This window comes from Klebsiella sp. K-3 (genome assembly GCF_051207495.1).
GTDB lineage: Bacteria > Pseudomonadota > Gammaproteobacteria > Enterobacterales > Enterobacteriaceae > Klebsiella > Klebsiella aerogenes.
In genome coordinates this window covers 1-57180 of sequence record NZ_JBPNXF010000018.1, presented here as the reverse complement: position 1 = coordinate 57180, position 57180 = coordinate 1, and the positions used below count along the sequence as shown (strand labels likewise).

The following is a 57180-nucleotide window of genomic DNA, read 5'->3' as shown; positions in this document are numbered from 1 at the left end:
TTGATATCCCGACCGCCAATACCATCATCATTGAGCGCGCCGATCACTTCGGCCTTGCCCAGCTGCACCAGCTGCGCGGCCGCGTGGGTCGTTCGCACCATCAGGCCTACGCCTGGCTGCTCACCCCGCATCCGAAAGCCATGACCACCGACGCGCAGAAACGCCTGGAAGCTATCGCGTCGTTAGAAGACCTTGGCGCCGGCTTTGCCCTCGCGACCCACGATCTTGAAATCCGCGGCGCTGGCGAACTGCTGGGAGAAGGTCAGAGCGGGCAGATGGAAACTATCGGCTTTTCACTGTATATGGAATTGCTGGAGAACGCTGTCGATGCACTGAAAGAGGGTCGCGAGCCGTCGCTGGAAGATCTCACCAGCCAGCAGACGGAAGTGGAGCTGCGCATGCCGGCGCTGCTGCCGGATGACTTTATTCCCGACGTTAACACCCGCCTGTCGTTCTATAAGCGTATCGCCAGCGCCAAAAATGAACACGATCTCGATGAAATCAAAGTCGAGCTGATCGATCGCTTTGGCACATTGCCGGATGCGGCGCGTAATTTGCTGGATATCGCGCGCCTACGCCAGCAGGCGCAAAAGCTGGGGATCCGCAAGCTGGAGTGCAATGAAAAAGGCGGCGTGATCGAGTTTAACGAGAAAAATAACGTTAACCCGGTCTGGCTTATCGGTCTACTGCAGAAGCAGCCGCAGCATTACCGGCTGGATGGGCCGACAAGGCTCAAATTCTTCCAGGAGCTTGATGAGCGTAAAACGCGCATGGAATGGGTAAACCAGTTTATGCGTCAGCTAGAAGAGAACGCCAGCGCATGATAAAAAAGAGATGCGGTTGTCAGAACCGCATCTCTTTACCTGTCACAGTTAGCAAACTTTACAAACATTTTGCAATCCACCTGGATTTCCCAACACTCTCCCGCGCCATAATTGACATCGATTATCTTATAAAAATAACCGTTTGTTTATTGTGGAATTATGGTAATGATAAATATCTCGCGTGTTTCAACCTGGCTTACGGCATTCGCTCTCGCGGCGACGCTGGCCCTTCCCGCCCGCGCCAATACCTGGCCGCTACCGCCGAGCGGTAGCCGGCTGGTCGGGGAGAATCAGTTTCATGTGGTGCAGGATAACGGCGGATCGCTGGAAGCGATTGCTAAAAAATACAACGTCGGTTTTCTCGCGCTGCTGCAGGCTAATCCTGGCGTCGATCCTTATGTGCCGCGCGCCGGGAGCGTGCTGACTATCCCGCTACAGACGCTGCTGCCTGACGCCCCCCGTGAAGGTCTGGTGCTCAATATCGCCGAGCTGCGCCTGTACTACTATCCGCCGGGACAGAATAGCGTGACCGTTTATCCGATCGGTATCGGCCAGCTTGGCGGCGATACTCTGACCCCGACGATGGTCACTACCGTTTCCGATAAGCGCGCCAACCCCACCTGGACACCAACCGCCAACATCCGCGCACGATATAAAGCGATGGGGATCGATTTACCTGCGGTTGTTCCAGCCGGGCCGAATAACCCGATGGGGCATCACGCGATTCGTCTCGCGGCCTACGGCGGCGTCTATCTGCTGCACGGCACCAACGCCGATTTTGGTATCGGGATGCGCGTCAGTTCAGGCTGTATCCGCCTGCGCGATGCCGATATCAAGTCGCTGTATAACAAAATCACGCCGGGCACCAGGGTGAATATCATCAACGAACCAATCAAAGTTTCGGTAGAACCAAACGGTACCCGTCTGGTGGAAGTCCACCAGCCACTGTCCGAACATATCAATGACGATCCGCAGACGCTGCCAATCGTCCTGAACGCCAGCATGAAGAACTTTAAACAGGCGCCGCAGACCAATCAGCAGGTGATGGAAAGCGCGATGGAGCTGCGTTCAGGAATGCCGATCGATGTGACCCGCCATCAGGTTTCCGCCGAGCAAGCCTTGTAATGCATTTCCGAATTGCAGAAAGTAAAAAACCCGCCAGGCACGGCGGGTTTTTTTGTGGCAATCGTCAGCGTCGCTGACGAGGTTTCGCGGGGCGCGGTTCCATGAAGGGGTGTGGACCGCGTCGCGAGAGTGGCATAACAAAGGGAACGACTTTTACTGCTTACTACACGCGTTCTGCTGAAGGGGGTCAGGAACGCGTTTTGTCAGTGGCATGACAGGGGTTACAACATTTATTTATAGATAACCGCGGTACCGTGCAGGGTGTTAGGACCGGTTACCGAAGTAATACGGTAAGAGGTCGCCCCCATCTCGTCGGCTTTCTGCGCCAGCTGATCTTCAAGCGAACCCAGATTGGTGCCGGCGGATGCGGAAACGGTACCGATTTTATGTTGACCTGCTGGGGTGGATTGCACCTCAACAGCGGCGAAACTTGCGAATGAGAGTGAGCTCAGTACGGCGGCAAGTGCCAGTTTTTGGACGTTTTTCATGATTATTATACCTATGCAGATGATTTTTATAGTAGGGTCGTAAGAATTAACTTAACGATCGATAGGTAAATGATAATGTGATCCACGTCACAGGTCAACTCATTTTTATAACGATCATTTAACTATTTATAAAATGCTTAATTTTCATACATATATGAATTATTTATTTTTGGACTTCTGCCGCTGGCAGCATGACACGTTTATTTTTATAATGGCCGTTCAACAACCCAACATAGGTACAACGGCATCATGACAACTGACGTTCAAAGTTGCGCAAAAAAAAGCCGTGGCCGACCTAAAGTGTTCGACAGGGACGCGGCGCTGGACAAGGCCATGACACTTTTCTGGCAGCACGGCTATGAAGCAACTTCGCTGGCCGATCTCGTCGAAGCGACCGGTGCGAAAGCCCCGACGCTGTACGCCGAGTTCGTGAACAAAGAAGGCTTATTCCGCGCGGTGCTGGATCGCTACATTTCCCGCTTCGCCGCCAAACACGAAGCCCTGCTATTCGATGACGCTAAAACCGTCGATCAGGCGCTGCGCGACTATTTCACCGCCGTCGCCACCTGCTTTACCAGCAAAGATACCCCGGCAGGCTGTTTTATGATTAACACCTCCGCGGCGCTGGCCGCCTCGTCAACCGATATCGCCAACACCATTAAGTCGCGCCACGCGGTGCAGGAACAAACGCTGACGCAATTTTTACAGCAACGCCAGCAGCGCGACGAGCTCCCTGCGCAGGGCAATGTCTTGCAGCTGGCGCAGTTTTTAAACTGCGTGCTGCAAGGAATGTCAATCAGCGCGCGCGAAGGCGCTGATTTCGCTACCCTGAAACAAATAAGCGACACTACGCTGCGCCTGTGGCCGCAAATCCTGCAACCTTAATCCCCTACCGGCGGCCGTCGCTCGCCGGTTTTTTCCCCTTCTGCTGAATACCCTTACTTTTCTCAATATTTTCATTATGTTGATTTGTTGTAAATGATATTGATAACGATAATCAATATGTGCAAAATTCGCATTTGTCTTTCTATATGTTTCACGCTGTAACAGCCGCGCCTGTGGCTGAAAAAAATAACAACAGTACTGACTAACTCATATCAAGGAATGCGAATGAACAAGCGCCTCTGGCTGCTCAATCCTCTGCTGCTGGCCACCGCTCTGCCAGCGTTTACTGCGCAGGCTGCCGATGAAGACGATATTATCGTCAGCGCCAACCGTAACCACCGTACCGTCGCTGAGATGGCGCAAACCACCTGGGTGATTGAAGGCCAGGAAATCGAGCAACAGGTTCAGGGTGGTAAAGAGTTTAAAGATGTCCTCGCGCAGCTGATCCCCGGGATAGATGTCAGCAGCCAGGGGCGTACCAACTACGGCATGAACATGCGCGGACGCGCCATCGTCGTGCTGATCGACGGCGTGCGCCTCAATTCATCGCGCACCGATAGCCGCCAGCTTGATGCCATCGATCCGTTTAACATCGAGCATATTGAAGTTATTTCCGGCGCGACGTCGTTATACGGTGGCGGTAGTACCGGCGGTCTGATTAATATCGTTACGAAAAAAGGCCAGCAGGAACGCCAGGTGGATCTGGAGCTGGGTGGTAAAACAGGCTTTGCCAATAGCAACGACCATGATGAACGGGTGGCGGCGGCCGTCAGCGGCGGTACCGATCATGCTTCCGGCCGTCTATCGGTGGCCTATCAGCGCTTCGGCGGCTGGTATGACGGCAACAATGACGCGCTGATCCTCGATAATACGCAAACCGGCTTACAGCATTCAGACCGACTCGACGTGATGGGCACCGGTACCATAGAAATCGATGACCAGCGTCAGCTCCAGCTAGTCACGCAGTACTATAAAAGCCAGGGCGATGATTATGGCCTGAATCTGGGCAAAGATATGTCGGCGGTACTTGGCGAAAGTAAAGCCTGGACCTCTAACGGGCTTAACTCTGACCGCGTACCCGGCACCGAACGTCATTTGATCAGCCTGCAATATTCCGACGCCGACTTCTTCGGTCAGAACCTGGTCAGCCAGATTTACTATCGCGACGAATCGCTGACCTTCTACCCCTTCCCGGCCTTGAGCAAAGGTAAAATAAGCAGTTTTTCCGCCTCACAGCAGGATACCGACCAGTACGGCGCTAAAATTACCTTCAACAGCCAGCCGCTAACGGGATGGGATCTAACCTGGGGCGTTGATGCCGACCATGAAACCTTTAATTCCAACCAGATGTTTTTCGATCTGGATAAAGCGATGGCTTCCGGCGGCCTGAACAACCAGTCAGCCTATACCACCGGCCGTTACCCTGGCTACAGCATCACCAATCTCGCGCCGTTCCTGCAAAGCAGTTATGACCTGAACGACATCTTCACCCTTAGCGGCGGCGTGCGTTATCAGTGGACGGAAAATCGGGTTGATGATTTTGTCGGCTATGCGCAACAGCAGGATGTCGCCAAAGGTAAATACCGGTCGGCTGACGCCATTCCTGGCGGCAAGACCGATTATGATAACTTCCTCTTTAACGCCGGGATCGTCGCCCACATTACCGAACGCCAGCAGACCTGGTTTAACTTCTCTCAGGGCGTCGAACTCCCGGATCCGGGTAAATATTACGGTATCGGCAGCTACGGCGCCGCGGTCAACGGCCATCTGCCGCTGGTCTCCAGTGTTAACGTCGGCGACTCGCCGCTGCAGGGGATCAAAGTTAACTCCTGGGAGCTGGGTTGGCGCTACACCGGCGACAACCTGCGCACCCAACTTGCCGCTTATTACTCGACATCAGACAAAACCATCGTGGTTAACCGCAGCGATATGACCATTGATGTGCAATCGGATAAACGACGCATTTACGGCGTGGAAGGCGCGGTGGACTACTTCGTGCCTGATAGCGACTGGAGTCTGGGTGCTAACTTCAACGTGCTGAAATCGCAAGTAAAAACTGATGGCAGTTGGCAGAAGTGGGACGTCACCCTGGCCTCGCCGTCGAAAGCCACCGCCTGGGTCGGCTGGGCGCCGGACCCGTGGTCGCTGCGTGTGCAAAGCCAGCAGGTATTTGATTTAAGCGATGCCAGCGGGAATAAACTTGATGGGTACAACACCGTCGATTTTATCGGTAGCTATCTGCTCCCGGTGGGTAAACTGACCTTTAGCATCGAGAACTTGCTGAATGAGGATTACGTCACCATCTGGGGACAGCGTGCGCCGCTGTTGTATAGTCCAACCTATGGCAGCGCCGGGCTGTACGAATATAAAGGCCGCGGCCGGACCTTCGGCCTGAACTACGCGTTAACGTTCTGATAAAAAAAGCCCCTCAGCCTGAGTGAATGAGGGGCTAATAGCTTAAAACTGCTATTTTACGCTTTGTTATTCAGAATCAGCTGACCGTTGCTGTCCAGCGGGATTTGCGCCCCCGGCTGGTGGTCCATGCGGATTTTGCCCTGCTGGTCGCCGATTTTATAGGTGACGTCATAACCGAGCATTTTTTCCGACTTATCGTAGACCGTCTTACAGCGCTGCTGGGTAGTGGTATAGGTGTCGTTATCCTGCATTGAGCCCTGAATTTGGTTGCCGGCATAGCCGCCGCCTAACGCGCCGACAACGGTCGCTACGCTTCGACCGCGACCGCCGCCAAACTGATGGCCAATCACGCCGCCGGCGACCGCGCCGAGAACGGAACCGGCAATACGGTTTTCATCCTGAACCGGGCGACGATGGGTAACGGTCACGTTACGGCATTCCTGACGCGGCGTTTTTATGCTTTCTTTTATTGGCGTACTGGACACCACTTGCGCATATTGCGGGCCACGATCTAATACATTGAGACCGGCAACGGCGGCGACGCCCAACGCGGCGGCAACGCCAATCCCAATACCCGCCAACATTGATTTATTCACGGGAGTTCCTCCTTCATTGCTGTTACTAGCAATTCTGCGTTCTGCTCAGGGGGTATGCAAATCAGAAAGCGGATGAAAAATGCGGGAACCTACGGCAAATCAAGGGGATTCAGAGGATTCCTAACAGGAATTAGCGATTCTGGCAGAAGGATATGCTGTGTTTTCAGGATAGCGCCGCGATGACGCTATCCTGATTGCCTGCCGCTTAGTGCAGCTTGAGACGCGGACGAATGATGCGGTTAATACGTCCTACCAACATCATCAGGCCGGTTTTGAAATAGCCGTGTAACGCAATCTGATGCATGCGATACAGCGAGATATACACGAAGCGCGCAATTCGCCCTTCAACCATCATCGAGCCGCGCATCAGGTTGCCCATCAGGCTGCCAACGGTGGAGTAGTTCGACAGCGAGACCAGTGAACCGTGATCTTTATAGACATACGGTTTCAGCGCTTTGCCTTTCATCTGCGCCAGAATGTTATTCAGCGCGCAGGTTGCCATCTGGTGCGCCGCCTGGGCGCGCGGTGGGACAAACCCACCTTCCGGGCGAGCGCAGGAGGCGCAGTCGCCGATGGCGTAAATATCCGGGTCACGGGTGGTCTGCAGCGTCGGCTCCACCACCAGCTGATTAATACGGTTGGTCTCCAGGCCGCCAATCTCTTTCATAAAATCAGGCGCTTTGATACCCGCCGCCCACACCATCAGGTCGGCATCAATAAACTGCCCATCTTTAGTGTGCAGGCCGTTAACGTCTGCGCTGGTCACCATGGTCTGCGTCAGGACACGTACGCCAAGCTTAGTCAGTTCATTGTGCGCGGCGCCGGAAATGCGCGGCGGCAGCGCCGGAAGAATACGTTCGCCGGCTTCAACCAGCGTCACGTTCAGCGCTTCGTTGGTCAACCCTTTATAGCCGTAACTATGCAGCTGTTTCACCGCATTATGTAGCTCAGCCGACAGCTCAACGCCGGTGGCCCCGCCGCCGACGATAGCGATATTGACCTTACCGTTCGCACCGAGATTTGCAGAATACTTGAGGAACAGGTTGAGCATTTCCTGATGGAAACGGCGCGCCTGGTGCGGGTTATCCAGGAAAATACAGTTTTCCTTCACCCCTGGCGTGTTAAAGTCATTGGAGGTACTGCCCAGCGCCATTACCAGCGTGTCGTACGGCAGCTTACGCTCCGCAACCAACAGCTCGCCTTTCTCGTTACGCAGTTCCGCAAGGGTAATGGTTTTCCCTTCGCGATTGATATCCACCACCGAGCCTAACTGGAACTGAAAACCATGGTTGCGCGCATGCGCCAGGTAGCTCAGCGCGTCAACGCCTTCATCCAGAGAACCGGTCGCCACTTCGTGCAGCAACGGCTTCCACAGGTGGCTATGGTTGCGGTCCACCAGCGTAATTTTCGCTTTTTTGCTGCGGCCCAGCTTTCTACCCAACTGAGTAGCCAGTTCCAGTCCGCCGGCACCACCACCTACAATAACGATTCTTTTCAATGGCGTAGTCACAAGACCCCCTAAAATTATTAACCAATTGTTAATTAAAAGTTATTCAAATAGCTCTTAGTTAACAATAGGTTGCAGCGATGAAACCATTCAGCAGCACCGAGAATAGCATGAACGGAACATTGGTCATACCAAAATTGATGTGCATCAAGTTTTACCGCATATTTTTTAAACGAACAACGTCAATTATGGACAAGAAAAAGCCCGCGGCGTTTGCACGCTGCGGGCTGATTATGACAAAACAGGATTAGCCGAGGGTCTTAAAAGCCTTTATTCGCTGCAGGTGCGGTGAAAGACTTTTAAATTTGTGAGTCTGTTCTTCATCCCAGATGATTTCGTAATAATGATGCAACAAGTCAGCCGAACGTTGGCTATCCAGCGCCTCATCATGGCGTGATAGCACTACCAGGCAACGGTCGCGATTTTTTTCACGGAAGTTGTTCACGCACTTGGTGGCGATATCCTGATACTCCTCCGGCCTGTCGATTTTCCCTTCCATGTTCTCGTGAGGGAACAGATTCGGGTTGAACACGGCCTGGCGAATATCGCACAGGAAACCAATCCTTTCCGCCCAGTAGCCACCTAACCCGACACCGCATATCAGCGGCCGATCGTCGGCATTGAGCTGCAGCATTTTGTCGACTTCCTTCAACAAATGCTGCATATCATGTTTTGGATGGAGCGTACTGTAGCTAATCAACCGCACGTCCGGGTCGATAAACTGCAGCTGCAGCACCTTTTCATGGTTACCGGGGCTGTTAGAGTCAAAACCGTGTAAATAGATAATCATCGTATCCTCACCAGACAACAACGCCCTTCAGGTTAATTACGCAGACTTCGCTTCTTGCCAGCGCGCATGGAGCGCCTCCAGCTGTGCGCTGACCGTCTGCCAACGCGCGGAATCTCGCAGTTCCTGACGGGTAAATGAACCTTTATGATACAATTTTGTAACACGCTCTGCTTTGATCGGGGACAGGTTATCCAATACGCTCACCGCGCCTTTACGATTATTGCAGACCAGGATCATATCGCAACCGGCATCGAGCGATGCCTGTCCACGTTCAGCATAGCTGCCCATGATCGCCGCCCCTTCCATCGACAGGTCGTCAGAGAAGATGACGCCGTCAAAGCCCAGCTCGCCGCGCAGCACCGTCTTCAGCCAGTATTCTGAACCACTGGCCGGGCGCGGATCGATGTCAGAGTAAATCACGTGCGCCGGCATAATCGCATCCAGCCGTTGCTCATCGATCAGACTTTTGAACACCGCCATATCTTTGGCGCGGATTTCCGCTGCCGGACGCGGGTCAAACGGCGTCTCTTTGTGTGAATCCGCCGTCACCGCGCCGTGGCCCGGGAAGTGTTTACCGGTGGATTTCATGCCGGCGGCATGCATACCGTCGATGAAATGACGCGCCATCGCCAACGCTTTTTGCGGGTCTTCATGCCAGGAGCGTTCACCGATCGCGGCGCTGATATGGCCGACATCCAGCACCGGCGCAAAGCTGATATCAATATCCATGGCGATCATTTCGCTGGCCATCAGCCAACCGGCCTCAGCGGCGAGTTTACCGCCCTCTTCCACCCCCAGCAGAGCGGCAAAAGACTGCGCAGCCGGCAGGCGAGTAAAACCTTCGCGAAAACGCTGCACGCGTCCGCCTTCCTGATCTACCGCCACCACGAGATGATTACGCGAGGCCTCGCGGATTTGACGTACCAGTTCACGCAATTGCGCCGGATCGTGGTAGTTGCGGGTAAACAAAATTAAGCCGCCGACCAAAGGATGAGCCAGAATCTCACGCTCTTCCGCATCCAGTTCAAAACCTTCGACATCCAACATTACCGGACCCACACAGACCTCTCTTATCCTTTATTTTCTATTTTTAGCTGACGCCATGTCGCATCCGCCAGCGTAATAAATTGCCGGTCGCCGCTCTGCTGCCAGCGCCGTTCATACCATCCCGCCATCAGCATGAGCACCCACGGTCGCCAGCGTTGTATTTGCCGCCGCAGCTGACGCTCATCAAGATGCGCGAGCCGTGAATAGGCTTTAAGCAATTGACGACGCGTAGGGGCATCGCACCATACCGCCGCCAGTTCCAGTGCGATATCGCCGTCTCCGGCATACTCCCAATCAATCAAGCGCAGCCCGTCGTCGCGGTGAATTATATTGCCGGCGTGGACGTCCATATGCAGAGGCGCCAAACGCAACGGCTGTGGTTCTCGCCGGCGTAATAACCGTTTCTGCCAACGTAACCAGAAAACCGTACGCCTCGCCGGATCGCACTGCTGCCAGTACAATTCAAGCAACGGCGCCAGCTCGATACGCCAGCCAAAACGCGGCTGTTGATGCAGATGATACAATAACTCGGCAAGCGAGGGGCATTCCGGCAGCCCGCTTTTCACTTCCCCTGTGCAATACTCCACCACCATCCAGCACGGCGAAAAGAACACCGGCGCCGGGGAAAGGGTCGCGGGAAGGCGCTGAAGCACGCGGTACTGGCGTAGAAAATGGCTGAGCGGCGCCAGCGGATCGTGTGGCTGGCGCAACACCAGCCGACGAACGCCATCGCTGATAATACAGCTGCCGCCGCTAAGACCGTTTTCAGTCAGCGCGGCGACAGGCGAATAGCGGGGAAAAAAGCGCGACAAGAGCTCGTCGCGCGTTAGCTTATTGTTGCTGAACCGCACCTTTGCCTGACCAGATAATCTCGCCGGACTGCACCAGCATCAGTTGCATTTTCAGCTCCGGCGCGTTGACGTTGCCGGTGGCATTCGAATACAGCACATACTGAGCGCCAACGGTGCGCGCAATTCCCATCGCTTTGCTGCGGCTGCCGAGACTATCCTGCGGCGAAAGACCTAATTGTTGTTTCGCTACGGAGAGCTGCTGCGAGGAGACCAGCGTAAACTTGCCGTTGCCCGCCAACGCGTTGCGCAGCGCGGAGGTCGCTTCGGATGCGTTCAGCGATCCGTTGGTACGGTTGTTGACGCTATCCACCAGCAGAATACTACCTGCGTTCACGCCGCCCGCCTGCAGCATCTGACCGACCATCGGTTGCACAGCGGCGTCCCAGTTATAGTGGCGAACGCGCGGCGCGGGCTGGGACGGCTGCGAAGGCTGTTCACTGCCGTGTTCGATTGGACCCGGCTGCGTTGGCACCGTCGGCACGGCAGGTACCGTCGGCTGCGGCTGCGCAGGTTGTTCCGGCTTCGGCTTGGCCTCCTCGACTGGCGCAGGTTCATTTCGTTGCCCCACACAGCCTGCCAGGAATATCGCCAGTGCAGTGATTAACGCATAGCGACACATTTTAATCATTATGATGACCTCTTAGAGATAAAGATAAAGACGGGCTTTGTGCGCCCCGAGAATATTGGCACTGCCGTAGAGCACCACGGACGAGTGGGCTGGAACCGTCACGCTTCGCGCAGGTTCCAGCGGATGCATCTCCAGCCCATGGGCGTCATACCAGAAGAAACGGTAGTGCACGGTTATGGGCTGTTGCCGTTCATTAAATAATCTTGAGGTAGCGGTGGCCTGGATTTCCGAGGCGGTGACCGACGGCGGATCGGCGCTGATACCCGCCGCCAGAACGCTGGATTCCATCACCAAAGTCTGCTGTTCGCCAACCGGAATTTCCGGGCGCGAGCTACATCCGGCCAGTAGCGCCGTCAGAATCAAAACGCCTGAATAAGCAGCGCGCATCGGTTTAGCCTTTATGCGCCAGCATCGGGCCTAACGGACGACCGCCCAGCAGGTGCATATGAATATGGTAGACTTCCTGGCCGCCGTGGCGGTTGCAGTTAACGATAAGGCGGTAGCCGTCATCAGCAAGGCCTTCATCACGGGCAATCCTGGCCGCGACGGTCATCATACGGCCCAAAGTCAGTTCGTGCTCGGTAGTGACGTCGTTTACGGTCGGAATCAGGATATTCGGGATAATCAGAATATGGGTCGGCGCCTGCGGAGAGATATCGCGAAAAGCGGTGACCAGCTCATCCTGATAAACAATATCCGACGGGATTTCCCGGCGAATGATTTTGCTGAAAATCGTTTCTTCTGCCATGACTGATTCCTTATTAGTTTTATACCGTGCTCCGGCCTGCCTCTGCAGATAAACACGAATGCACAGGATCAGCTAAGAGTATGAGCGACTTCCTCCCTCTCTTTCAACCTGAATGCAGTTTTTCTTATTCAACTATAGACTTAGCTGCTGAGGGAATAAGCATTTCTCCCCATTTTCCGGATATTGCCAAACAATGACCAGAATACCGACGTAAAAAAGGCAGCCATTTGGCTGCCTTAGTCTCCCCACACTACGTCTTAGCTGTTGCGGATGTATTCATCCATTTCGGTTTTCAGGTTATCGGACTTGGTACCGAAAATGGCCTGAACGCCAGAACCTGCAACAACTACGCCAGCAGCACCCAGTTTTTTCAGACCAGCCTGATCAACTTTCGCTACATCAGCCACGCTCACGCGCAGACGAGTAATACATGCGTCGAGGTTAGTGATGTTCTCTTTACCGCCGAAAGCAGCAATCAGAGCCGGGGCCATTTCACTGGTAGCGGCGCCTTTGCTGTCTTCTGTTGCATCTTCACGACCCGGCGTTTTCAGGTCCAGCGCTTTAATCAGCACGCGGAAGACGACGTAGTACACGATCGCGTAGCAAATACCGACAATCGGGAACAGCCACAGTTTGCTGCTGTTGCCGGACAGAACGATAAAGTCGATCAGACCATGAGAGAACGAAGTCCCGTCACGCATACCCAGCAGGATACAGATCGGGAATGCCAGCCCTGCGAGAATCGCGTGAATGATATACAGGATCGGCGCTACGAACATGAAGGAGAACTCGATCGGCTCGGTAATACCGGTCAGGAACGAGGTCAGCGCAGCGGAGATCATGATACCGCCGACTTTGGCGCGGTTCTCTGGTTTAGCAGAGTGCCAAATCGCGATAGCTGCAGCCGGCAGGCCGTACATTTTGAACAGGAAGCCGCCAGACAGTTTACCTGCAGTCGGGTCGCCTGCCATGTAACGCGGGATGTCGCCGTGGAACACCTGGCCTGCAGCGTTGGTGTATTCACCAATTTGCATCTGGAAAGGTACGTTCCAGATATGGTGCAGACCAAACGGTACCAGGCAGCGCTCAATGAAGCCGTAGATACCGAACGCCACAACTGGGTTCTGGTAAGCCGCCCATTGAGAGAAGGTCTGGATGGCGGAACCGATCGGCGGCCAGATAAAGGACAGGATCACGCCGGTGAAGATAGCAGCGAGACCAGAGATAATCGGCACAAAGCGCTTGCCCGCGAAGAAGCCCAGATATTCAGGCAGCTTGATACGGTAGAAGCGGTTGAACATGTAGGCTGCAATCGCACCCGAGATAATACCGCCAAGCACGCCGGTATCAGCCAGGTGTTTCGCTGCGATTTCCTCAGCAGGTAAATGCAGAACCAGCGGCGCGACTACCGCCATGGTTTTCACCATGATGCCGTAAGCTACGACTGCAGCCAGTGCGGATACACCGTCGTTATTGGTGAAGCCAAGCGCAACACCGATTGCGAAGATCAGCGGCATATTGGCGAATACTGAACCGCCTGCTTCTGCCATGACGTGAGAAACCACGGCTGGCAGCCAGCTGAAGTTGGCAGAACCGACGCCCAGCAGGATACCTGCGATAGGCAGTACGGATACTGGCAGCATCAGCGATTTACCGACCTTCTGCAGGTTAGCAAATGCATTCTTAAACATAATTGAGAGTGCTCCTGAGTATTTGGTACTTTTTTTACGTTTTCACGCATTGGCTCGGGGGGAGAACCGGGCCGTGGACAGGACATCTAAGCGCCCTTTATTTATTACACAGAGTAAAATAATTAACGCGGAGATTGTTTGACGGCTATCACGTTTCATTCAGTCAACATATAAAAATTTACACTGATTTACATAATGTGTATCTGTATGTTGCAAAAATGCGTTCACCGCCTCTGTCGCGGCGGTGAACTTTACTCGCTTTAAGTATTAATTACGAGCCTTAAAATAATAGAAAGATCAGGCAGGTTGCAGTCTGGCAGGGTCGATGTGGAACAAGCTGGCAAAGTTTTCGGTGGTTTGTTGCGCGAGTTGCTCCAACGGCACGCCTTTCAACACCGCCATGTATTCGGCGACATCACGAACCATTGCCGGCTGGTTCTCTTTGCCGCGGTGCGGCACCGGCGCCAGATACGGCGAATCGGTCTCCACCAGCAGACGATCGAGCGGCACATAACGCGCGGCATCTCGTAGCTGTTCGGCATTACGGAATGTGACGATACCGGAAAACGAAATATAGAATCCCATATCGAGCAGTTTACCCGCAGTCTCTCTATCTTCTGTGAAACAGTGTAGTACGCCACCGCAATCCGTCACGTTTTCTTCCTGCAAAATTGCCAGCGTGTCGGCGCGCGCATCGCGGGTATGCACAATCACCGGTTTATTTAATTCGCGGCCAATGCGAATGTGTTGACGGAAAGACTCCTGCTGGCGCAGTTTGGTTTCCGGGGTATAGAAGTAATCGAGCCCGGTTTCCCCCATCGCCACGACGCCCTCCTCCGCTGCCAGCGTACGCAGTTCCTCAAAGTCATACGCTTCATCCTGGTTCAGGGGATGCACGCCGCAAGAAAACACGACGTCATCGCGCTGGCCGATTAATTCACGCATCCCGCGGTATCCCGGCAGCGTCGTGGCGACCGCCAGGAAAAACCTGACATCACGCGCGGCGGCTTTCGCCAGAACATCATCGACGTCTTTATGCAACGTTTGATAATCCAGGCCATCAAGATGGCAGTGGGAATCGACTAAAAACATATTCTTATTCTCAGAGATGCGAGACGGGCAGAACCGCCCCGGGTTGCAGGTAATGTTCCCAGCGCAGGAGGCGCTCGGTGAGTAGTAGTTCGCGGTTGACGCCGACCACGCTCAGTAACTGTTCGCGACAGGCGCTCACATCGCGCGTGATAGCTTCAAGACGCGGGCCCGAGAGTGTTTGCGCCAGCTGGTTAACCAGCGTCCAGGCATCCGGATTACTCAGAAGCGAAATACCCTGTTGCCTTTTTTGCGCATCCAGCAACAGCGATGCCAGCCAGTGCAGACGCACCGGAGCCTGTTCGTGATTCAGAACCGGTAATAATGACAGCCAATCGCCGCTGGTTAACACGCTGGCTAGCGCCTGGCAGAGCTGTTGACGCGGCGCCCAGTTGGCCTCTTGCAGTAACTCCAGCGCTGCTGCGGGCGCGTTAGCGCTGAGGCGCAGAGCGGCCAACAAAGCATCTTGTGACATTGTCACTTCGCGCTCTAACCACCCTAATGCCCAGGCTTCAGAGGGCGGGGCAAGATGATATGAGAAGCAACGGCTACGCAAGGTAGCGAGCAGCCGCGCCGGCTCCTGACAGGCCAGGAAAAACCAGGTGTGTTCCGGCGGCTCTTCCAGCGTCTTCAGCAAAGCATTGGCGGCGGCATCGGTTAACAACGTCGCATCGTTGATCCACACCACCTTCGCGCCGCCGAGACGCGCGCGCTCATAGAGTTTTTCAGTGATGCCGCGCACCGCATCGATACCTAGCGCACTCTTGCCTTTCTCCGGGGCAAGCGTGTAGTAATCAGGATGGGTGCCGGCCTGCATAAGCTGGCAGCTATGACAATGGCCGCAGCTTTTATGCCCTTCCGGCTGGCGGCACATCAGGAATCGGCATAACGCGTAGATGAGCGCGTCGCCGCCCATCCCCGGCAACGCCTGCAGTAATAACGCATGGTGACCCCGTCCTGCCTGATAACCAGCCACTAGCTGCTCGAAGGACGGGCGTAACCACGGATACCATTTCATGCGCGTTGCTCCGCAACCCATTGTGTGATGACAGAACGGATATCACGTTCAACCGCTTCCAGAGGCTGCGTTGCATCCACCGTACGGATAGTCGGATCCTGCGCCGCCAGTTCAAGGTAGCGCGCGCGGGTACGATTAAAGAAGTTCATCGACTCCTGTTCAATCCGATCCAGATCGCCGCGCGCGCGCGCGCGCTTGAGGCCGACCTCCGGCGTCACGTCAAGATAGAGCGTTAAATCAGGGCGGAAATCGCCGAGCACCGCATCGCGTAGCGTCGCCAGCATTCCCTGATCGATACCGCGCCCGCCGCCCTGGTAGGCCTGAGTTGAGAGATCGTGACGGTCGCCAATGACCCATTGACCGCGAGCCAGAGCAGGCTTAATCACCGTTTCCACCAGCTGTACGCGGGCGGCGTAAAACATCAGCACTTCAGCTTTATCGTTAATGACTTCATCGCCGGTAGACTGGATATCCAGCACCAGGCTGCGCAGTTTTTCAGCCAGGATGGTGCCGCCCGGCTCACGGGTAAACACCATATCGCGGATACCCAGCTGTTCGAGTGTCTCAACGACCAGATTGCGTGCGGTGGTTTTCCCCGCCCCTTCCAGGCCTTCGATAACGATATAGTTACTGCGCATTTTTTTCCTTAAGTACTTTTAAATAGTCCTGAACCGAACGGTTATGGCTGGCCAGATTGGTATTGAACGTATGGCCGCCTTTGCCGTCGGCAACAAAATAGAGGTACGGCGTTTTCGCCGGATGCGCGGCCGCATTGAGAGACGCTTCGCCCGGCACGGCGATTGGCCCTGGCGGCATACCGCTAATCACATAGGTGTTATAGGCGGTCGGCGTCTCCAGATCTTTACGCGACAGTTTACCATTATAGCGCTCTCCCATGCCGTAAATTACGGTAGGGTCGGTCTGCAAACGCATGCCAATGCGTAGACGGTTGATAAAGACTGACGCCACGCGATCGCGCTCGGCAGGAACCGCGGTCTCTTTCTCAACGATAGAGGCCATGGTCAGTAACTGGTTTTGATCTTTATAGGGTAGATTATCCGCCCGCCCTTCCCAGGCTTTCGCTACCGCAGCGACCATTTTCTGGTGCGCGCGTTTAAGAATGGCGATATCGCTGGTATTGGCGGTGTACATCCAGGTATCCGGCCATAACCAACCTTCAACCCAATCGGCGTGCTCAAGACCCAGCGCTTTGGCGACCGTTTCGTAACTGTCGTCTTCTAAAGTGTGCTTCACATACGGCGCATCGCGCAGCTGACGCAAATAGTCGCTAACGCGCATCCCTTCAACAAACCGTAGCGGGAACTGCGCTTCTTTACCGCTCGCTAAAAGCTGCAGCATCTCGCGCACCGTCATTTGCGGTGTGAAGCGATAGGTACCCGCTTTGAAATGAGAAAGTTCAGGTTCGACGCGCAGCAGCCACTGGAATACGCGTGGACGATTAATGATTTTATCGCCATACAGCTGCTGGCCAAGCACCACTCGCCCGGTTCCTGGCTCAAGGGTGAAGATGGTCTCTTCTTTAATAAGCAACTTACTATCTGCCAGTTGGCGGACTTTCCACATACCTGCCGCTGCGGCAATACCGAACACCACGACTAACAGCAGGACAAAACGTAACATTTTCTTCATGACTAACCAGGCAGCTCACACAATGGGGCTAAAAAATGGTAAAGATCGCGTTCAGACCAACAGACGTCATCCCAACGACAAACCGGTACCAGCGGCATAAGCGCATTGCAAATCAGCACTTCATCGACATCGCGCAGCACATCGGGGCGCACGGATACTTCGACAACATCAAAAGGCGAACGTGCCAACTTGGCTATACAGTACTGGCGCATAATGCCATTGACGCCCGCCTGATCGAGGCGCGGCGTGAACACATGGCTTCCTTTACGCCAGAACACATTCGCGGCACAGCATTCCGTAAGCCACCCGTCGCTGTCAAGGACCAGCGCCTCATCGGCGTCTGTCTGCTCAAGATGAGAACGAATCAAGACTTGTTCCAGGCGATTAAGATGTTTGAGCCCGGCCAGCGAGGGATTGCGCCCCAGGCGGATCGGACTTAACGCCAGGGTTATTCCCTCTTCTCGCCATCGCGCATAATGCGAGGGGAAAGAAGAAACGCTCATCATGCGGTTCGGCTGCATGCAGCCTGTCGCGCTATATCCCCGGCCTCCTGAGCCACGCGTTATGACCACTTTGAGGACGCCTTCACTGTGCGGCTTTGCCAGTTCTTGCATCTCTGCGGCCAACGTTCGCCATTCAGTAAAAGGTATAAAGAGTTTTTCGCACGTATCCTGCAAACGGCCCAGATGGGCATTGAAAAAGGCTATCTGGCCGTTGATGATTCGCGAGGTGGTGAAACAGCCATCACCGAATTGAATTGCGCGGTCATTTGCTGCCAGAACATCCTGCTCGACACCATTTATCAAGAACATAGAGGGCTCCTCTCACCGGTGGCACAGTGTCTCAGGATAAAAAGCAGAGAACAAGCGGAGAAAACCGAATAAAAAAAGACCCGCCAGGCGGGTCTTTCGTCAACGCTTAAACCAGCATTAGCGGTTGATCATACTTTTTTGAAGATAATCGAACCGTTAGTACCGCCAAAGCCGAAGGAGTTACACAGGGTGTATTCCATACCGGAAACCTGACGCGCTTCATGAGGAACGAAGTCAAGGTCGCAACCTTCATCCGGGTTATCCAGGTTGATGGTCGGCGGAACCGCCTGATCGCGCAGCGCGAGAATAGAGTAGATAGACTCTACTGCGCCAGCCGCGCCTAACAGGTGGCCAGTCATGGATTTGGTGGAGCTCACCATCACACGGCGTGCCGCATCGCCAAACACGGATTTCACCGCCTGGGCTTCTGCTTTATCGCCCGCTGGCGTAGAAGTTCCGTGGGCGTTGACGTAGCCAATCTGGCCCGGTTCAATTGCCGCATCACGAATGGCGTTAACCATCGCCAGCGCAGCGCCAGCGCCATCTTCCGGTGGAGACGTCATATGGTAGGCATCGCTGCTCATACCAAAGCCGACGATCTCAGCGTAGATTTTCGCGCCGCGTTTTTTCGCATGCTCGTACTCTTCCAGTACGACCATACCGGCGCCGTCACCCAGCACGAAGCCATCACGCTCTTTATCCCACGGACGGCTTGCCGCCTGCGGATTGTCATTGCGGGTAGACAGCGCGCGCGCAGCGCCAAAGCCGCCTACGCCCAGCGGCGTACTCGCCTTCTCTGCACCACCGGCAACCATCGCATCGGCATCGCCGTAAGCGATAATACGCGCCGCGTGGCCGATATTGTGTACGCCTGAAGTACAAGCGGTCGCGATGGAGATACTCGGTCCACGCAGACCGAACATGATGGTCAGATGACCGGCCACCATGTTAACAATTGTGGACGGTACGAAGAACGGGCTGATCTTCCGCGGTCCGCCATTTACCAGCGAACTGTGGTTTTCTTCGATCAAGCCAAGGCCACCAATACCGGAACCGATAGCGGCGCCGATGCGGGTTGCGTTTTCTTCCGTCACTTCAAGGCCAGAATCCTGCATGGCCTGAACGCCAGCGACAATTCCATATTGAATGAAGGCATCCATCTTGCGCTGTTCTTTGCGCGAGATGATATCATCACAGTTAAAATCCTTTACTAAGCCAGCAAATTTCGTTGCATAGGCGCTAGTATCGAAATGGTCGATCAGGCTGATGCCACTCTGACCGGCAAGGAGAGCTTTCCAGGTAGACTCTACGGTATTGCCGACAGGAGACAACATGCCCAGTCCGGTCACAACTACACGACGCTTAGACACGGTTGTCCTCCAGGGAGGGAAAATAGATTCTTGTGGGACAAAAAAAGATAAAACTCAGGCGGTCGAATGACCGCCTGGAGATGTTCACTTACGCCTGGTGACCGTTGATGTAATCAATGGCAGCCTGAACGGTGGTGATTTTCTCAGCTTCTTCGTCCGGAATCTCAGTATCAAACTCTTCTTCCAGAGCCATTACCAGCTCAACGGTGTCAAGAGAATCAGCGCCCAGGTCTTCAACGAAGGAAGCATTGTTGGTAACTTCTTCCTGCTTAACGCCCAGCTGTTCGCCGATAATTTTCTTAACGCGTTCTTCGATAGTGCTCATACTCTTAAATTTCCTATCAAAACTCGCTTTCGCGATGGTTTTCGTAGTGTATAAAATGTTGAAAAATTTGCAACTAAATCCCGGCAGGTCTTACCACGATTTTACGCTATTTTGCGGCTGTTTGCCCTAATAACGCAAATGATTTCGCACAAAACAGTACCCGCAAGCGTGCAGACTGCGCGCTTCCTGAACATTTTGCGCAAATCTCGGTCAGACCATATACATTCCGCCATTGACGTGCAGGGTTTCACCAGTGATGTAACCCGCTTCGTCAGAGGCTAAGAATGCAACCGCGCTGGCGATTTCATTTGGGGAGCCAAGGCGCCCCGCAGGAACTGCCGCCAGCGTACCCGCACGCTGCTCATCGGTCAGCGCACGCGTCATGTCCGTTTCAATAAAGCCCGGAGCAACAACGTTTACAGTAATACCGCGAGACGCAACTTCACGTGCCAGTGACTTACTGAAACCGATCAGACCCGCTTTCGCCGCAGCGTAGTTAGCCTGACCAGCATTTCCCATGGTACCAACCACAGAACCGATAGTGATAATACGTCCATGACGCTTTTTCATCATAGCGCGCATTACCGCTTTTGACAGACGGAATACCGATGACAGGTTGGTTTCGATAATATCGTTCCACTCATCATCTTTCATTCGCATTAACAGGTTATCACGAGTAATCCCGGCATTATTGACCAGGATGTCAACTTCGCCAAACTCTGCGCGAACATTTTCCAGAACAGATTCAATAGATGCCGGGTCGGTCACATTCAACATCAGACCTTTACCGTTGGCGCCTAAATAGTCGCTGATTGCCTGCGCGCCGCTTTCGCTGGTGGCAGTACCGATAACTTTCGCGCCGCGCGCGGCGAGGGTTTCAGCGATAGCGCGGCCGATACCGCGGCTCGCGCCGGTAACCAGCGCGATTTTTCCTTCAAAACTCATGGTATTCCTCTTTTATTGCTCAAGCGCCGCAGACATCGCAGCCGGCTCGTTGAGCGCAGAAGCAGTCAGGGTGTCAACAATACGTTTGGTCAGGCCGGTGAGGACTTTACCCGGGCCCATTTCATACAGGTGCTCGACGCCCTGAGATGCCATAAACTCAACGGTCTTAGTCCACTGCACCGGGCTGTACAGCTGGCGAATCAGCGCGTCGCGGATAGCGTCCGGCGCGGTTTCGCACTTCACGTCGACGTTGTTCACAACCGCAACGGTCGGCGCGTTAAAAGTGATTTTCTGCAGCTCTACCGCCAGTTTTTCAGCGGCAGGTTTCATCAGCGCGCAGTGCGAAGGTACGCTGACCGGCAGCGGCAGCGCGCGTTTGGCGCCTGCGGCTTTACACGCGGCGCCCGCGCGTTCAACGGCTTCTTTGTGCCCGGCGATAACCACCTGGCCCGGTGAATTGTAGTTCACTGGCGAAACCACCTGCCCTTGCGCAGATTCTTCACAAGCTTTAGCGATGGACGCGTCGTCAAGGCCAATAATTGCAGACATTGCGCCGGTACCTTCCGGTACCGCTTCCTGCATGAATTTACCACGCAGTTCAACCAGACGAACAGCATCAGCGAAATTGATAACGCCTGCGCAGACCAGCGCAGAGTATTCGCCCAGGCTATGACCGGCTAACAGCGCCGGCGCTTTACCGCCCTGCTGCTGCCATACGCGATATAACGCGACGGACGCGGTCAGCAGCGCCGGTTGCGTTTGCCAGGTTTTGTTCAGTTCTTCTGCCGGGCCCTGTTGGGCAAGCGCCCACAGATCGTAACCCAACGCTGCGGAAGCTTCGCCGAAGGTCTCTTCAATAACTGGCCAGGTCGCGGCCATATCTGCCAGCATACCGACAGCCTGAGAGCCCTGTCCCGGGAACACAAAAGCAAATTGCGTCATGTTTAAATCCTTATACTAAAAACGAACCAGCGCGGAACCCCAGGTGAAACCACCACCGAAGGCTTCCAGCAGAATCAACTGACCGCGTTGAATACGGCCATCGCGAACGGCTTCATCGAGCGCGCAAGGAACCGAGGCCGCGGAAGTATTACCGTGACGATCGAGCGTGACCACCACATTATCCATCGACATTCCCAGCTTTTTCGCCGTCGCGCTGATGATACGCAGGTTAGCCTGATGCGGCACCAGCCAATCCAGCGCCGAGCGCTCAAGGTTGTTGGCCGCCAGCGTCTCGTCAACGATATGCGCCAGTTCGGTGACCGCAACTTTAAACACTTCGTTACCGGCCATCGTCAGATAAATCGGGTTTTCCGGCTCAACGCGATCGGCGTTCGGCAGCGTTAACAGGTCGCCGTAGCGGCCATCGGCATGCAGATGCGTGGAGATAATCCCCGGCTCTTCAGAAGCGCCGAGCACTACCGCGCCCGCGCCGTCACCGAAGATAATGATCGTACCGCGATCGGTTGGATCGCAGGTGCGCGCCAGCACGTCAGCGCCGATCACCAGCGCATAATCAACGGCGCCGTTTTTCACGTACTGATCGGCGATGCTCAGGGCATAGGTAAAGCCCGCGCAGGCGGCTGCGACGTCGAACGCCGGGCAACCTTTTACGCCCAGCATAGATTGAATCTGGCACGCAGAGCTCGGGAAGGCATGAGTGCCCGAGGTGGTCGCAACAACGATCAGACCAATTTGCTCCGGGTTGACATTCGCCATTTCAAGCGCTTTCTTTGCGGCTTCGAAGCCCATCGTAGCAACTGTTTCGTTCGCTGCGGCAATACGGCGTTCACGAATACCTGTACGCGTGACAATCCACTCGTCAGTCGTTTCAACCATTTTTTCCAGGTCGGCGTTAGTACGCACTTGCTCAGGCAGATAGCTGCCGGTGCCAATAATCTTTGTATACATGTACGCTCAGTCACTCTTGGGTAATATACCCGCGTTGTTCAAACCGCAGGGCGTCAGTCGTATCCGTTGGTCCCGTTGTGCCGTCGGGCATTCCCGTTACCGCTGCTGCTCCCTGGCAGTTCAAAGCCTGCTGGGTATAACGATTCCAGGCGAGCGGCGATCCGCTGTGGAACCTGCCGCTGCACCGCCTGCACTGCCTGCTCTATTGCGACGCAAAATGCGCGCTGGTTGGCAGCGCCATGACTTTTGATCACAGAACCGCGCAATCCTAACAGACAGGCGCCATTATACTGGTCGGGGTTGAGGTGACTGAATCGCCTGCTCAGGCTTTTTTGTAACCAACGCTTTAATAAAATCAGCCACCACGACCGTTTTTTTCCCTCTCCCTGTGATTTCAGCAGCGAAAGGAACATTCTGACAACACCTTCCATCGTCTTTAATGTGACGTTGCCCGTGAATCCATCACAAACCAGAACATCCGTTTTACCCGTCAGCAACTCGTTAGCTTCAAGGTAACCAATATAGTTGAAGGACGGCAGCTTTTTGAGAATCGCCGACGCATCACGGATGCTATTGAGACCTTTCATCTCTTCTTCGCCGATATTCAACAGCGCAATGCGTGGATTTTTAATCCCTACGACTTCTTCAGCTAACACCGCGCCCATCACCGCGAACTGTACCAGCATCGTGCTATCACAATCGACGTTGGCGCCTAAATCCAGCACCACCGTTTTGCCCTTTTGCTGATGCGGTAGCACCGTCACCAGCGCCGGGCGCTCAATTCCCTCAATGGGTTTGAGCAATAATTTCGCCAGTCCCATCAGCGCGCCGGTATTTCCCGCGCTAACACAGGCCTCGGCCCGGCCTTCTTTTACCAGCTCCAGCGCCAGACGCATCGAGCTACCGCGACTATTGCGGATAGCCTGAGCGGGCCGCGCATCACTGGCAATAACTGACTGTGCAGGAATAATCTGCAATCGCGAACGTTGTTCGAAATCAGCTTTGGCAAGTAATGGCGTGATGGCGTCGGGGTCGCCGACTAAAAGAAGTGTGAGTTGCGAATTAGAGTTCAGTGCCTGCAGTGCTGCAGGCACTGTCACGGATGGGCCAAAATCGCCCCCCATGACATCTAACGCCAGGGTTAGACGTGTCAAGGTATCGTCGCTGCCCGGTTCGGTTATTCCCCAGTTACCTGGGGAGATCCTCACTAAGCTTCACCACGCTTTTACTCTTGTCTTTCACGTTACAAGGACGTTAATTACGTTTTCTTGCAACGTGAAATCCACGGAGTAAGGCGTGATTACTTAGCGATTACCTTGCGACCGCGGTAGAAACCGTCGGCAGTGATGTGGTGACGCAGGTGTTTCTCACCAGAAGTTTTGTCTACAGACAGGCTGGTGACTGCGGTCAGAGCGTCATGGGAACGACGCATGCCACGTTTGGAACGGGTTGGTTTATTCTGTTGTACGGCCATGGACCTTACTCCTCAATTACTTATGCTTTAAGCTGGCTAATACGGCAAATGGGTTTGGTTTTTGTGCCTCTTCAGGCAGTTCGCCAAAGACCATGTCCGCGTCGGACACTTCACAGTGTTCAGAATCATGCACCGGAACTACCGGCAAGGAAAGAATGATTTCATCCTCAACCATCGCCTGCAGATCGATTTCACCGAATTCGTTAACCTCAATCGGCTCATACGCTTCCGGTAGTGCTTCTGCCTGTTCGTCATTTCTGACAGGGCTGAAACAATACGTTGTGTGAACATGATGAGGGAACGGTTTCCCGCAACGCTGACATTCGAGGGTTACCGATACCTTCGCATCACCGGTAATAACGGCGAGACGCTGGTTATCGATAGCGAACGACATGCTGCATTCCACATCACTGTCCACGCTGACGACTGAATCGGCGACACGGCCAACCTGATCACGGGCGTAGATACCCTCGTAATCAAGGCGTTTTTGAGCCGTGCGAACCGGATCGAGAGTCAGGGGTAATTTTACCTTTTGCATAGGGCGCGCATATTAACTTTGTAATGTCATAGAGTCAAAGAAAAAGGCAGCCTCAGGTTGCCTTTTGCCATTTATTCGCACACATTGCGGCGCATAGTTTAAAATGATGCTCTGCGAAGCGCTATATGTGGATGAAAAAATATGTCTAATCTTCTCCTGGCCTCAACCTCGCCGTGGCGGCGGATGCTGCTGGAAAAACTCTCGCTGCCGTTCGAATGCGCAGCGCCTGAGGTTGATGAAACGCCTCTGCCCGGCGAATCCGCCCGCCAGTTGGTTGTGCGTCTGGCGCAAGCCAAAGCCCAGGCGCTGGCATCCCGCTTCCCTCAGCACCTTATTATAGGTTCCGATCAGGTTTGCGTCTTAGACGGCGAAATTACCGGTAAACCACACACTGAAGAAAACGCCCACCGTCAGCTACGCAAAGCCAGCGGCACGATTGTCACTTTTTATACCGGACTGGCGCTCTATAATTCCGCCAACGGACACCTGCAAACGGAATGCGAACCTTTCGACGTCCATTTTCGGCATTTAAGCGATCAGGAGATCGAGGCCTATATCCGTAAAGAGAACCCTCTGCAGTGCGCCGGGAGTTTTAAAAGCGAAGGATTAGGTATTACGCTATTTGAACGACTGGAAGGACGCGACCCTAATTCGCTGGTTGGGTTACCGCTAATAGCGCTATGCCAGATGTTGCGCCGGGAAGGCTACAACCCGTTACTCAGTTAGTCAGAAAAGAAAGCGGCGGAGTATAAATCCGCCGCTTTACCTATTTGCTATTACGTAAAACCTGTAAGCAGTGCTTCAGTTGGTTATCCAACGGCGCTTCAATACGCATCACCTCTCCGGTGCCAGGATGGGTGAATTTCAACGCCGCCGCATGCAAAAACAGGCGGTTTAAGCCAGTCCCTGAAAGCTGCTTGTCAAACTCGCGATCGCCATAGCGATCGTCAAAAGCAATCGGATGTCCCGCATACTGCGTATGAACGCGAATCTGGTGCGTACGCCCGGTAACCGGACTACAGCGCACCAGCGTGGCAAATGCGTAACGCTCTTCTACTTTAAAGCGCGTTTCGGAGGGCTTACCTTCCTGGCTCACGCGCACGATACGCTCGCCGCTCTGCAGAATATTTTTCAGCAGAGGCGCTTGTACCACCTTCGTGTGCGACTGCCACTGACCGCGCACCAGCGCCAGATAATCCTTCTGCATCCCTTTCTCACGCAGCTGCTCGTGGAGCGAACGAAGCGCCGAACGTTTTTTCGCCACCAACAGCACGCCGGAAGTATCGCGATCGAGACGGTGAACCAGTTCAAGGAAACGAGCCTCCGGGCGCAGCGCGCGCAGCCCTTCAATCACGCCGAAGCTCAGACCGCTACCGCCGTGCACTGCGGTGCCGGAAGGTTTATTCAGCACCAGGATATGATCGTCTTCATAGAGAATCACATCCGACAGCGCCGCCACTTTTTGCAGGTGCGGCGAAACGGCCTCTTCTTCGCGCTCGGCGACACGCACTGGCGGGATACGCACTTCATCGCCATCTTCCAGTTTATATTCCGGCTTGACGCGTTTTTTGTTTACCCGCACCTCGCCTTTACGCAGGATGCGATAAATCATGCTCTTCGGTACGCCCTTAAGTTGCGTACGCAAAAAGTTGTCGATACGTTGCCCCGCTTCATCGGCGGAAATGGCAACCATTTTTACGGTTGGAGTCTCAGTTTTCATGGTCGGCGATTCTAAATAGCCGAGGGCATTAGCGCCACTCATTTTTATATGCTTATATTTATCAGTATCCGGATTTCATCGCATGCTTCATCGGCGTTTTGTTTGTTATTAGAACAATCTGTAGACGCTGGTGAAAAAACTGTGAGTAACCCGGTGATAAAAGGTAAAAGTGAACTTGCTATAACAAGGTTAGCAATGGAATAATGAGGCTGTTTTCCGTGTTGACACTTGTTAGAACAAGAAATTAGCGGAATGACCAATTTTGTCTGACCGATCATCCACGCAGCAATGGCGTAAGACGTATTGATCTTTCAGACAGTTAGCGGGCTGCGGGTTGCAGTCCTTACCGGCACAGGCTCTATAAGATTTTTGCGTGGCAGGACGGCGACGACTCCGGGACTACCGGGAGTTCATCTGAATCCTCCGATTGAGGTGAACAGGTTAAGCCATTACCCCTGCGACGTGAGAGACGATGAGAATATACGCAACATCGTTTGAGGTGCGTCAAGGCTGCAAAAGAGAGAATCTTCAGTCGGTTGTACAAGCAATCGATTGAAGTGAACAAGCGCGGCCAACGCGAAATCACTTAAAGGATGAAGTGTATAAATGGAATATTCTCTGGTGATACATCCCAGGCTGTTCCCCTGAATAATTGCGCTGTGTTTCCGTTTGAAACACAGGCGACCGACACTCTGCGCCTCTTAAGCGCGCGACAACCGTGAGGTTGGCGACGTGAACCAGACTCGAGGCCATCGGTTTTCACCCGGTAAGGCGTTACTCTGCCCGTAGCTTAGTCGTCAATGTAAGAATAATGAGTAAGTTACGATGAAAAGAATGTTAATCAACGCAACTCAGCAGGAAGAGTTGCGCGTCGCTCTTGTTGATGGGCAGCGCCTGTACGACCTGGATATCGAAAGCCCCGGGCACGAGCAGAAAAAAGCGAACATCTACAAAGGCAAAATCACACGTATTGAACCTAGCCTTGAAGCCGCGTTTGTCGATTACGGCGCTGAGCGTCATGGTTTCCTCCCCCTCAAAGAAATTGCCCGCGAATACTTCCCAGCCAATTACAGCTCTCATGGCCGCCCTAACATTAAGGACGTTCTGCGCGAAGGTCAGGAAGTCATTGTTCAGATTGATAAAGAAGAGCGCGGTAATAAAGGCGCTGCGCTGACCACCTTTATCAGCCTGGCAGGCAGCTACCTGGTACTGATGCCGAATAACCCTCGCGCCGGCGGTATTTCACGCCGTATCGAAGGTGACGATCGTACCGAGCTGAAAGAAGCGCTGGCGAGCCTGCAGTTGCCGGACGGCATGGGTCTTATCGTACGTACCGCGGGCGTCGGCAAATCCGCTGAAGCGCTGCAGTGGGATCTGAGCTTCCGCCTGAAGCACTGGGAAGCGATTCAGAAAGCCGCGGAGAGCCGCCCTGCTCCATTCCTGATCCACCAGGAAAGTAACGTTATCGTACGTGCCTTCCGCGACTACCTGCGCCAGGACATCGGCGAAATCCTGATCGATAACCCGAAAGTGCTTGAGCTGGCGCGCCAGCATATCGCCGCCCTCGGTCGTCCGGATTTCAGCAGCAAAATCAAATTGTACACCGGTGAAATCCCGCTGTTCAGCCACTACCAGATTGAATCCCAGATTGAATCCGCGTTCCAGCGTGAAGTTCGCCTGCCATCCGGTGGTTCTATCGTTATTGATAGTACCGAAGCGCTGACCGCTATCGACATCAACTCCGCTCGCGCGACCCGCGGCGGCGATATCGAAGAAACGGCGTTCAATACTAACCTCGAAGCGGCTGACGAAATCGCGCGCCAGCTGCGTCTGCGCGACCTTGGCGGCCTAATCGTTATCGACTTCATCGATATGACCCCGGTACGCCACCAGCGCGCAGTTGAAAACCGCCTGCGTGAAGCCGTCCGCCAGGACCGCGCGCGTATCCAGATCAGCCATATCTCGCGCTTCGGCCTGCTGGAGATGTCCCGCCAGCGTCTGAGCCCGTCACTGGGTGAATCCAGCCACCACGTGTGCCCACGCTGTAGCGGCACCGGTACCGTGCGTGACAACGAATCGCTGTCGCTCTCTATCCTGCGTCTGATTGAAGAAGAAGCGCTGAAAGAGAACACCAAAGAAGTCCACGCGATCGTTCCGGTCCCCATTGCGTCTTATCTGCTTAACGAAAAACGTGCCGCAGTCAGCGCGATTGAAACCCGTCAGAGCGACATTCGCGTCATCATCGTCCCGAACGACGAGATGCAAACCCCGCACTACTCCGTACTGCGCGTGCGTAAAGGCGAAGAGACCTCAACCCTGAGCTATTTGCTGCCGAAACTGCACGAAGAAGAGATGGCGATGCCGTCCGACGAGGAACCTGCTGAGCGTAAACGCCGTGAGGAACCTGCGCTGGCCGCTTTCGTGATGCCGGATGCGCCGCCAGTACCGGTACAGGAAGAAACCTCAGCCGCCCCGGTCGCAGCGAAAGCCGCCGCCGCTCCAGCCGCAAAAGTAGCAACGCCTGCCCAACCTGGCCTGCTGTCCCGCTTCTTTGGCGCATTGAAAAACATTTTTGCTGGCGCAGAAGAAGCCAAACCGGCGGAAGTCAAGACTGAGCAAAAAACAGAAGAGAAACCGGAACGTCAGCAAGAGCGTCGTAAACCGCGTTCTAATAATCGCCGCGATCGCAATGACCGTCGTGATAACCGCGATAGCCGCGATAATCGTGACAATCGCGATAACCGTGGAGAAAACGCTGAAGGTCGCGACTCTCGTGAGTCTCGTGAGGAAAACCGCCGTAATCGCCGTGAGAAACAACCGCAGAACGTTGAACAGCGCGAATCTCGTCAAACCGCAGGCAATGAGGCTGATACCGGCAAATCACGTGATGAGCAGCAGCAACCGCGCCGTGAACGCAACCGTCGTCGTAATGATGACAAGCGCCAGGCACAGCAGGAAGCGAAAGCTCAGACCCGTGAAGAACCGGTAGTCCAGCAGGAAACCGAGCAGGAAGAACGCGTTCAGAGCATGCCGCGTCGTAAGCCGCGTCAGCTGGCGCAGAAAATCCGCTTTGAGTCCGTGGAAACCGAGCAGGTTATCGAAACCGTAGCCGAGCAGCAGCCGGAATCTACTACGCCGCGTACTGAACTGGCAAAAGTCGATCTGCCGGCCGTCGTTGAAACTGCCGCTGAGCAGGATGAAAACGGCGACGCTCGTGAATCTAACGGTATGCCTCGCCGTTCACGTCGCTCTCCGCGTCACCTGCGCGTAAGCGGTCAGCGTCGTCGCCGTTACCGCGATGAGCGTTATCCGACCCAGTCGCCGATGCCGTTGGCTATCGCCTGCGCATCGCCTGAGCTGGCATCTGGTAAAGCGTGGATCCGTTATCCGATTGCTCGCGTGCAGGATCAGCAGCAGGAAGAGTTACCGGTACAAGAAACCGCCAGCGTTGAGCCTATCATTACGCCAGTCGTCGCGGAGACTATCGCTCCGGTTGTCGTTGCGGAAACCGTCGCGGCTGAAACTGCCGCACCGGCAGTGGCCAACGAACCGACCCCAGAAGCGACTGTAGCTCAAGCGCCGGTCGTCGAAGAAACGGCGGTGGTTGAAGAGACTGCGGCTGTTGCGGAAAACGTTGTGCCGCAGGCAGAGATCAGTGAACCAGCAGAGACGGTAGCCGAAGAAACTGAGACGACTCCTGCTCCGGCTACTGAAGAAACCGTCGCAGAAGAAACCGCTGTTGTCGAAGAAACCACCGTTGCCGCCGTTGAAGAAGCCGCGCCGGTTGTTGAACCGACACCGGTCGTCAACGCCGCGCCAGTGGTGAAAGCGCAACCGACATCCACTGCGACTCGCCACGCGACCGCGCCGATGACCCGCGCCCCGGCTCCGGAATACGTGCCGGAAGCACCGCGCCAAAGCGATTGGGTTCGTCCTCCGTTTGCCTTTGAGGGTAAAGGGTCTGCAGGCGGCCATAGCGCCACTCATCAGGCCACGGCGGAAGCGACTCGGCCGCAACCTGTAGAGTAACGGTGCACCACTAAAAAACCGGCCAACTGGCCGGTTTTTTTATTTCTTCTCGTCCGGACGCTGCATCCCCGCCACCTGCGGCATTACCTCGCGCATCAAATCGAGAAACTTGCGTAGCCGCGTCGGATAATAGCGCGCCCAGGGGTAAACCAGATGCACCGGCAGCGGCGAAGCCCGCCACTGCGCAAACGGCTCAATCAGCCGGCCTGCCGCAATATCCTCCTCCACCGCCCAACTGGAAACAATAGCCGCCCCCAACCCCGCCAGCGCGGTGTTACGCGCAACGTAGACGCTATCCGTACTCAGACAAGGGACAATCGGGAAGCTCATCAACTGCCCGCCCACCTGATGCTGTAGCGTGACTTCATGCTGGTAAAAAGTGCTGATAGCGACCCAGGGCAGCGTGGAGAGCGTCTGAGGTTCGCTGAGTTCCGGGTGGCGCGCCAATAGCTCAGGCGCAACCACCAGGCTCCGGGGAACCACAGCCAATAGTACCGATACCGTTGCCGGATCGACCTCCGCACCGACGCGGATCGCGCAATCAATATTATCGCTCAGAAAGTCGACGGTTTTATCATTCAGCATCCACTCAACGGAGAGCTCAGGATATCGCTGCAGAAAACTCACCAGCGGGCCCAGCAATTGCTGTTGGCCAAACGCGTGCGGCGCCCGCACCCGCAGCACGCCAACCGGTCGGTCTTCCTCGATGCGTAGATCATCTTCCAGCGCCAGCCAACTCTCCACCAGCCGTCGCGCATGTTGATAGCAACGCTCGCCGTCATCGGTCAGTTTCATCGCATGGGTCGTGCGCAGAATAAGCCTTGCGCCAAGTAACGTCTCCAGCGACTGCAAGCGTCGGCTAACGGTCGCCTGTGTCGTACTCATCTGGAGAGCTGCCGCCGAGAGCGAACCCGCTTCGACGATGCGAATAAACGTCCGCATCAGCTCAATCCGATCTATACGCTCTTGTTTATTCATTTATATTTTGCCTATACGTGCTACGTATAACCGTTTTACCACTACCCTATCTTCCGCGCCAGTCCGCTTCGGGGAACAATAGCGCCAACGCATTTACGAGGGCATTACCATGACACCGCTTCCTTTATCCACCCGCCAGGCCGGATGGGTTATTTTTATTCTCGCGCTCGGCGCAGGCTTTAGCGTCGCATCCATCTACTACGCCCAACCGCTGCTGCCGTTAATCGGCGCCAACCTGCATCTCAGCGTAGAGGGAATGGGGCTGGTGCCCACGTTGACTCAGGCAGGCTATGCATTGGGAATATTATTTCTGCTGCCGCTCGGCGACCGCCACGATCGCAGAACGCTTATCCTGCTGAAAAGCGCCGTGCTGGCGGCGCTGTTGCTACTCTGCAGCCTGACCGGTCAGCTTACCTCGCTGCTGGTCGTCAGCCTGCTGATCGGCATGGCGGCGACCATGGCGCAGGATATTGTCCCGGCGGCGGCGATTCTGGCGCCGGCGGGCAAACAGGGGAAAATGGTCGGTACGGTGATGACCGGCCTGCTGCTCGGGATCCTGCTTTCGCGTACCGTCAGCGGGCTGGTCGGCGCGCTATTTGGCTGGCGGGTCATGTACCAGGCTGCGGCAGTCAGTATCGCCTTCATCGGCCTGTTAATGTGGCGTGTTCTGCCGCGTTTTGAGATCCACTCTACCCTCAGTTATCCGCAGTTGATGAAGTCAATGGCCCATTTGTGGCAGCGCTATCCCGCGCTGCGCCGCGCGGCATTCGCCCAGGGCTTTTTGTCTATCGCCTTTAGCGCGTTCTGGTCGACGCTGGCGGTGATGCTCGCCGAACATTTTCAGATGGGTAGCGCGGTCGCCGGCGGCTTCGGTATCGCTGGCGCGGCAGGCGCCCTGGCGGCACCGCTGGCAGGAGGACTGGCGGATAAAGTTGGCGCGGGGAGAGTTACCCAGCTCGGCGCGGCGTTAGTCACCGTCTCCTTTGCCCTGATGTTGCTACTGCCCGCCCTGCCGGTACACGGCCAACTGGCGCTGATTGCGTTATCGGCTATCGGTTTTGACCTTGGTCTGCAATCAAGCCTGGTAGCGCATCAAAATCTGGTTTACAGCCTGGAGCCACAGGCCCGCGGCAGGCTTAACGCCTTGCTGTTTACCGTGGTCTTCATCGGTATGGCTCTGGGATCGGTGCTGGGAAGTAAACTGTACGTGCTGGCTGGCTGGAATGGCGTGGTGATTCTGGCGGTGAGCAGCGGCGCGATTGCTCTGATTATCCGCCTGCTGGAAAATGCCCGTCTACAGGCCGCTGAACGCGCCGTGAGATAAAAAAACCCGCTCCGCATAGCGGAACGGGTTAATCAGGCCCGACGTAACGATGAATTTAAATCGTGCGGCGGGCAAACTCTTTCAGGCGGAAGCCGAGCAGCAGCAAGGTCGCGAAATAGGCGACAACGCCGGCGACTACCACTACCATCAGACGCATCAGGCGGAACGGCATCGTCCCCTGCGACCATTCCGGCATCAGATACATCACGCCGACGAGCGCTGCCGCCATGACCAGCACCGCGATGACCAGACGCAGCAGGAAGACGAACCAGCCCGGCTGCGGGGTGAAGATTTTCTGCTTACGCAGTTGCCAGTAAAGCAGCGCGGCGTTCAGACACGCGGCCAGACCAATAGACAGCGACAAACCGGCATGCTTCAACGGACCAATAAACGCCAGGTTCATTACCTGGGTCATAATCAGGGTAACAATGGCGATTTTAACCGGCGTCTTGATATCCTGGCGCGAGTAGAAGCCCGGCGCCAGCACCTTCACGACGATAAGCCCCATCAGACCAACCGAATAAGCCACCAGCGCGCGCTGGGTCATCGCCGCATCAAAAGCGTTAAACTTACCGTACTGGAATAGCGATACCGTCAGCGGTTTGGCGAGAATGCCTAAGGCAACCGCGCTTGGCAAGGCCAACAGGAAGCACAGGCGCAGCCCCCAATCCATCAGTCGGCAGTACTCATCGTGATTGCCGCTGGCGAAACTTTTTGATAGCGATGGCAACAGAATGGTCCCCAGCGCCACGCCCAACACACCGGAGGGGAACTCCATCAGACGGTCGGCATAATACATCCAGGAGACCGAACCTGAGACCAGGAAGGAGGCGAAAATGGTGTTGATAATCAGCGAAATCTGGCTGACGGATACGCCGAGGATCGCCGGCCCCATCTGCTTGACCACGCGAATCGCCCCGGCATCTTTCAGATTAACCCGCGGCAGCACCAGCATACCGATTTTTTTCAGATGCGGCAGTTGGTACGCCAGTTGCAGGATACCGCCAACCGTGACCGCCCAGGCCATCGCCAACATTGGCGGATGAAAATAAGGCGCGGCAAACAGGGCAAAACCAATCATGCTGACGTTAAGGAAGGTCGGCGCGAAGGCGGGAACCGAGAAGCGGTTCCAGGTGTTAAGGATAGCCCCCACCAGCGACGCCAGCGAAATCAATAAAATATAGGGGAAGGTGATACGCAGCAGTTGGGTGGTTAAGGCAAATTTATCCGGCGTATCGGCAAAGCCCGGAGCGGTTACGGTAATCACCCATGGCGCAGCCAGCATCCCCGCCACGGTGACCAGCGCCAGAACCAGCGTCAACAGCCCGGAAACATAGGAGACGAACACCCGCGTCGCGTCTTCGCCCTGCTTGCTTTTATATTCAGCGAGGATCGGCACAAAGGCCTGAGAAAAGGCGCCTTCGGCAAAAATACGCCGCAAAAGGTTTGGCAGTTTGAAGGCCACGAAAAAGGCGTCGGTCGCCATCCCGGCGCCAAAAATACGCGCGACGATAGCATCGCGGGCGAACCCCAGCACGCGCGAGAACATGGTCATCGAGCTGACTGCCGCTAATGATTTTAATAGATTCATTACTGTCTTATTCCACAACCCATGGAGTAAAACGCCCGCAAAAGCGGGCGCTGGAAAGTGGCGATAGTCTACCGGGTTCGCAATGAATTACTACTGTCAGTTGTTACAACCAGTTATTCGCTCATCGCTTCACGCCAGAGCTTTTCCACGATCCGCTGGGCTAAAAGCGCCTGCTCGCCGGCGGTTTCCGGAACCGTCTGATTTTGCACGCATTCAATGAAGTGCCGTGCGCAGCCGTCGAATCCGCGCTGCTCAAGCGTTGTTTGCCAGCCGGGTGCCGGGCGCTGCAAGATTCCGCTGCCCCGCTCTTCACGCCACTCGCGCATATCGCTCACCTCATACAGTCCGCCATCGGTTACCGCCTGCACCCACTCACGCTGGCTTCCGGCGCGACGATGCATGCTAGTCGTTATCTGCAGTTGCCCCGCGCTGAAGTGATGCTCGGCGTAGAGCATTTCCCCTTGAGAAGTGGTTTGCAGGATCCCGCCATTCACCCGCGCCTTATCTCCTGCCAGCCACAGTGCGGTATCAACAACATGCAGATAATCATCCAGCAGGGTAAAACGCAGTTCTTTGCCGACGCTATCGCTACGGTGCTTATCCATGCGCAATGACGCCGCATCATTGAGATGCGCTTTCAATTCACGATACAGCGGCGCAAAGCGGCGATTGAATCCCACCATTAACGTTAAACGCCGACGCGCTGCCAGTTCAACCAGTGATTCGGCTTCGCTGAGCTTGTCCGCCAGCGGCTTGTCCACGCAAACATGAACGCCTGCATTCAGCAGATGATGAACCACTTCATAATGTGAAGCGGTTGATGTATGAACAAATACCGCATCACATTGCGCCGCCAGCGCATCCAGAGACTCGGCATAAGGCAGACGCCAGGTTTCGCAGATGCGTAACGCTTTCTCTTTCCCCGGCGACCAGGCGGCCTGCAGCGTCCAGCCATCAGCGGCGCCAAGCACCGGCAGCCATGCCTTTTGTGCAATGCCGCCAAGCCCCACCACGCCAACACGTAATTTCGCCGTCACGGTTACTCTCCTAAATGAGCCAGCAGGGAATCAAGACGTATTTTGAGCTCAGCGACTTCACTTTCCAGCGCCTCAACGCGCGCCTGCAAATCGTCATTCGGCGGGGACACGGCTTCCACGACGGTAATGAGCGAATCCATGTCATCACAAAACAGGTGCATATAGCGGCTTTCGCGTTTACCCGGCTCGCGCGGAAGGCGCGCGACGTAAGGACCGTCTTCACGACTGGCCAAATTGTCGAGCGTGCTTTCCACCTCGGCCATATCGCGGAATTCATACATCCTCTGCGCGCGGCTACGCAGCTCGCCTGGCGTTTGCGCGCCGCGCAGCAGCAGCGTCGTGACGATGGCGACTTCCGCCGCCGTTAATTTGAGGTCGCCAAATTCGGAATTGCAGAAGCGCTGTTCATATTTGGTTACCCGGTTGCCAAAACCGCTTACCGTACGCAGGTAGTGGCGTTTAACCAGCTCATCCAGCAAACTCTGGACATCGCTTTCCGCCAGCGACATCACCGGCTCGCGGTTGGTTTTCTGGTTACAGGCGGTAACCACCGCATTCACTGATAGTGGATACTGTTCCGGCGTGGTTACCTGCTTCTCCAGCAGACAACCAATGATGCGCGCTTCATGCGCGGTTAGCTGATATTTCATGTTGTCTCCTTAGCGCCCTGGGGTCCAGTCAGTGGCCATTAACGCCGTCAATACGTGATCTCGCCATTGTCCATCAATGAGGAGGTAGTCCTTTGCGTAACCCTCTTTTTCGAATCCGAGCCGGGCGAGCAGATCGCCGCTGCGTTTGTTATGCGGCATATAGTTGGCCATGATGCGGTGGACATGCTGCGTACGTTGCATATAGCGAATCGCCGCGGTCAGCGCTTCAAACATCAGCCCCTGCCCTTGCCACTTTTCACCAATGGAATAGCCGAGATAGCAGGCATGAAATGAACCACGCACCACGTTTGAGAAATTCGCTACGCCAATAATCTCTTTCTCATCAGGATCGAGTAGCGCGAAATAAAATGCCGAACCCTGTTTGTGAAACTCCGTAATCATCGATAACCGCGCCTGCCAGCCGGAGGGATAACAGTGGCTTTCATCGCGCACCGGCTCCCAGGGTTTCAGGAACCCTTTATTTTCCGCGTAGTAATCGGCCAGACGCCAGGCGTCACGATCGTGAACCAGCCGCACCACCAGCCGGTCCGTCGTCAAACGCACCTTGGGTACGTTACTGCGATAGCCAAACATTCCTCACTCCTGTTCCCTGCCCCAAACTGATATCTTTCACTATACCTTCCCTGAGTGAAGGTGGGAAAACAGCAACATACCATTTTCTGCACCACCTCCGTTTTTCGATGAATAGCCTCAATCGATCTTGCTTTTTGATAAAAAAATATTGTCGCCAGTATGCTGGGAAAATAACCGCCGCCACCGCAGAATATCTAAGCTTATCTTTCTTTTTCCCTGGAGGGGAAATGTCCCGCGTATCGCAGGCAAGGAGCCTGGGTAAATATTTCCTGTTGGTCGATAACATGCTGGTTGTGCTCGGCTTTTTTGTCGTATTCCCCCTGATATCGATCCGTTTTGTCGACCAAATGGGCTGGGCGGCGCTGATGGTCGGTATTGCCCTCGGTCTACGTCAACTGGTGCAACAAGGTTTAGGCATCTTCGGCGGCGCGATTGCCGACCGTTTCGGCGCCAAACCGATGATTGTCACCGGGATGCTGATGCGCGCCGGCGGTTTCGCGGCGATGGCCGTCGCCCATGAGCCCTGGGTGCTCTGGCTTTCATGCATTTTGTCCGGTCTCGGCGGCACCCTGTTCGACCCGCCGCGAGCGGCGCTGGTGGTCAAACTGGTGCGCCCGCATCAACGTGGTCGCTTCTTCTCTATCCTGATGATGCAGGATAGCGCCGGCGCGGTCATCGGCGCTCTGCTGGGCAGTTGGCTCTTACAGTACGATTTCCGTCTGGTGTGCAGCGCAGGGGCAGCGCTCTTTATTGCCTGTGCCGCGTTTAACGCCTGGTATCTGCCGGCATGGAAACTCTCGACGGTCAAAACGCCAATCCGCGAAGGACTGGGGCTGGTGTTACGCGATAAGCGCTTTGTCACTTACGTGCTGACCCTGACCGGTTACTACATGCTGGCCGTGCAGGTGATGCTCATGCTGCCGATTATGGTTAACGATATTGCAGGCTCTCCGGCGGCGGTGAAATGGATGTATGCCATTGAAGCGACAATTTCCTTGACGCTGCTGTACCCCATCGCCCGCTGGAGCGAGAAACGTTTTCGCCTCGAGCATCGTCTGATGGCGGGTTTGCTGGTGATGACGGCGGCGATGCTGCCGATTGGCTTAACCAGCACACTGCAGCAGTTGTTTACCCTAATCTGTATCTTTTATATCGGCTCAATCATTGCCGAACCCGCGCGCGAAACGCTGGGCGCGTCACTGGCCGATGCCCGCGCTCGCGGCAGCTATATGGGTTTCAGCCGCCTTGGACTGGCTTTCGGCGGCGCGCTGGGGTACGCCGGCGGCGGCTGGCTGTTTGACGCCGGTAAAGTGCTCAATCAGCCCGAGCTGCCGTGGCTGATGCTGGGCATTATCGGCTTTGCGACATTCATTGCGCTGTGGTGGCAGTTCAGCCAAAAACGATCGGCTTCCGGCATGCTGGAACCGCGCACCTGACGCTCGGCCAAAGTGGTAATCCTTTTTTTCAGCATTTTCCGCTAGTACAAGCGGGGCTAGCAGACCATGCTGCTTTGTGTCAGGATTAGCTATGGCATGACGTTAAGGAACCCAATGAAAAAGATGTTGATCGCGGCCGCGCTGATTGTCGGCGGCCTTCTGAGCGGATGTAACCAGCTTACGCAATACTCCGTTAGCGAGCAGGAGATTAACCAGGCGCTGCAGAAACGTAATCACTTCGCCAAAGATATCGGCCTACCTGGCGTAGCGGATGCGCATATTGAACTGCAAAACCTGACCAGCGCCATCGGTCGTGAAGAGCCGAATAAAGTGGCGCTGAGCGGAACCGCTAATCTGGATCTGAATTCGCTGTTTGGCAATCAGAAAGCGACCATCGACCTGAAGCTCAAAGCGCTGCCGGTGTTCAATAAAGAGCAAGGCGCGATTTATCTGCGTGAAATGGAAGTCGTCGATGCGAAAGTTAAGCCGGAAAAGCTCACCTCCGTGGTACAGACGCTGATCCCTTATCTGAATCAGTCGCTGCGAAGCTATTTCAACCAGCAACCGGCCTACGTTCTGCGTGAAGATGCCAGCACCGGCGAAGCCTTAGCGAAGAAATACGCTAAAGGCATCGAAGTGAAACCGGGCGAGATAATCATCCCCTTCACTGACTAAACGATAAGGGCGCTGAATATGGCGCCCTTAATTTTTTACGGAAATGAGTGCAAAGGAAAACGTTTACGCTTATCCTTAGTGCCCGGCAAAAAACAGCCCTGATGACTGAACCAATTAGCCGGAGCCTTCCATGACAGCACAACCCCAGGTATTGAAAATCCGCCGCCCTGACGACTGGCATATTCATTTACGCGATGATGATATGTTGAAAACCGTCGTGCCTTACACCAGTGAGTTTTATGGCCGGGCGATCGTGATGCCGAATCTGGTACCGCCGGTAACGACCGTCGCTGCTGCCATTGCTTACCGCCAGCGCATCATCGATGCAATTCCCGCCGGGCATGATTTCACGCCGCTGATGACCTGCTACCTGACCGACACGCTCGACCCGGACGAACTGGAGCGCGGTTTCCATGAAGGCGTGTTCACCGCAGCCAAGCTCTACCCGGCAAACGCCACTACCAATTCCAGTCACGGCGTAACCAGCACCGACGCCATCATGCCGGTACTGGAACGGATGGAAAAACTGGGCATGCCGCTACTGGTGCACGGCGAAGTTACCCATGCTGATATCGATATCTTCGATCGCGAAGCGCGCTTTATCGAGACGGTGATGGAACCGCTGCGCAAACGGCTGCCGGGGTTAAAAGTGGTCTTCGAACATATCACCACCAAAGATGCTGCTGAATACGTGCGCGACGGCAACGAACTGCTGGCCGCCACCATCACGCCGCAGCATCTGATGTTTAACCGCAATCATATGCTGGTTGGCGGTATTCGTCCGCATCTATACTGCCTGCCGATCCTCAAGCGAAACGTCCACCAGCAGGCGCTGCGTGAACTGGTCGCCAGCGGGTTCAGCCGCGCCTTCCTCGGCACAGACTCCGCCCCGCACGCGCGCCACCGTAAAGAGGCCAGCTGCGGCTGTGCGGGCTGTTTCAATGCCCCCACCGCGCTCGGCAGCTACGCCACCGTCTTTGAAGAGATGAATGCGCTGGAGCATTTTGAGGCTTTCTGCTCGCTGAATGGCCCGCGTTTCTACGGCCTGCCGGTGAATGAAAGCTACGTTGAACTGGTACGTGAAGAGAGCACCGTTGCCGAAAGTATCGCTCTTCCAGGCGATACGTTGGTGCCGTTCCTGGCCGGTGAAACCGTGCGTTGGACGATGAAAAAATAAAGTTTTTTGCCCCCTGTTGTAAATGCGCAAGTGTTACTGTATAAATAAACAGTATATTACCCAGGGGGCCATTATGCGCATCGAAGTGTCAATTGCCAAAACCACAGCCTTACCCAGCGGCGCGCTGGAAGCGCTGAATAACGAACTCGCTAAGCGTATCGCTCAACATTATCCGGAACGAGAAAACCAGGTCACGGTACGTTACGCCGCCGGCAATAATTTATCTGTCATCGGTGGCCTGAAAGAAGACAAAGACCGGATTAGCGAAATCCTGCAGGAAACCTGGGAAAGCGCCGACGATTGGTTTATCCACGACTAAGCCTCCGGGTTTGCTTACGCAAAATCAATTTGCTCCCTCATTGTGCTTTTTTTTTGCCGGGTCGCCCCGGCTTTTTTATCTCCGCTTATAACTAAGACTTTCCTTAATATCCTGATAAATTCCTTAAAAAATAATGAGCCCCAGGATGAAATCCGCGCAAAAAACCACCGATCAGCGTAAAATTTGTCTCTAATTATTTATTTTCTCGAGTTTGCACTTAACTGCTGATATAATTAACCTGCTTCAGAAAACAAGCATTAAACCTCGAGAATTGTTGTCTTTTAACATATGAATAAGGGGTTATGATGGAAAAGAATAATGAAGTCATCCAGACCCATCCCCTCGTCGGATGGGACATCAGCACCGTTGATAGCTACGATGCGCTGATGTTGCGCCTGCACTACCAAAACCCCACCCAAGAAAGCGATAAAGAAGCAGAAATTGGCCAGACGCTATGGCTAACGACGGATGTCGCACGTCAGTTTATTTCTATTCTGGAAGCAGGAATAGCGAAGATAGAATCTGGCGATTACCAGGCAAATGAGTATCGCAGACATTAGCATCACCGATGATGTCTAAATATTCACTGAACAGGCACCTGCGGGTGCCTGAATTATTTTTCGCGCTTGTACATCCGGCTGATGTTAATTACCCTGCTAATAAAACAATAACCCGGAACTCACCATGCAATACGACCTCATCATTATCGGTAGCGGCTCCGTTGGCGCTGCCGCCGGCTATTACGCCCGCCGCGCCGGTCTGAATGTCCTGATGACCGATGCCCACAAACCGCCGCACCTGGAAGGCAGCCACCATGGCAACACGCGTCTGATTCGTCACGCTTATGGCGAGGGCGAAAGATACGTGCCGTTGGTGCTACGCGCCCAGCAGCTATGGGACGAATTCGCGCAAAGTAGCGGCGAGGCCGTATTCGAAAAAACCGGGGTTATTAACCTTGGCCCCGCCGGCTCCGATTTTCTCAATAACGTAGCCCACAGCGCGCGTCAGTTTGAGCTTAACGTGGAAGAGCTGGATGCTGAGGCGGTTATGAAACGTTGGCCGGAGATTCGTATCCCGCAAGATTACCGGGCTATTTTTGAACCGGCTTCCGGCGTGTTACGCAGCGAGCTGGCGATAGAAACCTGGATTCGCCTGGCGCGCGAAGCGGGCTGCGCCCAACTGTTCAACTGCCCGGTTACCGCAATTCACCATCACACCGACGGCGTGACCATTGATACCGCCGATGGTAGCTACAGCGGCAAAAAACTGCTGATCAGCGCCGGGACCTGGGTAACAAAATTATTGCCGGAACTGCCCATTCAACCGGTACGTAAAGTCTTCGCCTGGTTCCAGGCCGATGGTCGCTATAGCGCGAAAAATAACTTCCCGGCTTTCACCGGCGAGCTGCCGAATGGCGATCAGTATTATGGCTTCCCGGCGGAAGACAACGAATTGAAGATCGGCAAGCATAATGGCGGCCAGCTGATTTCCGAGCCGGGCGAGCGGAAACCGTTTGGCGCTGTCGCCAGCGATGGCTCTGAGTCGTTCAATTTCCTGCGCAATGTACTGCCCGGAATCGGCGGCTGCCTGCACGGTGCCTCCTGCACATACGATAATACGGCAGATGAAGATTTCATCATTGATACCCTTCCCGGTCACGACAATACATTACTCATTACCGGTTTAAGCGGTCACGGTTTCAAGTTTGCGCCGGTACTTGGCGAAATTGCGACGCAATTTGCGCAAGGTGAAACGACGGAGTTTGATCTGACTCCCTTCTCGCTGGCGCGATTTTCACAATAATAGCCAGCTATAAAACAAAACGGCCTCGATTGAGGCCGTTTCATCTCAGAGAGCGTGTATGCGTCGCCTGTACCACTGGTTAGTCAACAACGTACGCGAGCACTTTATGATTTATCTCGCGCTGTGGCTGCTGCTAGCAGTAATCGACCTCATCTGGTTATGGTTTTACTGACGGGTCGGGATCCGGGATACCTAGTTTGGTATTAAGACGGCCGCGGGATTTATTAAAAATCTTATTGCCATTTTCTCGCCCCGCCCGCAATTTGCGCTGCTCCTCTTCCGGCAGTTTATGCTCTTCCATACAGGCTTCGCTGCAGCAACCGGCAAATTTCTCGGCACAAGCCGGGCACTGAATAAACAGCAAATGGCAGCCGTCGTTGAGGCAATTGGTGTGGCTGTCGCACGGTGCGCCGCATTGATGGCAGTGGGCAATCACATCATCAGAAATACGCTCGCCCATTCTCTCGTCAAAAACAAAGTTCTTACCGATAAAGCGTACCGGCAAGCCCTGTTCACGGGCGCGGCGCGCGTACTCGATAATCCCGCCTTCAATATGCCATACCTTATTGAAACCGCTATGCTTCATCCAGGCGCTGGCCTTCTCACAGCGAATGCCGCCGGTACAGTACATGACAATTTTCTTGTCTTTGTACTCCTGCATCATCTCAACCGCTTTCGGCAATTGATCGCGGAAGGTATCCGCCGGAATTTCCATCGCGTTCTCGAAGTGACCGACTTCGTATTCATAATGGTTGCGCATATCGATGAATACCGCGTCCGGATCGTCCAACATCGCGTTCACTTCCGCCGCTTTCAGGTACTCGCCCACGTCAGAGGGATCAAAAGTCGGGTCATCAATACCGTCGGCCACAATGCGGTCGCGAACCTTGAGGCGCAGGACCCAGAAGGATTTACCGTCATCATCCAGCGCGATATTCAGACGTAACCCTTTCAGCGCCGGGTCAAAACCATCGAGAAACTCACGTAACGCCGCGACCTTGCTTTCCGGCACGCTGATCTGCGCATTGATACCTTCATGGGCCAGATAGATGCGGCCAAAGACATTCAGCTTAGTCAGCGCCAGCCACAGGGCGTCGCGGGTCGCTTTCGGGTCAACGATAGTGAAATATTTATAGAACGAGATCGTCGTGCGCGGCTCGGTTTCAGCCAGCATCTGCGCCTTTAACGTCTCATTTGAAATGCGGTTGTGTAACACTGGCATGGTGTACCTGCTCGACATAGGAAATGAGTAAAATAAACGGCGGGCATCATATAGCAAACACCTTTAATTTACATCCCTACATTTTACGCTACATTTCAGCCACGCAATTTTCAGCCGTTAACAATCTGCTTCAGCAGGAGACTGCTTTTGGCGGCAGCGCAAAAAAATGCGATAATAGAACGCGTTGTTAAATCAGACAGGTATGAAATGACCCATTTACCGAAATTTTCCGCCGCGCTGCTCCATCCGCGCTACTGGCTGCTTTGGCTGGGCATAGGCCTGTTGTGGTTAGTTGTCCAACTCCCTTATCCGGTTATCTACCGTCTCGGTAATGCCATTGGTCGCCTGGCAATGCGTTTTATGAAACGCCGCGCAAAAATCGCTTATCGCAATCTTGAACTCTGCTTTCCTGAGAAGAGCGAGCAAGAGCGTTATCAACTGGTAGTACAAAACTTTGAGTCCGTCGGCATGGGCCTGATGGAAACCGGGATGGCATGGTTCTGGCCAACCCGACGCATTGCGCGCTGGACAGACACCATCGGCTTCCAATATGTCCGCGACGTGCAGGCACAACAGCGCGGCATTCTGTTGATTGGTATTCATTTCCTGACGCTGGAAATGGGCGCGCGCATGTTCGGCATGAACGAACCCGGTATCGGCGTCTATCGCCCGAATGACAATCCGGTTATCGACTGGCTGCAGACCTGGGGCCGCCTGCGTTCCAACAAAGATATGATTGACCGTAAAGATCTCAAAGGCATGATCCGCGCGCTGAAAAAAGGCGAAGTGGTCTGGTACGCCCCGGATCACGACTACGGCCCGACCGCCAGCGTCTTCGCGCCGCTGTTCGCCGTCGACCAGGCCGCCACCACTTCGGGTACCTGGATGCTGGCGAAAATGTCCAAAGCCTGCATTGTGCCATTTGTTCCGCGCCGCAAACCAAACGGCAAAGGCTATGAGCTCATCATGCTGCCGCCGGAGTGCGATCCGCCGTTGGATAACGCGGAGACCACCGCCGCATGGATGAACAAAATCGTCGAACAATGCATCATGATGGCGCCAGAGCAATATATGTGGCTGCATCGTCGCTTTAAGACGCGTCCGGAAGGCGTGCCTTCGCGCTACTGATTGACTCATCATCCGGGTGGTCCCCTGCCCGGATATATTTTTACCGCCGATCCTTTTTAATACTCCTTTAGCTTTAAAAGCTACGCTCCATTGCGACAACCATTTCTCAGGCGCATAATTAGCAGGCTCATATTTTCCTTTATTTTGACCCGCGCCGCGGGCCAGTGAGACCTTATGTCGTCTGCTGATACGCCTATTAACTGGAAACGAAATCTTACCGTCACCTGGCTTGGCTGCTTTTTAACCGGCGCCGCCTTTAGCCTCGTGATGCCTTTTTTGCCACTCTATGTCGAACAGTTGGGTGTGACCGGCCATAGCGCGCTGAATATGTGGTCAGGGTTGGTGTTTAGCATTACCTTCCTGTTTTCCGCCGTTGCCTCGCCGTTCTGGGGCGGATTGGCCGACCGTAAAGGGCGTAAGATTATGCTGCTGCGTTCAGCGCTGGGGATGGCCATCGTCATGATGCTGATGGGCATGGCGCAAAACATTTGGCAATTCCTGATCCTGCGCGCGCTGCTGGGTTTACTGGGCGGTTTTATCCCCAATGCCAATGCGCTGATCGCGACCCAGATCCCGCGTCAGAAAAGCGGCTGGGCGCTAGGAACGCTTTCAACCGGCGCGGTAAGCGGCGCCCTCCTTGGCCCGCTGGCGGGCGGTTTCCTTGCCGACCACTGGGGTTTGCGCACCGTCTTCTTCATGACCGCCACGGTGCTGTTTATCTGCTTCCTGTTCACCCTATTTTTGATTCGCGAAAACTTTGTTCCGGTGAACAAAAAAGAGATGCTCAATGCCAGGGACGTTTTCGGTTCGCTCAAGAACCCTAAACTGGTGCTCAGCTTGTTCGTGACCTCATTGATTATCCAGGTGGCGACGGGTTCCATTGCGCCGATCCTGACGCTCTACGTGCGCGACCTGGCGGGTAACGTCAGCAATATCGCCTTTATTAGCGGTATGATTGCCTCCGTACCCGGCATTGCCGCCCTGCTGAGCGCGCCACGTTTAGGCAAGCTCGGCGATCGTATTGGGCCGGAGAAGATCCTGATCGTTGCCCTGGTTATTTCCGTACTGCTGCTGGTCCCAATGTCATTCGTTCAGACGCCGCTACAGCTGGGTATTCTGCGCTTTTTGCTCGGCGCCGCCGACGGCGCGCTATTACCCGCCGTACAAACTCTGCTGGTGTACAACTCCACCAGCCAGATATCGGGGCGTATCTTTAGCTATAACCAGTCGTTTCGCGATATTGGCAACGTCACCGGGCCGTTAATCGGCGCCTCGGTCTCGGCCAACTACGGCTTCCGCGCCGTGTTCCTCGTCACCGCCTGCGTCGTCCTGTTTAACGCTTTTTACTCGACCATCAGTCTACGTCGCCCACGGCATAGCGCTTCAGCGGATGACGGAGACTCGGGTAAACGTTCGGTAAATTAAGCGCTTCAGCGCTTCTCTGCCTTGACGCCAGGCTAACCGCCTTCTATAGATTGAAACGTGTTCCTTTTTCATTCTTCTTAGGGGGTTAGCTATGTCAACGGAATCAGTTTTCTACGCCACGCTCGAAGAGGCAATCGACGCCGCCCGGGAAGAGTTTTTGGCCGATAATCCCGATAGCGATGAAGAAACTGCCGATATCGAACAGTTCAATATGCAGAAGTACGTACTCCAGGACGGTGATATCGCCTGGCGGGCTGAATTCTTCGCCAGCGAAGATGAAGAAGGCGAGTGTCTCCCCATGCTCAGTGGTGAAGCGGCGCAAAGCGTATTTGACGGTGATTATGACGAAATCGAGCTACGCCAGGAGTGGGTGGAAGAAAATACGCTACACGAATGGGATGAAGGCGAGTTTCAGCTGGAGCCTTCCCTGGATACCGAAGAGGGGCAGACGGCAGCCGATGAGTGGGACGAGCGTTAATTACTCATAGGGACCATGGCTGGCGTCTAACGGCAGCAACAGCGTATCAAATACCAGCGAGAATGGCAGATCGAGAATGGTCAGATAGCGCCAGCCTGAATCGCGAACATCCCACTGTACGCCGGGATAATATTGGTTGCCATGGCCCTGCCCCGGTACCGTACGGCTAATAATGCTGCCGCAGCCGCTGAGTACCAGCGTCATGGCGATAAGCACAAATATTCTCATTCACTTCCTCTCAGGCAAAAAAATACCGGCACAATTGCCGGTATTTTCCTTAACGTACGGCTTACTTCGTTTTCAACGCCAGCGGGTTCAGCGTGAGTTTCTGATACTCTCCCACCCAGGAAGAATATTTCTCCGGGGAGTTCCACACGCGGTAGTGCAGACGCGACATCGTTACAGGATCGCTTAACAGAACCAGACGACGATCGCGGTTAAGTTTATCAGGCGTTTCATTCAGCGCCTGCTCAACGTGGCGTTCACGGGCAATATCCAGAATACGACCGTGGCGATGACGCGCCGTTGCCATTGCCGTCGCCAGGGCGTTGAACGATGGGTTAAACACCGCATGCATAAAGCCATCGCCCAGCGAACGCTGACGGTTCAGAGTCAGGTAAGCATCGGTATCTTTCAGTACCTGCGGCGGCGAATACTCTTCCGGGATCAGGAACAATTTCCAGCGTTTAGTACGCAGACCTACCGTCGCGCGGCTGGAAATCGCCGAGACAAATGGAGAGAGAATTAGCGACACGACGATAGGCGCCAGCCAGAACAGGAAACGCAGATCCAGCCACGCCATACCAACCGCCCAAACCAGACCCAGAAGCAGCTGCGAACCGTGACGCATAAAGGCCTCGCCCCAGGGCGTTGAGTCATCATCGCGCTGCGGTGAATTCCACACCACCTCCCAACCGAGGAACGCGCTGACCACGAACACGGTGTGGAACAGCATGCGCACCGGCGCCAGCAGCACCGAGAACAGCACCTCCAGCAGCAGGGAAAGCGTCACGCGGAAGAAGCCGCCGTACTCTTTCGGCCCCTTGCACCACACCAGAATGATACTCAGCAGTTTCGGCAGGAACAGCAGTACCATGGTCGAGGCAAACAGCGCGATAGCCAGTTCTGGACGCCACTGCGGCCATACCGGGAACAGCTGACGCGGCTGCAGGAAGTATTGCGGCTCGGTCAGGGCGTGCACGACCTGCAACGCCGTCGACAACGCGAGGAACATAAACCACAGCGGCGCCGACAGATAAGACATGACGCCGGTCAGGAACACCGCACGGTGTACCGGGTGCATCCCTTTCACCAGAAACAGGCGGAAGTTCATCAGGTTACCCTGACACCAGCGACGGTCGCGCTTCAGCTCATCCAGCAGGTTCGGCGGCAGCTCTTCATAGGAGCCCGGCAGATCGTAGGCGATCCATACGCCCCAACCCGCACGGCGCATCAGCGCGGCTTCCACGAAGTCATGCGACAGAATCGAACCGGCAAAGTTACCCTCGCCCGGCAGCGGCGCCAGCGCACAGTGTTCGATGAACGGCTTCACGCGGATAATGGCGTTGTGACCCCAGTAGTGCGATTCACCCAACTGCCAGAAGTGCAGCCCGGCGGTAAACAGGGGGCCGTACACGCGGGTGGCGAACTGCTGGCAGCGCGCATAAAGGGTATCCATACCAGAGGCGCGCGGCGAAGACTGGATGATCCCGGCATTCGGATTCGCTTCCATCAGGCGCACCAGCCCGCTCAGGCACTCGCCGGTCATCACTGAGTCAGCGTCGAGCACCACCATGTAACTATACTGGCTACCCCAGCGACGGCAGAAATCATCGATGTTGCCGCTTTTACGTTTCACGCGACGGCGACGGCGACGATAGAAGATCTGGCCTTCACCCTGCACTTCGGCAATCAACTCCATCCACGCTTTTTGCTCGGCAACGCAAATATCCGGGTCGTAGCTGTCGCTTAGCACGTAAACGTCAAAATGCGCAGCGTTACCCGTCGCTTTCACCGATTCCCAGGTGGCGCGCAGGCCGGCAAACACGCGGTCAACATCTTCGTTGCAAATTGGCATAATAAGCGCCGTCCGGTGTTCCGGGTTCAGCGGCTCGTCACCAACGGTGGATGCCGAAATACTGTATTTATCACGCCCGATCAGCAGTTGCAGGAAGCCCATCAGCGCGGTCCAGAAACCGGCCGAGACCCAGCAGAAAAGTACCGCGAAGAGGATCAGGATACCGGTCTGCAACACGTACGGCAGTAGCTGCATGAAGGAGACCCATAGATCCTGGCCAACCATATCGGATGGATTGATCAACGCCCATCCCTGATAAGGGAGGATGGTCTTCATATACCACGTGGCCACCACCGTTTGCGCCAGCGTCAGCAGCAGCAAAATATAGCGGCGAATGGTGCCGACGGTACGCCATTTCTGTTCGCTTTCGCGCTCTTCCTGCGTGAGACGAGAGAGATAGCGCGGAGTCACATCACGGCCACGCAGACGATCCCAGAAGCGGCCTACCGGGTTGGTACGCCACGGGTCGGGGATCATCGAGGAACGTTTCGCTTTCGGCATCGCATGAAGCTGAGTGCGTCCTTCATCATCTTTCACCAGCTGATCGCCGGCCAGAGAGTCCGGCCAGCTATGCTCCAGCCGCGCTTTTACCGATCCTAATGGGGAATCTTCATCGCGCGAAAAATGATGATGCTCTGCGTCAAGCGCTTCATGTACGGCTTGCAGGCTCGTATCAGGTAATGCGGCTTTTTCTGCATCCGACAGCGGCAATGCGTCGATATAATTCGTTATCTTATTCATTGGCAGGCAGCTGATAGCTCCAGGTTTCGCTTAGCGTCTGATCGCCATTGACCAGCGCCGCACGCATTTCCGTGGTTTTCTTCGGATCTTTCACTTTCACGCGCAGGGTCATACGCCAACCCTTGATAACCGGATTATAGCGGACCGAGTTTTCCACGATTTCGGCGTTATCGCCGATGCTCGCCTGCGCCGTTACCGGGGTATCCGCCGCCATTTTTTTCATGTCAGCGCCGGTGAAATCAACGATGAAAGCGATGGTGCCATCTGGCTGGCGAATGAGATTAGACTGCTTCACATCACCGGTTGAGCGGCGAGTCTGCACCACATAAGCGCTGTCTGGCGCATGCAGTTTGTCTTCATCGCGGCTGAAGGTAATAGAGTACTTGAAGTTCATCTCTTTGCCTGGTTCCGGCAGCTGATCCGGGGTCCAGTAGGTGACGATATTATCGTTGGTTTCATCGTTGGTCGGGATTTCAACCAATTCGACTTTACCCTTACCCCAGTCGCCTTTCGGAGTGATCCACGCGCTCGGGCGCTGGTCGTAACGATCGTCGAGATCTTCAAAGCGGGAGAACTGGCGGCCACGCTGCAGCAGGCCAAACCCTTGCGGGTTCTCCATCGCATAACTACTGACGGCCAGATGTTTCGGGTTATTCAGCGGACGCCAGATCCACTCGCCGTTACCGGCAAGAATCGACAGACCGTTGGAGTCATGTAATTCCGGACGATAGTTGGTGGTCGGCGACGGTTGGTTCGGCCCAAACAGGAACATACTGGTCAACGGCGCCACGCCAAGCTTGCCGACTTTGTCGCGCAGATAAACCTTCGACTGCACATCAACCACGGTGTCGCGCCCGGGCATAATCACAAAGCGATAGGCGCCGGTCGCACGCGGGGAATCCAGCAGCGCGTAGATAGTTAAGCGCTTATCGGTCGCTTTCGGACGCTCAATCCAGAACTCGCGGAAGCGAGGGAACTCTTCGCCGGACGGCAGCGCGGTATCGATAGCCAGGCCGCGGGCGGAAAGCCCATAGACCTGACCCTGGCCCAGAACGCGGAAGTAGCTGGCCCCGAGCATGCTGACGATTTCGTCATTCTTGTCTTTGCTATTGATCGGATACAGTACTTTAAAACCGGCGAAACCAAGGTCTTTCACCGTGTCTTTATCGTGCTGAACATTGCCAAAATTAAAATAATCCGGGCTATATTTAATTTTACGTACGCTGGTGCTGGTCACTTCATTAATAGTAACCGGCGTGTCGAAATACATGCCCTGGTGGTAAAATTCCAGCTTGAATGGGGTCTTCAGATTATTCCAGTAGGCTTTATCGTGATTGAACTGGATTTGCTGGTAATCCGCGTATTTCATATCGCGGAAGGCGGAGGGCAGGTTACTTTTTGGCGCTTCATAGCCTTTCCCGGCTAACGTTTTCGCCTGTTTTGCTACGTCATCAATGCTGAATGCCCATGCAGATGAAGTACACAGGGACAACATTACGGCTGCGCTTAACCAACGCATTTTCATCATCTGTGGTTTATGTTTCATAGTAAGTAAGCACTTCCCCCTTTGTGTGCTTAAATCGATCCGATCTATTTTAATGGAAACTCAGGCAATCCGACAACATAATCCCTGCATTGTTCAGCTTAGCGGACCAGGGAATAAACAGTTCTCTGTCCCATATTGCACTTTGCGTACTTATCCTGGAGACAGATACCCTGAGTTCATGTAGGGTTGCTGGCAATGTAACCGTTATCGCCCTGAGTGATAAGACGAATTGTCTGAGATTGTTGTGAATTTATGAATAAAACACCAGTAGAACGTGAATATTTCTTCGACAGTATCCGCGCCTGGCTGATGCTGTTGGGGATCCCGTTTCACATCTCACTTATCTACTCCAGCCACAGCTGGCATGTGAATAGCCTGGAGCCCTCCTGGGGGCTAACGCTGTTCAACGATTTTATCCATGCCTTCCGTATGCAGGTCTTCTTTGTTATTTCCGGCTATTTCTCATACATGCTCTTTCTCCGCTATCCGCTGAAGAAATGGTGGAAAGTGCGTGTAGAGCGAGTTGGCATCCCGATGCTCACCGCGATCCCGCTGCTCACCCTGCCGCAGTTTCTGATGCTGCAATACGTCAATGGTAAAGCCCAGGACTGGCATACGCTCTCCGGCTATGACAAATTCAACACCCTGGCCTGGGAGCTTATCTCCCATCTGTGGTTTTTGCTGGTGCTCGTGGTGCTGACCACCGCCGGGGTAGTGCTGTTTAAGTGGCTGGCCAATCGGCGAAAAACGCAGACCGCCAGCTTCGGTGACACCGTCACATTCAGTCAATTATCGCTGATTTTTCTGGGACTTGGCGTATTGTATGCGGTGATCCGTCGCACCATTTTTATCGTATACCCGCCGATTCTCAGCAACGGACTGTTTAACTTTATCGTTATGCAGACCCTGTTTTATCTGCCGTTCTTCATTCTCGGCGCGCAGACGTTCATCAATCCGCGGCTAAAAGCGATGTTCACCACCTCGTCACCCTGGTGTTTTGTTGGGGCACTGCTGGGCTTTATCGCCTATCGTCTTAACCAGCAGTATGGTTCTGGCGATGGCTGGATGTATGAAACCGAATCGGTGATTACGATGGTGCTGGGGCTGTGGATGGTAAACGTGGTCTTCTCACTGGGCCACCGCCTGCTTAACTTCCAGTCCGCTCGGGTGACTTACTTCGTCAACGCTTCGCTGTTTATCTACCTGGTGCACCATCCGCTCACCCTGCTGTATGGGGCATGGATTACGCCGATAATAAAATCGAACCTGTTAGGTTTTATCACCGGACTGGTATTTGTGGTGGGGATTGCGCTGATATTGTACGAAATCCATCTTCGTATTCCGCTGCTGCGCTTCCTGTTCTCAGGTAAACCGCAACAAAAACCGGCGAAAGCGCCGGTGTCGGTTAACTAAAATCTGCAACCGACAGCGCGCCCGCGCGCTGTCGGTATCACGATTCATTCTGCCTGTAATAATCGCTGATAAATTTCCGCCGTTTCTTTATCAAAACAGACGAAATAGACCCGTTCCAGCGGATTATATCGGGTGAGGAAAGCATTCACCGTTTTTACCGCAATTTCCGCCGCCACCTGTTTCGGATAGCCATATACGCCGGTGCTGATAGCCGGAAAAGCAATAGAACGATAATTATTGGCTGCCGCCAGCAACAGACTATTGCGATAGGCATCCGCCAGTAATTCAGCTTCCTGCTCGCCGCCGCCGTGCCAGACGGGACCGACCGCATGAATCACCGCGCTGGCCGGTAAATTACCGGCGCTGGTGATAACCGCATGCCCGGGCGGACATTCGCCCTGCTGCTGACGGACTATTTTGCAGGCGGCCAGTAATTCCGGACCCGCAGCCCGATGAATGGCGCCATCAACGCCACCGCCGCCCAGTAACGATGGGTTGGCCGCGTTGACAATAACATCTACCTGCAACGTCGTAATATCGCCGAGAACCACTTCAGGTTGAACAACCATTTCCCCCTCCTGTCGGCAAACGTCTTCATACCTAGCGTGATGTCTACTATGGCATGATAGCCCCCAAGGCGGAAGCCTGAGGGCCAGTATTTAGCGATAATTCACTTCGAGGATAGCGCGGGTATGTTGCGGATCAATATACTTTAATTGTGCCGAATGGACGGCGTCATTGCTGTAATTCCCCGTCGTCAGCACCTGCGGCGAAACCGTATGGGTACGCAGCCGCGGACAGGCCATTTCAATCTTATCGCCCACACTATTGGCTTCGCAGGAGGGGTCAACGACCTGCCCGTAAATGGCGACAACGCCGCCGGTCGGCGCGGCATTCACTGAGCCAAATAAGCATGACAACATCAGACATGGCACCGCTAAGGCGTGGATTTTTTTTATCACGGCAAACTCCTCTGTATGAATAGCAAAGAAGCAACAGGCCATCCCTGAGCGCACTGCGCCGCCAGACTACGGCAAGGCAATGATTGCGTTATAAAACACAAATATATTACTTTTTGTTTTCTTTTTGATAACAAAATCGATTCATCTTGATTTTGCTACAAAAAATCTGCGTGGGAATATCAGGTGAGAGACGGGAAAACCCCTGCGGGTCCGGCAGGGGCTGTACTGTTAACGATAATTCACTTCGAGGATAGCGTTAGTGTGCTGAGGATTAATGTAGGTTAATTGCGTAGATTTGATATTGGCATGTTGCAGATCCCCTCGGGCCACCTGCTGAGCAGAAAAAGTAACTGACTTCTGCTTAGCGCAGGCCATCGAGACCTGATCTTCTGAAGAACGAATTTGACAAGGCGGTTCGACAACGCCGCCGTGGAAACGAATCACGCCGCTTGCGGCGCTAGAGGTAGTCGAAAAAGTCAATAAAGCGGGAAGGAAACAAACTGTAGCAAGTAGTACGCCAGTCATTTTTTTCACGGCAAAACCCCTCTGCGTAACGGTCAAAAAAACCTTACAAATCATCCATGAGCGCAGTTGAATACAAGCAACTACATACAAAATCAGTATATATATGAAGTACCTGTTGATACTTTTTTCTCTTCGTTTTTGCAAACGGTATCAAATTATTATGGTTTGTTTGCTCAAAATGTCTGCATTAAGAGGAAAAAACAATCGAAGAGGGGTTGATGCGAAAAGGCTTTCATGTAGGGCGTGACGGGAAGCTTGCTCCCGTCATCGAGGAAATGTGAAGAAAATCAGACGTGATCGTTAGCCAAAGATTTATTCTTTGCCGCTCGCGCCGCCAGCCACAGCCCGCTATTTTTCATGGCATAGCCAAAGACCAATCCCAGCGCCAGAGACGGCACGACAATGCGCCAGTCGCCGCTCGCGGCAAACGTCGCGCAGGCGCCGATAAAGGTTCCGGGAACAAAAGAGAGCAGCAGCTGGCGCGCCTGAATGCACATCAGGAAAGCGACTATTCCGGTCATCACATAGCTGAGGATTTCCAGCTGCGGCGCCAACGCGCTACCGTAAATAATCACCAGCGCCCATATCACGCCGCTCATGACCGTGCAGGCGGAAATCAACAGCCCTTTCAGGCCGCCTTGTGGACATGCGAAATAGGCCGTACAGCCGAGGAATCCGGCCCAGCTCAGCAGGCCAAGTGAGACCGCCACCCATCCCCAAATGCCGGAGAGAATGCCCGTCGTGAGTGCGATTGCGAAGAGTATGTTCATGCCGCGTATCATAGCAGATACGCGGCAACCAAATGCGATCCAGAACACACAATATGAATGCGTGAGTTTGCTGTTTCACATCAAAAGTGACATGTGTCACATTTATTCGTCGTTTTCTTCCTGTAGTTCATCCCACATCGCGGAAATCGCTTCACGCGTTAATAGCGCCATGGTGCGCCAGAATGCAGTTTGCGCATGCGCTTCCACTTTTCCAAGGAAGGTGCCGCACCACGGCAATAGATAATCGGCAAACAACGTTTCCAGCGTTTCGCTTTCGTCATCCGAGGCATGATCTTCAAGCCAGGATGCGGCCAGCAGTAAGGATCCAATATGATCGGTTGGACCTTCGCCAGTAGGAATGCCGTGTTGCGTCAGAAAACCACGAACTTCCGCTTCAGTTGCACCTTCAACCCACGCGCTGCGATAAGGCGAGACCGCACATTCTTCCCCAACGAACAGGGCGTTGTAATCAGCGGTTAACGGCTGGGTATCACAACTCTTCTGCAGACGCTCCAGTAATTCATCCTGTTCCAGCGGCCAGCTGGCGGCCAGCTTGCCATCGCGAATCAGCGTGAACAGCGGCATCAACAGCGGATCCTGCGGCTGACGATAGTACAGCGAGCCCAGCACGCGACAGAGGATTGAAAATTCATTCATACAATATGTTCCAGTGGTTCAAATTAAAGGTCTGCAAATTCCGCAATCGCCGGCATTCCGCGTGATTCGAGGAAATTCAATAGTCGACGCGGACTGACGTTTAGGATCCGCTCTTCCGGGAAATTCACCGCGTCAAGGATTTTGCGGCATTCGGTAAATTCGCCAAGGGTAAAGGCGGTATGCGAGTCCGAACCCAGCGCCACCCAACCACCCGCATCACGCACGGCGGCGGCGATCGCCCGGCAATTATCCTCACTACCAATACGCGATGAGAGGAATGAGGAATTATTAATTTCCAGCGCCACATGATGCTTTGCCGCCGCTTCGGCTACCGCTGGAATATCGATTGGGAACTTCGGATTTCCAGGATGGCTAATCATGTGGACGGCGCCACTGGCAATCGCGGCAATCATCGCTTCAGTATGAGTGGCTTTATCCTGGGGCGGGAATACTGGCTCATGAAATCCAGCAATGATCAGATCCAGCGAAGTCAGCATTGGCCCGGTACAGTCAATTTCACCTTGGGTATTTTTGATATTCGCTTCAATACCGCGCAGAATGCCGACGCCATCAACCAGACGCGGCCAGATACGCATATTGACGAAATGCCAGTAGTGCGGGGCATCTGCCATATCCGGGCCGTGATCGGTTATCGCAAATAGTTTAATGCCTTTACGTTTGGCCTCGGCAATATAGTCATGCAGGGTACTGTAGGCGTGGGTGCTGGCGACGGTATGCATGTGCAGGTCAACAGGATACATCACAATCTCCTCCTCTATTTGTGGCAAGAATAGCAGGAATCAGGAGTCATGATCAGTAAAAACCCCGCCGTAGCGGGGTTATCGATTAGTAGCCGCGCTGGCGGTCGACCTGCCCGCTGACCGTTTCACCCCGCTCCAGGCGGCTAATAGTGCTGGCGATATAGGCAATTGCTTCCTGCGGACGGGTAACGGCGGCAATATGCGGCGTCATGGCCACGCGCGGATGCGCCCACAGCGGGCTCTCTTTAGGCAACGGTTCGCGGCTAAAGACATCCAGCATCGCCCCTTTCAGTTTGCCGCTATTAAGCGCCGCCAGTAAATCCGGCTCAACGATATGCACGCCGCGGGCGAGATTCAGAACATAGCTGTTATCCGGAAGTTGAGAAAGTAAGCTTTCATTAATGATGCCGACGGTTTCGGCCGTATTGGGCAACAGGTTGATCAGCACTCGGGTTTCTTGTAGAAACGCGCCCAGTTCTTCCTGACCGGCAAAACTCTCAACCTGCGGCCAGGATTTGTGGCTACGGCTCCAGCAGCGCAGCGGGAAACCCCAGCGCAACAGGCTTTCCGCGACTTTGCCGCCCAACACCCCTGCCCCCATGATACCAATAGTGAAATCCTCGCGACGATATTCCGGCAACGGCTGCCAGCGGGATTCCTGCTTCAGCGCCTGATAATCATCAAAGCGGCGGAACCAGTGCAGCACCTGGCTTACCGCATATTCCTGCATTTGCAGGCCCATGCCGGTATCTTCGAGGCGGAACAGCGGAATCGAAAGCGGCAGCATTTCCGGATGTTCCCGCAGCTTGCTAAGAATGGAATCCACGCCTGCGCCGAGGGCAAAAACCGCTTTCAATTCGCGGCCTTGCAGCATTTCTACCGGTGGATGCCAGACCAGCGCATAGTCGGCTGGTTGATTGTCGCCAGGTTTCCACTCACGAACGCGCGCTCCCGGCAGATGTTTTTCCAGTTCTGCTATCCAGTATGGGGTATCGAACGTTGGGTGGTAAAAAATAATCTCCATAATGACTCCTGATTACTGACGCGTGAGTAGGTTGAGGTTTGCGTCGTGTTTTACTCTTTGTTTTGTATTGGTTTGCCAGCATAACAAATTCCGCATCGCTATCGAGCAATAAAGAGAATGGCGACAAAAAAAACGATTACCGCGCGTTTAAGAAGCAAGTTGTTTGAAGTTTGGCTAAACGCATCTTTTTTTAAAAAAGTTGATTGACGGGAGATACGTATTTCCCTACATTAGCGCCCGTTCCCAGCAACAACGGGAAAGACAATATGGTGAGGTGTCCGAGTGGCTGAAGGAGCACGCCTGGAAAGTGTGTATACGGCAACGTATCGGGGGTTCGAATCCCCCCCTCACCGCCATATTCGAGATGAGAGCTCGTACGAAAGTACGGGCT

At 54.5% G+C, this 57180-nt stretch carries 59 protein-coding genes and 1 tRNA gene (1 of these 60 only partly in view); 20 read left to right on the top strand and 40 right to left on the bottom strand.

Features of this window, described 5'->3' with window-relative positions; all coding sequences use genetic code 11:
• Nucleotides 1–824, top strand: partial view of a transcription-repair coupling factor gene (gene mfd / locus ACSEMK_RS22815; RefSeq protein ID WP_411325432.1) — the final stretch only. 2623 nt of this gene lie to the left of the window's left edge; the window shows 824 of its 3447 coding nt (coding positions 2624–3447); its start codon lies off the left edge, out of view; it ends in the stop codon at nt 822–824.
• A 165-nt stretch (nt 825–989) separates the two neighbouring features.
• Nucleotides 990–1949: a L,D-transpeptidase LdtC gene (ldtC, locus tag ACSEMK_RS22810; protein ID WP_271031905.1), complete on the top strand. Its 960-nt coding sequence runs from the start codon at nt 990–992 to the stop codon at nt 1947–1949.
• A gap of 230 nt (nt 1950–2179) precedes the next feature.
• Here ldtC and bhsA read toward each other — a convergent pair whose 3' ends face one another.
• On the bottom strand, nt 2180–2437 hold the full coding sequence (gene bhsA / locus ACSEMK_RS22805; protein WP_045375056.1) for a multiple stress resistance protein BhsA: 258 nt from the start codon (nt 2435–2437) through the stop codon (nt 2180–2182).
• A gap of 133 nt (nt 2438–2570) precedes the next feature.
• On the opposite strand from bhsA, the gene ACSEMK_RS22800 reads away from it, so the two are divergent.
• The 3 genes from ACSEMK_RS22800 to ACSEMK_RS22790 all read left to right on the top strand — a co-directional run bounded on the left by ACSEMK_RS22800 (nt 2571) and on the right by ACSEMK_RS22790 (nt 5737).
• Nucleotides 2571–2690 carry a hypothetical protein gene (locus ACSEMK_RS22800; RefSeq protein ID WP_161801890.1) on the top strand — a complete coding sequence of 40 codons (120 nt, stop codon included), beginning with the start codon at nt 2571–2573 and terminating at the stop codon, nt 2688–2690.
• A complete protein-coding gene (locus ACSEMK_RS22795; RefSeq protein WP_430915495.1) occupies nt 2687–3322 on the top strand; it encodes a TetR/AcrR family transcriptional regulator in 636 nt (211 codons plus the stop codon). The genes ACSEMK_RS22800 and ACSEMK_RS22795 overlap by 4 nt, the downstream gene beginning before the upstream one ends.
• 225 nt (nt 3323–3547) lie before the next feature.
• Entirely contained in the window at nt 3548–5737 is a 2190-nt protein-coding gene (locus tag ACSEMK_RS22790; protein WP_087857989.1) for a TonB-dependent siderophore receptor, read from the top strand.
• Nucleotides 5738–5793: 56 nt separating this feature from the next.
• Here ACSEMK_RS22790 and ACSEMK_RS22785 read toward each other — a convergent pair whose 3' ends face one another.
• From ACSEMK_RS22785 to yceD, 22 genes are all read right to left on the bottom strand, one after another.
• On the bottom strand, nt 5794–6333 hold the full coding sequence (locus ACSEMK_RS22785) for a glycine zipper 2TM domain-containing protein (RefSeq protein WP_020079139.1): 540 nt from the start codon (nt 6331–6333) through the stop codon (nt 5794–5796).
• Between the two features lie 205 nt (nt 6334–6538).
• A complete protein-coding gene (locus ACSEMK_RS22780; protein ID WP_087857990.1) occupies nt 6539–7843 on the bottom strand; it encodes an NAD(P)/FAD-dependent oxidoreductase in 1305 nt (434 codons plus the stop codon).
• A 244-nt stretch (nt 7844–8087) separates the two neighbouring features.
• The gene (gene ycfP / locus ACSEMK_RS22775) at nt 8088–8630 is read right to left on the bottom strand and encodes an alpha/beta hydrolase YcfP (RefSeq protein ID WP_087857991.1); all 543 of its coding nucleotides are present in this window, start codon (nt 8628–8630) and stop codon (nt 8088–8090) included.
• A gap of 36 nt (nt 8631–8666) precedes the next feature.
• Nucleotides 8667–9677, bottom strand: a complete 1011-nt coding sequence (gene nagZ, locus ACSEMK_RS22770; RefSeq protein WP_183269023.1) for a beta-N-acetylhexosaminidase — start codon at nt 9675–9677, stop codon at nt 8667–8669.
• A gap of 23 nt (nt 9678–9700) precedes the next feature.
• Entirely contained in the window at nt 9701–10528 is an 828-nt protein-coding gene (thiK, locus tag ACSEMK_RS22765; RefSeq protein WP_087857993.1) for a thiamine kinase, read from the bottom strand.
• The gene (gene lpoB / locus ACSEMK_RS22760) at nt 10509–11147 is read right to left on the bottom strand and encodes a penicillin-binding protein activator LpoB (RefSeq protein WP_183269035.1); all 639 of its coding nucleotides are present in this window, start codon (nt 11145–11147) and stop codon (nt 10509–10511) included. The genes thiK and lpoB overlap by 20 nt, the downstream gene beginning before the upstream one ends.
• A gap of 21 nt (nt 11148–11168) precedes the next feature.
• The gene (locus ACSEMK_RS22755; RefSeq protein ID WP_087857995.1) at nt 11169–11543 is read right to left on the bottom strand and encodes a YcfL family protein; all 375 of its coding nucleotides are present in this window, start codon (nt 11541–11543) and stop codon (nt 11169–11171) included.
• Between the two features lie 4 nt (nt 11544–11547).
• Nucleotides 11548–11904 (bottom strand): purine nucleoside phosphoramidase, encoded by a 357-nt coding sequence (hinT, locus tag ACSEMK_RS22750; protein WP_087857996.1) that lies wholly within the window; start codon nt 11902–11904, stop codon nt 11548–11550.
• 257 nt (nt 11905–12161) lie between these two features.
• A complete protein-coding gene (gene ptsG, locus ACSEMK_RS22745; RefSeq protein ID WP_045393695.1) occupies nt 12162–13595 on the bottom strand; it encodes a PTS glucose transporter subunit IIBC in 1434 nt (477 codons plus the stop codon).
• A 297-nt stretch (nt 13596–13892) separates the two neighbouring features.
• Entirely contained in the window at nt 13893–14687 is a 795-nt protein-coding gene (locus ACSEMK_RS22740; RefSeq protein ID WP_087857997.1) for a metal-dependent hydrolase, read from the bottom strand.
• A gap of 10 nt (nt 14688–14697) precedes the next feature.
• Entirely contained in the window at nt 14698–15702 is a 1005-nt protein-coding gene (holB, locus tag ACSEMK_RS22735) for a DNA polymerase III subunit delta' (protein ID WP_087857998.1), read from the bottom strand.
• Nucleotides 15699–16340, bottom strand: a complete 642-nt coding sequence (gene tmk, locus ACSEMK_RS22730; protein WP_113374196.1) for a dTMP kinase — start codon at nt 16338–16340, stop codon at nt 15699–15701. Before tmk ends, holB begins: the two co-directional genes overlap by 4 nt.
• The gene (gene yceG, locus ACSEMK_RS22725; RefSeq protein ID WP_020079144.1) at nt 16330–17352 is read right to left on the bottom strand and encodes a cell division protein YceG; all 1023 of its coding nucleotides are present in this window, start codon (nt 17350–17352) and stop codon (nt 16330–16332) included. Before yceG ends, tmk begins: the two co-directional genes overlap by 11 nt.
• Nucleotides 17353–17354: 2 nt before the next feature.
• On the bottom strand, nt 17355–18164 hold the full coding sequence (gene pabC / locus ACSEMK_RS22720; protein ID WP_430915494.1) for an aminodeoxychorismate lyase: 810 nt from the start codon (nt 18162–18164) through the stop codon (nt 17355–17357).
• Nucleotides 18165–18292: 128 nt separating this feature from the next.
• A complete protein-coding gene (fabF, locus tag ACSEMK_RS22715) occupies nt 18293–19534 on the bottom strand; it encodes a beta-ketoacyl-ACP synthase II (protein WP_087858002.1) in 1242 nt (413 codons plus the stop codon).
• A gap of 88 nt (nt 19535–19622) precedes the next feature.
• Nucleotides 19623–19859, bottom strand: coding sequence for an acyl carrier protein (gene acpP, locus ACSEMK_RS22710; protein WP_000103754.1), 237 nt, complete (start codon nt 19857–19859; stop codon nt 19623–19625).
• Between the two features lie 210 nt (nt 19860–20069).
• A complete protein-coding gene (gene fabG, locus ACSEMK_RS22705) occupies nt 20070–20804 on the bottom strand; it encodes a 3-oxoacyl-ACP reductase FabG (protein WP_015367190.1) in 735 nt (244 codons plus the stop codon).
• 12 nt (nt 20805–20816) lie between these two features.
• Entirely contained in the window at nt 20817–21746 is a 930-nt protein-coding gene (gene fabD / locus ACSEMK_RS22700) for an ACP S-malonyltransferase (RefSeq protein WP_087858003.1), read from the bottom strand.
• A gap of 15 nt (nt 21747–21761) precedes the next feature.
• Nucleotides 21762–22715: a beta-ketoacyl-ACP synthase III gene (locus ACSEMK_RS22695; protein ID WP_045393676.1), complete on the bottom strand. Its 954-nt coding sequence runs from the start codon at nt 22713–22715 to the stop codon at nt 21762–21764.
• Nucleotides 22716–22768: 53 nt separating this feature from the next.
• Nucleotides 22769–23869 (bottom strand): phosphate acyltransferase PlsX, encoded by a 1101-nt coding sequence (gene plsX, locus ACSEMK_RS22690; RefSeq protein ID WP_087858004.1) that lies wholly within the window; start codon nt 23867–23869, stop codon nt 22769–22771.
• Nucleotides 23870–24015: 146 nt separating this feature from the next.
• A complete protein-coding gene (gene rpmF / locus ACSEMK_RS22685; RefSeq protein WP_000290724.1) occupies nt 24016–24189 on the bottom strand; it encodes a 50S ribosomal protein L32 in 174 nt (57 codons plus the stop codon).
• Between the two features lie 16 nt (nt 24190–24205).
• Nucleotides 24206–24727: a 23S rRNA accumulation protein YceD gene (gene yceD / locus ACSEMK_RS22680; protein WP_015705036.1), complete on the bottom strand. Its 522-nt coding sequence runs from the start codon at nt 24725–24727 to the stop codon at nt 24206–24208.
• 141 nt (nt 24728–24868) lie between these two features.
• Between yceD and ACSEMK_RS22675 the strand changes: the two genes are divergently transcribed.
• Nucleotides 24869–25453 carry a Maf family protein gene (locus tag ACSEMK_RS22675; RefSeq protein ID WP_087858005.1) on the top strand — a complete coding sequence of 195 codons (585 nt, stop codon included), beginning with the start codon at nt 24869–24871 and terminating at the stop codon, nt 25451–25453.
• 40 nt (nt 25454–25493) lie between these two features.
• On the opposite strand, the gene rluC is transcribed toward ACSEMK_RS22675, so the two are convergent.
• Nucleotides 25494–26447 carry a 23S rRNA pseudouridine(955/2504/2580) synthase RluC gene (rluC, locus tag ACSEMK_RS22670; protein WP_072205245.1) on the bottom strand — a complete coding sequence of 318 codons (954 nt, stop codon included), beginning with the start codon at nt 26445–26447 and terminating at the stop codon, nt 25494–25496.
• 825 nt (nt 26448–27272) lie between these two features.
• On the opposite strand from rluC, the gene rne reads away from it, so the two are divergent.
• Nucleotides 27273–30476: a ribonuclease E gene (gene rne / locus ACSEMK_RS22665; RefSeq protein ID WP_430915493.1), complete on the top strand. Its 3204-nt coding sequence runs from the start codon at nt 27273–27275 to the stop codon at nt 30474–30476.
• 39 nt (nt 30477–30515) lie between these two features.
• Here the strand turns inward: rne and ACSEMK_RS22660 are convergent, their stop codons facing one another.
• Nucleotides 30516–31454 (bottom strand): LysR family transcriptional regulator, encoded by a 939-nt coding sequence (locus ACSEMK_RS22660; RefSeq protein WP_430915492.1) that lies wholly within the window; start codon nt 31452–31454, stop codon nt 30516–30518.
• 109 nt (nt 31455–31563) lie between these two features.
• Between ACSEMK_RS22660 and ACSEMK_RS22655 the strand changes: the two genes are divergently transcribed.
• Nucleotides 31564–32778 carry an MFS transporter gene (locus ACSEMK_RS22655; protein WP_430915491.1) on the top strand — a complete coding sequence of 405 codons (1215 nt, stop codon included), beginning with the start codon at nt 31564–31566 and terminating at the stop codon, nt 32776–32778.
• 55 nt (nt 32779–32833) lie between these two features.
• Here the strand turns inward: ACSEMK_RS22655 and murJ are convergent, their stop codons facing one another.
• The 4 genes from murJ to rimJ all read right to left on the bottom strand — a co-directional run bounded on the left by murJ (nt 32834) and on the right by rimJ (nt 36650).
• The gene (gene murJ / locus ACSEMK_RS22650) at nt 32834–34369 is read right to left on the bottom strand and encodes a murein biosynthesis integral membrane protein MurJ (RefSeq protein ID WP_015367200.1); all 1536 of its coding nucleotides are present in this window, start codon (nt 34367–34369) and stop codon (nt 32834–32836) included.
• A gap of 113 nt (nt 34370–34482) precedes the next feature.
• A complete protein-coding gene (locus ACSEMK_RS22645) occupies nt 34483–35406 on the bottom strand; it encodes a Gfo/Idh/MocA family protein (protein ID WP_087858009.1) in 924 nt (307 codons plus the stop codon).
• Between the two features lie 2 nt (nt 35407–35408).
• A complete protein-coding gene (locus ACSEMK_RS22640) occupies nt 35409–36056 on the bottom strand; it encodes a YceH family protein (RefSeq protein WP_430915490.1) in 648 nt (215 codons plus the stop codon).
• Between the two features lie 9 nt (nt 36057–36065).
• Nucleotides 36066–36650 (bottom strand): ribosomal protein S5-alanine N-acetyltransferase, encoded by a 585-nt coding sequence (gene rimJ, locus ACSEMK_RS22635; protein ID WP_430915489.1) that lies wholly within the window; start codon nt 36648–36650, stop codon nt 36066–36068.
• A gap of 227 nt (nt 36651–36877) precedes the next feature.
• Here rimJ and mdtH point away from each other — a divergent pair, with 227 nt between their 5' ends.
• From mdtH to ACSEMK_RS22600, 7 genes are all read left to right on the top strand, one after another.
• A complete protein-coding gene (gene mdtH / locus ACSEMK_RS22630) occupies nt 36878–38086 on the top strand; it encodes a multidrug efflux MFS transporter MdtH (RefSeq protein ID WP_015367204.1) in 1209 nt (402 codons plus the stop codon).
• A gap of 114 nt (nt 38087–38200) precedes the next feature.
• Nucleotides 38201–38761 carry a lipoprotein gene (locus ACSEMK_RS22625; protein WP_087858011.1) on the top strand — a complete coding sequence of 187 codons (561 nt, stop codon included), beginning with the start codon at nt 38201–38203 and terminating at the stop codon, nt 38759–38761.
• 130 nt (nt 38762–38891) lie between these two features.
• Nucleotides 38892–39938: a dihydroorotase gene (pyrC, locus tag ACSEMK_RS22620; protein ID WP_113374203.1), complete on the top strand. Its 1047-nt coding sequence runs from the start codon at nt 38892–38894 to the stop codon at nt 39936–39938.
• Nucleotides 39939–40011: 73 nt separating this feature from the next.
• Nucleotides 40012–40257, top strand: a complete 246-nt coding sequence (gene dinI / locus ACSEMK_RS22615) for a DNA damage-inducible protein I (RefSeq protein ID WP_087858013.1) — start codon at nt 40012–40014, stop codon at nt 40255–40257.
• Nucleotides 40258–40562: 305 nt separating this feature from the next.
• The gene (bssS, locus tag ACSEMK_RS22610; protein ID WP_015367208.1) at nt 40563–40817 is read left to right on the top strand and encodes a biofilm formation regulator BssS; all 255 of its coding nucleotides are present in this window, start codon (nt 40563–40565) and stop codon (nt 40815–40817) included.
• Between the two features lie 124 nt (nt 40818–40941).
• A complete protein-coding gene (gene solA, locus ACSEMK_RS22605) occupies nt 40942–42060 on the top strand; it encodes an N-methyl-L-tryptophan oxidase (RefSeq protein WP_430915488.1) in 1119 nt (372 codons plus the stop codon).
• A 58-nt stretch (nt 42061–42118) separates the two neighbouring features.
• Complete coding sequence (locus ACSEMK_RS22600) at nt 42119–42232, top strand: YceO family protein (RefSeq protein ID WP_015367210.1); 114 nt, start codon at nt 42119–42121, stop codon at nt 42230–42232.
• Here the strand turns inward: ACSEMK_RS22600 and ACSEMK_RS22595 are convergent.
• Complete coding sequence (locus ACSEMK_RS22595; protein WP_087858015.1) at nt 42218–43282, bottom strand: rhodanese-related sulfurtransferase; 1065 nt, start codon at nt 43280–43282, stop codon at nt 42218–42220. The two genes, ACSEMK_RS22600 and ACSEMK_RS22595, sit on opposite strands and share 15 nt — an antisense overlap.
• A 207-nt stretch (nt 43283–43489) precedes the next feature.
• Between ACSEMK_RS22595 and ACSEMK_RS22590 the strand changes: the two genes are divergently transcribed.
• From ACSEMK_RS22590 to ACSEMK_RS22580, 3 genes are all read left to right on the top strand, one after another.
• Complete coding sequence (locus ACSEMK_RS22590) at nt 43490–44410, top strand: Kdo(2)-lipid IV(A) acyltransferase (protein WP_430915487.1); 921 nt, start codon at nt 43490–43492, stop codon at nt 44408–44410.
• A gap of 174 nt (nt 44411–44584) precedes the next feature.
• Nucleotides 44585–45835 (top strand): multidrug efflux MFS transporter MdtG, encoded by a 1251-nt coding sequence (gene mdtG, locus ACSEMK_RS22585; RefSeq protein WP_213316691.1) that lies wholly within the window; start codon nt 44585–44587, stop codon nt 45833–45835.
• A 91-nt stretch (nt 45836–45926) separates the two neighbouring features.
• Nucleotides 45927–46313, top strand: coding sequence for a MysB family protein (locus ACSEMK_RS22580; protein WP_087858018.1), 387 nt, complete (start codon nt 45927–45929; stop codon nt 46311–46313).
• Here ACSEMK_RS22580 and ACSEMK_RS22575 read toward each other — a convergent pair whose 3' ends face one another.
• The 3 genes from ACSEMK_RS22575 to mdoG all read right to left on the bottom strand — a co-directional run bounded on the left by ACSEMK_RS22575 (nt 46314) and on the right by mdoG (nt 50677).
• Entirely contained in the window at nt 46314–46541 is a 228-nt protein-coding gene (locus tag ACSEMK_RS22575; RefSeq protein WP_087858019.1) for a YceK/YidQ family lipoprotein, read from the bottom strand.
• Nucleotides 46542–46602: 61 nt separating this feature from the next.
• Nucleotides 46603–49131: a glucans biosynthesis glucosyltransferase MdoH gene (gene mdoH, locus ACSEMK_RS22570; RefSeq protein ID WP_113374206.1), complete on the bottom strand. Its 2529-nt coding sequence runs from the start codon at nt 49129–49131 to the stop codon at nt 46603–46605.
• Nucleotides 49124–50677 carry a glucans biosynthesis protein MdoG gene (gene mdoG, locus ACSEMK_RS22565; protein WP_045393624.1) on the bottom strand — a complete coding sequence of 518 codons (1554 nt, stop codon included), beginning with the start codon at nt 50675–50677 and terminating at the stop codon, nt 49124–49126. Before mdoG ends, mdoH begins: the two co-directional genes overlap by 8 nt.
• A 252-nt stretch (nt 50678–50929) precedes the next feature.
• Here mdoG and mdoC point away from each other — a divergent pair, with 252 nt between their 5' ends.
• The gene (gene mdoC / locus ACSEMK_RS22560) at nt 50930–52090 is read left to right on the top strand and encodes a glucans biosynthesis protein MdoC (protein WP_213793810.1); all 1161 of its coding nucleotides are present in this window, start codon (nt 50930–50932) and stop codon (nt 52088–52090) included.
• A 44-nt stretch (nt 52091–52134) separates the two neighbouring features.
• Here the strand turns inward: mdoC and ymdB are convergent, their stop codons facing one another.
• From ymdB to ghrA, 7 genes are all read right to left on the bottom strand, one after another.
• Nucleotides 52135–52659 carry an O-acetyl-ADP-ribose deacetylase gene (ymdB, locus tag ACSEMK_RS22555; protein WP_430915486.1) on the bottom strand — a complete coding sequence of 175 codons (525 nt, stop codon included), beginning with the start codon at nt 52657–52659 and terminating at the stop codon, nt 52135–52137.
• A 90-nt stretch (nt 52660–52749) separates the two neighbouring features.
• Nucleotides 52750–53052 carry a type 1 fimbrial protein gene (locus tag ACSEMK_RS22550; protein ID WP_213316687.1) on the bottom strand — a complete coding sequence of 101 codons (303 nt, stop codon included), beginning with the start codon at nt 53050–53052 and terminating at the stop codon, nt 52750–52752.
• A gap of 228 nt (nt 53053–53280) precedes the next feature.
• Nucleotides 53281–53577, bottom strand: a complete 297-nt coding sequence (locus ACSEMK_RS22545; protein WP_228302313.1) for a fimbrial assembly protein — start codon at nt 53575–53577, stop codon at nt 53281–53283.
• Between the two features lie 287 nt (nt 53578–53864).
• On the bottom strand, nt 53865–54347 hold the full coding sequence (locus tag ACSEMK_RS22540; protein ID WP_080961886.1) for a DUF1097 domain-containing protein: 483 nt from the start codon (nt 54345–54347) through the stop codon (nt 53865–53867).
• A 102-nt stretch (nt 54348–54449) separates the two neighbouring features.
• Nucleotides 54450–55004, bottom strand: coding sequence for a TorD/DmsD family molecular chaperone (locus ACSEMK_RS22535; protein ID WP_435336647.1), 555 nt, complete (start codon nt 55002–55004; stop codon nt 54450–54452).
• Between the two features lie 23 nt (nt 55005–55027).
• Nucleotides 55028–55765 (bottom strand): phosphatase, encoded by a 738-nt coding sequence (locus ACSEMK_RS22530; protein WP_015367224.1) that lies wholly within the window; start codon nt 55763–55765, stop codon nt 55028–55030.
• Nucleotides 55766–55850: 85 nt separating this feature from the next.
• Nucleotides 55851–56789: a glyoxylate/hydroxypyruvate reductase GhrA gene (gene ghrA, locus ACSEMK_RS22525; protein ID WP_213793811.1), complete on the bottom strand. Its 939-nt coding sequence runs from the start codon at nt 56787–56789 to the stop codon at nt 55851–55853.
• A 268-nt stretch (nt 56790–57057) separates the two neighbouring features.
• On the opposite strand from ghrA, the gene ACSEMK_RS22520 reads away from it, so the two are divergent.
• A tRNA-Ser gene (locus ACSEMK_RS22520) sits at nt 57058–57145 on the top strand.
• Nucleotides 57146–57180 lie beyond the last annotated feature (35 nt).

Coding starts and splice junctions, on each gene's coding strand:
- ldtC (WP_271031905.1), top strand. CDS start 990: ATGATAAATATCTCGCGTGTTTCAACCTGGCTTACGGCATTCGCTCTC.
- bhsA (WP_045375056.1), bottom strand. CDS start 2,437: ATGAAAAACGTCCAAAAACTGGCACTTGCCGCCGTACTGAGCTCACTC.
- ACSEMK_RS22800 (WP_161801890.1), top strand. CDS start 2,571: ATGCTTAATTTTCATACATATATGAATTATTTATTTTTGGACTTCTGC.
- ACSEMK_RS22795 (WP_430915495.1), top strand. CDS start 2,687: ATGACAACTGACGTTCAAAGTTGCGCAAAAAAAAGCCGTGGCCGACCT.
- ACSEMK_RS22790 (WP_087857989.1), top strand. CDS start 3,548: ATGAACAAGCGCCTCTGGCTGCTCAATCCTCTGCTGCTGGCCACCGCT.
- ycfP (WP_087857991.1), bottom strand. CDS start 8,630: ATGATTATCTATTTACACGGTTTTGACTCTAACAGCCCCGGTAACCAT.
- nagZ (WP_183269023.1), bottom strand. CDS start 9,677: ATGTTGGATGTCGAAGGTTTTGAACTGGATGCGGAAGAGCGTGAGATT.
- lpoB (WP_183269035.1), bottom strand. CDS start 11,147: ATGTGTCGCTATGCGTTAATCACTGCACTGGCGATATTCCTGGCAGGC.
- ACSEMK_RS22755 (WP_087857995.1), bottom strand. CDS start 11,543: ATGCGCGCTGCTTATTCAGGCGTTTTGATTCTGACGGCGCTACTGGCC.
- hinT (WP_087857996.1), bottom strand. CDS start 11,904: ATGGCAGAAGAAACGATTTTCAGCAAAATCATTCGCCGGGAAATCCCG.
- ptsG (WP_045393695.1), bottom strand. CDS start 13,595: ATGTTTAAGAATGCATTTGCTAACCTGCAGAAGGTCGGTAAATCGCTG.
- ACSEMK_RS22740 (WP_087857997.1), bottom strand. CDS start 14,687: ATGTTTTTAGTCGATTCCCACTGCCATCTTGATGGCCTGGATTATCAA.
- holB (WP_087857998.1), bottom strand. CDS start 15,702: ATGAAATGGTATCCGTGGTTACGCCCGTCCTTCGAGCAGCTAGTGGCT.
- tmk (WP_113374196.1), bottom strand. CDS start 16,340: ATGCGCAGTAACTATATCGTTATCGAAGGCCTGGAAGGGGCGGGGAAA.
- yceG (WP_020079144.1), bottom strand. CDS start 17,352: ATGAAGAAAATGTTACGTTTTGTCCTGCTGTTAGTCGTGGTGTTCGGT.
- pabC (WP_430915494.1), bottom strand. CDS start 18,164: ATGTTCTTGATAAATGGTGTCGAGCAGGATGTTCTGGCAGCAAATGAC.
- acpP (WP_000103754.1), bottom strand. CDS start 19,859: ATGAGCACTATCGAAGAACGCGTTAAGAAAATTATCGGCGAACAGCTG.
- fabG (WP_015367190.1), bottom strand. CDS start 20,804: ATGAGTTTTGAAGGAAAAATCGCGCTGGTTACCGGCGCGAGCCGCGGT.
- fabD (WP_087858003.1), bottom strand. CDS start 21,746: ATGACGCAATTTGCTTTTGTGTTCCCGGGACAGGGCTCTCAGGCTGTC.
- ACSEMK_RS22695 (WP_045393676.1), bottom strand. CDS start 22,715: ATGTATACAAAGATTATTGGCACCGGCAGCTATCTGCCTGAGCAAGTG.
- rpmF (WP_000290724.1), bottom strand. CDS start 24,189: ATGGCCGTACAACAGAATAAACCAACCCGTTCCAAACGTGGCATGCGT.
- yceD (WP_015705036.1), bottom strand. CDS start 24,727: ATGCAAAAGGTAAAATTACCCCTGACTCTCGATCCGGTTCGCACGGCT.
- ACSEMK_RS22675 (WP_087858005.1), top strand. CDS start 24,869: ATGTCTAATCTTCTCCTGGCCTCAACCTCGCCGTGGCGGCGGATGCTG.
- rluC (WP_072205245.1), bottom strand. CDS start 26,447: ATGAAAACTGAGACTCCAACCGTAAAAATGGTTGCCATTTCCGCCGAT.
- rne (WP_430915493.1), top strand. CDS start 27,273: ATGAAAAGAATGTTAATCAACGCAACTCAGCAGGAAGAGTTGCGCGTC.
- ACSEMK_RS22660 (WP_430915492.1), bottom strand. CDS start 31,454: ATGAATAAACAAGAGCGTATAGATCGGATTGAGCTGATGCGGACGTTT.
- ACSEMK_RS22655 (WP_430915491.1), top strand. CDS start 31,564: ATGACACCGCTTCCTTTATCCACCCGCCAGGCCGGATGGGTTATTTTT.
- murJ (WP_015367200.1), bottom strand. CDS start 34,369: ATGAATCTATTAAAATCATTAGCGGCAGTCAGCTCGATGACCATGTTC.
- ACSEMK_RS22640 (WP_430915490.1), bottom strand. CDS start 36,056: ATGAAATATCAGCTAACCGCGCATGAAGCGCGCATCATTGGTTGTCTG.
- rimJ (WP_430915489.1), bottom strand. CDS start 36,650: ATGTTTGGCTATCGCAGTAACGTACCCAAGGTGCGTTTGACGACGGAC.
- mdtH (WP_015367204.1), top strand. CDS start 36,878: ATGTCCCGCGTATCGCAGGCAAGGAGCCTGGGTAAATATTTCCTGTTG.
- ACSEMK_RS22625 (WP_087858011.1), top strand. CDS start 38,201: ATGAAAAAGATGTTGATCGCGGCCGCGCTGATTGTCGGCGGCCTTCTG.
- pyrC (WP_113374203.1), top strand. CDS start 38,892: ATGACAGCACAACCCCAGGTATTGAAAATCCGCCGCCCTGACGACTGG.
- dinI (WP_087858013.1), top strand. CDS start 40,012: ATGCGCATCGAAGTGTCAATTGCCAAAACCACAGCCTTACCCAGCGGC.
- bssS (WP_015367208.1), top strand. CDS start 40,563: ATGGAAAAGAATAATGAAGTCATCCAGACCCATCCCCTCGTCGGATGG.
- solA (WP_430915488.1), top strand. CDS start 40,942: ATGCAATACGACCTCATCATTATCGGTAGCGGCTCCGTTGGCGCTGCC.
- ACSEMK_RS22600 (WP_015367210.1), top strand. CDS start 42,119: ATGCGTCGCCTGTACCACTGGTTAGTCAACAACGTACGCGAGCACTTT.
- ACSEMK_RS22595 (WP_087858015.1), bottom strand. CDS start 43,282: ATGCCAGTGTTACACAACCGCATTTCAAATGAGACGTTAAAGGCGCAG.
- ACSEMK_RS22590 (WP_430915487.1), top strand. CDS start 43,490: ATGACCCATTTACCGAAATTTTCCGCCGCGCTGCTCCATCCGCGCTAC.
- mdtG (WP_213316691.1), top strand. CDS start 44,585: ATGTCGTCTGCTGATACGCCTATTAACTGGAAACGAAATCTTACCGTC.
- ACSEMK_RS22580 (WP_087858018.1), top strand. CDS start 45,927: ATGTCAACGGAATCAGTTTTCTACGCCACGCTCGAAGAGGCAATCGAC.
- ACSEMK_RS22575 (WP_087858019.1), bottom strand. CDS start 46,541: ATGAGAATATTTGTGCTTATCGCCATGACGCTGGTACTCAGCGGCTGC.
- mdoH (WP_113374206.1), bottom strand. CDS start 49,131: ATGAATAAGATAACGAATTATATCGACGCATTGCCGCTGTCGGATGCA.
- mdoG (WP_045393624.1), bottom strand. CDS start 50,677: ATGAAACATAAACCACAGATGATGAAAATGCGTTGGTTAAGCGCAGCC.
- mdoC (WP_213793810.1), top strand. CDS start 50,930: ATGAATAAAACACCAGTAGAACGTGAATATTTCTTCGACAGTATCCGC.
- ymdB (WP_430915486.1), bottom strand. CDS start 52,659: ATGGTTGTTCAACCTGAAGTGGTTCTCGGCGATATTACGACGTTGCAG.
- ACSEMK_RS22545 (WP_228302313.1), bottom strand. CDS start 53,577: ATGACTGGCGTACTACTTGCTACAGTTTGTTTCCTTCCCGCTTTATTG.
- ACSEMK_RS22540 (WP_080961886.1), bottom strand. CDS start 54,347: ATGAACATACTCTTCGCAATCGCACTCACGACGGGCATTCTCTCCGGC.
- ACSEMK_RS22535 (WP_435336647.1), bottom strand. CDS start 55,004: ATGAATGAATTTTCAATCCTCTGTCGCGTGCTGGGCTCGCTGTACTAT.
- ACSEMK_RS22530 (WP_015367224.1), bottom strand. CDS start 55,765: ATGTATCCTGTTGACCTGCACATGCATACCGTCGCCAGCACCCACGCC.
- ghrA (WP_213793811.1), bottom strand. CDS start 56,789: ATGGAGATTATTTTTTACCACCCAACGTTCGATACCCCATACTGGATA.